A 57176-nucleotide genomic window follows, 5' to 3' on the forward strand; every position below is an offset into this window, starting at 1 on the left:
CGTCATGGCCTCGAACTCGGTGCCCTTTTGCAGGTTGTTGAGGTTCACCACGTACGCGTTGTGGTGCTTGCCGTAGTGGTACTCGAGGGTTTCCTGCGAGTACTCGGGTGCCAGCGCGTCGAGCGCGTAGGGCAGGGGTGGGAGCTTGTGTTCCATCGTGGTTTCCTTTTTAGGTTGAGAAAAACGGTTCAGAGTATTCAGCCGGCCGCCGCGGCATCGGCCTTGGGTTCGATCCGGTAGGCGCAACGCCGCGCGCCCGCCAGCACGTGCTCGACGCGGCTCACGCTCACGTCGGGCCCCAGCACTTCGTCGAAGAGCTGGAGTTCGCTGCGGCAGAAGCCCGAGCAGGCCTGCGCCGCGGTGCAGATCGGGCAGTGGTTCTCGATGAAGAGAAAACCGTCGCCCGCGCCCTGTTCGTCGGGCCGGAACTCGGCCATGTAGCCCTCGCGGCTGCGGATTGCCGCCAGCCGCTCCAGCCTTGTCCGGAGGCTGCGCGCGCCGCGCATGGCCTTGGTGTAGTTGGCGCGCATGACGGCCTCGCGCGCCGTGATGAGCTGGTCCATGCCCTTCTCGCCGAACACGCTGATGACGGCGCTGATCATCTGCACCGTCATCTCGGCGTGCGTGTCGGGAAAGCGCTTGTGGCCCTCCCCGGTGAGCCGCCAGATCTGCGTGGGCCGGCCGCGGCCGCTGGAGCGGCTCTCGGCGTCGACCAAGCCTTCGGTCTCCAGCTTGGCCATCTGCTGGCGCACGGCCTCCACCGTCACGCTCAGGATCTTGGCGATGTCGGGAATGCCGAGCGCGCCGCGCGTCTTGAGCGTGGACAGGATGCGGTCTGCCGGCTGGTGCGGCATCCAGGCGGGCTTGGCATCTGGTGCGGACATGGCGAGTTCGATCGTGGAGGAAAACGCTGCCATTGTCAGGTGGTTGGCGCTCCCTTTGCTTGCGGGGGTTGCCAGCCGCCTCCCAGCGCCTTGTACAGCGCGACCAGGCTGGTGAACGAGGCGGTCTCGGCCTCGGCCACGGCGTCCTGCGCGCGCAGCAGGGTGCGCTGCGCGTCGAGCACGCTCAGGTAGGGCGCGGCGCCTTCGCGGTAGCGCACTTCGGCCAGCTCCGCGGCGCGCCCGCTGCGTGCGGAGGCTTCCACCAGCCGCTGCAGGCGCAGCTGGTTCTGGCCGTAGCCGGTGAGCGCGCCTTCCACGTCCTCGACGGCGCGCAGCACCGTCTGCTCGTACAGCGCGCGGTCGCCCTCGGCGCGGGCTTCGGCGCCGCGCACGCGGGCCTTCACCGAGCCCAGCCGCAGGGCAGGCCAGCTCACGCCCGGCGTCACGCTGAAGGCCCGGCTCGACGAACTGCCCAGGTCGGCGCCGCGCAGCGCGACGAAGCCCAGGAAGCCGCCGATGTCGAAGCGCGGGTACAGCTCGGCCGTGGTCGCGCCCACGTCCGCCGTGCTGGCGGCCAGGCCGCGCTCGGCGCGCAGCACGTCGGGCCGGCGGCGCAGCAGCTCGCCCAGGTCGCCGATGGGCAGGCGCTTGTCGAGCACGCGCAGCTGGCGCGGCTGCAGCATCGGTTCCAGCTCGGCCGGGCGCAAGCCGGCCAGTACCGCGACGCGGTAGGCCGCCAGGCGGCGCGCGGTTTCCAGCGCGGGCAGCTGGCTCTCGGTGGTCGCGAGGTTGGCCTGGGCGCTGGCCAAGTCGCCCTCGAGCGCGCGGCCGGTGCGCACCTGGGCCTCGGTCACGCGCAGGCTGCCGCGCAGGCTGTCGAGCGTGCGGCGCGTGACGGCCATGCGCTGCTCGGCGCCGCGCATCTCGTAGTAGTTGCGCGCCAGCTCGGCCACGGCCACGATGCGCACCTGCGCCAGGTCGGCCGCGCTGGCCTCGGCGCGCGCGGTGGCGGCCTCGTCGAGCCGCTGCAGGCGGCCGAACAGGTCGATTTCCCACGAGGCGTCGAAGCCGGCGCGGCTGCTTTGCGAGAGCGAGCGCAGCGCGGGCTGCGCGCCGTTGTTGCCCTGCGCGATGCCGCGGGTCTTGCTCGCGCTGGCGGTGACGACGGGCAGCCGGTCGAGCTCGGCTTCCGTCTGCGTGGCGCGGGCCTCGAGCAGCCGCGCCCGCGCCATGCGGATGTCGTGGTTGCCGGCCAGCGCACGCTCGACCAGCGCGTCGAGCTGCGGGTCGTCGAGCTGGCGCCACCAGTCGCGCTGCACCGCGTCGTTGGCGAACAGCGCGCGTTCGGGCGCCGAGATGACGACGGGCGCGTCGGCCGGGGCGGTGTAGGTCGGCCCGACGGCGCAGCCGGCCAGCACGAGCACGCCGAGCGCGAAGGGCGCGAAGGGCGCGAAGGGCGCGGTGAAGGAAAGGAGTCTGTTCATGGTCATGCGCCTTCGGCCAGTGCATCGAGTTCGGTGGTGCGCTGCGAGCGGCCCGCAGGGCGGTGGTCGCGCGCCAGCAGCGTGTACATGGTGGGCAGCACGAACAGCGTGAACAGCGTGCCCACCAGCATGCCGACCACGATCACCAGGCCGATGCTGAAGCGGCTGTTGGCGCCCGCGCCGCTGGCGAACAGCAGCGGCACCAGGCCCATCACCATCGCGGCCGTGGTCATCAAAATCGGGCGCAGGCGGATGCGCGCGGCCTCCTCGATCGACGCGCGCCGGTCGAGGCCCTTGTGCATCTGGATCTCGTTGGCGAACTCCACCATCAAAATGCCGTGCTTGCTGATGAGCCCGATGAGCGTCACCAGCCCGATCTGCGTGTAGATGTTGATGGTGCCGAAGCCCAGCGCCAGCGGCACCAGCGCGCCGCAAATCGACATCGGCACGCTGATCAGAATGATCAGCGGGTCGCGCAGGCTCTCGTACTGCGCCGCCAGCACCAGGTAGATCACCACGATGGCGAACACGAAGGCCATCACCAGCGCCGAGCCTTCCTGCGTGAACTGCCGCGCGTCCGACTGCCAGTCGAAGCTGAAGCCCGCGGGCAGCTTCTTGGCCTCTTCGCTCAGGAACGCCACCGCGTCGCCCATGGTCACGCCCGGCATCGGAATGGCCTGGAAGGTGGCCGCGTTGAGCTGGTTGAACTGCGTGAGCTTGTTGGGGCCCACGCTGGTCGACAGCTGCACCAGGTTGGCCAGCGGCACCGGCTGGCCGCTGGCGCTCTTCACGAAGTAGCGCGACAGCGCCTCGGCCGTCAGGCGCTGCTCGCGCGGCGACTGCGGAATCACGTCGTACGAGCGGCCGTCCATGCCGAAGCGGTTGACGTAGTTCTCGCCCACCAGCACCGCCAGCGTGTCGCCGATGGCCTTCATGGTCACGCCCATGCTGTTGGCCTTGGCGCGGTCCACGCGTATCTCCACCGTGGGGTTGTTGAACTCCAGGTCGCTGTCGACCACGGCGAACTTGCCGCTGTCGCGCGCCGACTTCTTCAGCGTTTCCATCGCCTCGAACACGCTGCGGTGGTCGCCCGCGCTGCGGATCACCATCTGCACCGGCAGCCCGCCGGTGGAGCCCGGCAGCGAGGGCAGCTGGAACGCGAACACGCTGCTGCCTTCCACCTCGTTCATGCGGCCCTGCGTGTCGCCCTGGATCTGGTCGGCGTTGCGCTGGCGGTCCTTCCAGTCCGACAGCTGCACGCCGCCGATGCTGTTCGAAACGCCGTCGGAGCCGTTGATGAGCCAGCGGCCGGTGTTCTCGGGCAGCGCGGCGAACACCTCGTCCCACTTCTTGCCGAACTTCTCGACGTAGTCGATGTTGGCGTGCTGCGGCGACTTGATGGCCGTGAGCACCATGGCCTGGTCTTCACCGGGCGCCAGCTCGCGCTGCGCCGCGTTGTACAGAAAGGGCAGGCTCGCCAGCACCAGCGCGGCAAAGGCGCCCGTCACCCAGCGGTGGTGCAGCGACACGTCGAGCAGGCGGCCGTAGCCGGTCGACAGCCGGTGGAAGAACGACTCCGCGGCGCGCGACATGCGGCTGCCCGCGGTGTCCTGCGGCAGCAGGAACGAGCTCATCACCGGCGACAGCGTGAGCGCGATCACGCCCGACACCACCACCGCGCCGGCCAGCGTGAAGGCGAACTCCTTGAACAGCGACCCCGTGAGCCCGCCCATGAGCCCGATGGGCGCGTACACCGCGGCCAGCGTGAGCGTCATGGCGATCACCGGGCCGGCCACTTCGCGCGCGCCGATCAGCGCGGCCTGCACGCGCGACTTGCCTTCCTCGATGTGCCGGTGCACGTTCTCCACCACCACGATGGCGTCGTCCACCACCAGTCCGATGGCCAGCACCATCGCCAGCAGGGTCAGCAGGTTGATGCTGAAGCCGAACAGCAGCATCAGCGCGGCGGCGCCCAGCATCGACAGCGGAATGGTCACCACCGGAATCAGCACCGCGCGCACCGAGCCCAGGCAAAGAAAGATCACCAGCACCACGATGGCGATGGCTTCGAGCAGCGTCTGCTGCACCTCGTCGATGGAAGCCTCGATGAAGCGCGCCAGCTCGAAGGGCAGCTGCACCTCCACGCCCGGCGGCAGGTTCTGCTTGATGCCGGGCAGCAGGTCGCGGATGCGCTTCACGATCACCAGCGGGTTGCCGTTGGGCGCGGCCTGCAGGCCGAGGTAGATGGCGGGCACGCCGTCCATGGTGGCGCTGCTGTCGGCGCTGGCCGCGCCCAGCTCCACCGTGGCCACATCGCCCAGGCGCACGATGGCGTCACCGTCGCGTTTGACCACCATGTCGCGGAACTCGGCCACGTTCACCAGGTCGGTGTTCACGCGGATGTTCGACACCACGTACAGCCCCTTCACCTGTCCGGGCGCGGCCTGCACGTTGTTCTGGCGCAGCGCGTCGGCCAGCTCGCCGGCCGAGATGCCGCGCGCGGCCATGCGGTTGGGGTCGAGCCACACGCGCATCGCCAGCGTCTGCCCGCCCGACACCTCCACGCCCGACACGCCGGGAATGGAGGCGAACTGCGGCTGCGCCACGCGCGAGAGGTAGTCGGTGAGCGCGGGCATCGGCATCGTCTTGCTGGAGAAGCCGACGTACGCCACGGCCGTGGCCTCGCCCGACGACTTCAGGATGACGGGGTCGAAGGCCTCGGCCGGCAGCCGGTACTTCACCTGGCTGACCTGCGCCATCGCCTGCGTGAGCGCCTGGTTGGCGTCGGCGTTGAGCTTCATGCGCACGCTGATCACGCTGCGGCCCAAGGTGGACGAAGACGACAGGTAGTCGACGTTCTCGATGGTCGCCACAGCCTGAAAAAAAGGCTGCGTGACGAAGCCCTGCATCAGCTCCGGCGAGGCGCCGGGGTACTGGGTGGTGATGGTGAGCGTGGTGCTCTCGGTCAGCGGGTACTGGCGCACCGGCAGGTCGCCCAGCGCACGCGCGCCCAGCAGCAGGATGAGCGTGCTCACCACCAGCGCCAGCACGGGCCGGCGCACGAAGAGGTCGGTGAACTTCATGACTTCGGCTCCTGCAGGGCCAGCGTGTCCTTCTCTGCCGGCGCCACGGCCGCGCCGGTGTACAGGCGCAACTGGCCCGAGGTGACGACCTTGTCGCCGGCCGCCAGGCCCTTCTCGATGACGACCCAGCCGTCCTGCCGGTCGCCGGCCGTCACGAACACCTGCTGGGCCGTGAAGCCGTCGCCCTTCTCGGCGGTCCGCACGACGAAGACCGAGTCGCCGTGCGTGCTGTAGGTGATGGCCGTCTCGGGCACGGTGATGGCGCCGGCGCGCGCCGGCAGCGCCACCTTGCCGTTGACGAACATGCCCGGCGTGAGCGCGCCGTCGGCGTTGTCGATGGTGGCCTGCAGCCGCACGGTGCGCGTGTCGCTGCCGATCTGCGGCTCGATGGTGCTGAGCCTGGCCTGGAACACGCGGCCCGGATACGCATCGACCGAGAGCGCCACCGCCTGGTTGCGCTTGAGCGCGGGCAGGGCGGTCTCAGGCAGCGTGAGGTTGGCGAACAGCGTGCGGCTGTCGGTGAGCGACACCAGCGCGTCGCCGGCGCGCACGAACTGTCCGAGGTTGACGCGGCGGATGCCCAGCACGCCGTCGAACGGCGCCTTGATGCGCTTCTGCTCCAGCACCGCCTGGGCACGGCGCAGGTCGCCGCTGGCCTGGTCGAAGGCGGCCTGCGCCTGTTCGAGCTGTTCCTGCGTGGCGGCCTGCTGCGGCAGCAGGCGGCGCGTGCGCTCCAGCAATGCCCTGGCATTGGCGCGCTGGGCGGTCAGGCGCTCGAGGTCGCCCTGCTCGGGCGCGTCGTTGAGCTGCACCAGCAACTGGCCCGCGCGCACCTCGCCGCCGGGCGTGAAGAGGATCTTCGCGACGCGGCCTTCCACTTCGGCCGGCACCTCGACCTGCCGGTTGGCCTCCAGCGTGCCGATGCCGCTCAGGAAACGCGCCACCTCGGTCTTTCTGGCGGGCGCCACCGCCACCTTCGCGGGCGGCATGCCGCCGCCCTGCGCATGCGCCGGCCGGAGCTTCGCAACGAGCCCGTAGCCGGCTCCCCCCATCACCACCACCGCGAGGCCGGCGCCCAGCCAGGCCCTTGAACGTGTCTTCATGATCGGTCCGTTATTTATCAAAATAAGTACTTGGATTATTAAATGGCGCTGAAAGCGCTGTCGAGGACGACGCGGCAATGACCCCGATAGGGACGGGCTATCTGCCCGTTCACACGCGTCTTCTCCCTCAAGACGGGCGGCGCGGCGGCTTTGTGACAGCCGGCGCTTGGAAAAAGGCGCGCGTTTTTACGCTTTCTTTATGCGGCCCCGCCGACTCTGTTCCCTGTTTTTACGCACCGCTCCCGAGACTGAAGGCCTTGTGTTTCGCTCCAGGAGCAATTGAATGGACATCGTCTGGATGGGCGCCTTGCTGGCGCTGTGGGCCGTGGTGGGGGCCATGGTGGTCGGGCTGAACAGGCTCGACGCGCCGAACCCGCCGAGTTCTCTGAAATCAACCGGTGGAGCCTCATCGTGATCAGCCTCGAAGTTCTCTATGGCTTCGGCGCGCTGATCGCCGTGGTCCTGTTCGCCTACCTCGTGTTCGCGCTGATCTGCGCGGAGGAGTTCTGACATGACCGCCTCCGCCTGGGGCCTGCTGGCCCTTTTTCTCGCGGTGCTGGGCGTGCTCGCCTGGCCCGTGGGCAAGTTCCTTGCCGCGCTGTGCAACGAGCGCCTGCCGCGCTGGATGCAGCGCGTGGAAGCGCCGCTGTACAAGCTCGCGGGCGTGCAGCCCGCGCAGTCGATGCACTGGCTGCGCTACGCGTTCGCGCTGCTCGCCTTCAACGCCATCGGCGCGATCTTTCTTTATGCGCTGCAACGCCTGCAGGGCTGGCTGCCGCTGAACCCCGCGGGCATGACGGCCGTGTCGAGCGACTCGGCCTTCAACACCGCCGTGAGCTTCGTGTCGAACACCAACTGGCAGGGCTACGCCGGCGAGTCGACCATGAGCTATCTCACGCAGATGCTCGGGCTCACGGTGCAGAACTTCCTCTCGGCCGCGACCGGCATCGCGGTGGCGTTCGCGCTGGTGCGCGGCTTCGCGCGCCGCGGTGATGGTGGTGATGGTGGTGACGGCGGTCAGGGCAAAGGCCTCGTCGGCAACTTCTGGGCCGACATCACCCGCATCACGCTGTGGGTGCTGGTGCCGATCTCGTTCGTGATCGCGATGGTCTTCGCGGGCCAGGGCGTGATTCAGAACTTCGACGGCTACAAGACGGTGAACACGCTGGAGACCACGGCCTTCCAGCAGCCGAAGAACGGCCCCGACGGCCAGCCGCTGAAGGACGACAAGGGCCAGCCGGTGATGGAAGACGCCAGCACCGCCACGCAGACCCTGGCCATGGGCCCGGTGGCTTCGCAGGAGGCCATCAAGATGCTGGGCACCAACGGTGGCGGCTTCTTCAACGCCAACTCGGCGCACCCCTACGAGAACCCGACCGCGCTGGTGAACCTGCTGCAGATGATCGCGATCTTCCTGATCCCGGCCGCGCTGTGCTTCACCTTCGGCCGCGTGGTGGGCGACATGCGCCAGGGCTGGGCCGTGCTGGCCGCCATGACGGTGATGTTCGTCATTGCCGTGGTGGTCCTCACGCCCGCCGAGCAGGCCGGCAACCCGCTGCTCGCGCCGCTGGGCGTCGACCAGGTGGCCAGCGCGCTGCAGTCCGGCGGCAACATGGAAGGCAAGGAAGTGCGCTTCGGCATCGACGCCTCCGCGCTCTTCGCCGCCATCACCACGGCCGCCTCGTGCGGCGCCGTGAACACCATGCACGACTCGCTCACGCCGCTGGGCGGTATGGTGCCGATCGTGCTCATGCAGCTCGGCGAGGTGGTGTTCGGCGGCGTGGGCTCGGGCCTGTACGGCATGCTGATCTTCGCGATGCTGGCGGTGTTCATCGCCGGCCTCATGATCGGCCGCACGCCCGAGTACCTCGGCAAGAAGATCGAGGTGCGCGAGATGAAGCTGATTTCCATCGCCATCCTGGTCACGCCCATCCTGGTGCTGGCCGGCACCGCGGTGGCGGTGATCGCGGGCGCCGGCAAGGCCGGCATCGCCAACCCCGGCGCGCACGGCTTCTCCGAAATCCTCTACGCGCTGACCTCGGCCGCCAACAACAACGGCAGCGCCTTCGCGGGCCTGTCGGCCAACACGCCCTTCTACAACGGCCTGCTCGGGCTGGCCATGTGGCTCGGGCGCTTCGCGATGATCGTGCCGGTGCTGGCCATCGCCGGCTCGCTGGCCGCCAAGAAGCGCCTGCCCGTCACCGGCGGCACGCTGCCCACGCACGGCCCGCTGTTCGTCTCTTTGCTGATCGGCACCGTGCTGCTGGTCGGCTTGCTCAACTATGTGCCGGCGCTGGCCCTGGGCCCGATCGTCGAACACCTCGTGCTCTGGAAATGAGAAGGAGCGCACCATGACCTCTACAAAAACATCTCTCTCGCTGTTCGACGCAGCGCTGGTCAAGCCCGCCCTGTGGGGCGCCTTCGCCAAGCTGAACCCGCGCACCCAGTGGCGCAACCCGGTGATGTTCATCGTCTACATCGGGAGCATCCTCACCAGCCTGCTCTGGGTGCATGCGCTGAGCTTCCCGGGCGACACCGGCATGAAGCCCGGCTTCGTGCTGGCCATCACCGTGTGGCTGTGGTTCACCGTGCTGTTCGCCAACTTCGCCGAAGCGCTGGCCGAAGGCCGCAGCAAGGCGCAGGCGGCCTCGCTGCGCGGCCTGCGCAAGGACACCTGGGCCAAGAAGCTGGCCGGGCCGCACCACGGCGCGCGCTTCGCCGCCGGGCCGCCCCAAGGCGAAGCAGCCCCCTCGGGTGGCAGCGCAGCACACGCAGTGGCAAGCGTGGGGGCTCACAGCTGGTTGCCCGAGCAGGCACCCAACCTGCGCAAGGGCGACATCGTGCTGGTGGAAACCGGCGACGTCATTCCGCTCGACGGCGAAGTGATCGAAGGCGTGGCCTCGGTGGACGAAAGCGCCATCACCGGCGAATCGGCGCCCGTGGTGCGCGAATCGGGCGGCGACTTCTCGGCCGTGACCGGCGGCACCCGCGTGCTGTCCGACTGGCTGGTGGTGCGTGTGTCGGTGAACCCGGGCGAGTCCTTTCTCGACCGCATGATCGGCATGGTCGAGGCCGCCAAGCGCCAGAAGACGCCCAACGAGATCGCACTCACCATCCTGCTGGTGGCGCTCACGCTGGTGTTCCTCATGGTCACCGTCACGCTGCTGCCGTTCTCGGTGTTCAGCGTGGAGGCCGCCGGCGCGGGCACCGTGGTGTCGCTCACCGCGCTGGTCGCGCTGCTGGTGTGCCTGATCCCGACCACCATCGGCGGCCTGCTGTCGGCCGTGGGCGTGGCCGGCATGAGCCGCATGATGCAGGCCAACGTGATCGCCACCTCGGGCCGCGCGGTGGAAGCCGCCGGCGACGTCGACGTGCTGCTGCTCGACAAGACCGGCACCATCACCCACGGCAACCGCCAGGCCACCGCGTTCCTGCCCGCGCCGGGCGTGACCAAGGCCCGCCTGGCACGCGCCGCCATGTTCGCCTCGCTGGCCGACGAAACACCCGAAGGCCGCAGCATCGTCGAGCTGGCTCGCCGCGACGGGCTGGACACCACGCCTGTGGAAGGCGCGCGCTTCGTGCCCTTTACCGCGCAGACCCGCATGAGCGGCGTCGACCTGCCGGCCGCGCCGAACAGCCTGGACACCGACGACGTGCTGCTGCGCAAGGGCGCGGTGGACGCGTTGCGCCGCCACGTCGAGGCGCTCGGCGGCAGCATGGCACCCGAGGTGCTGCGCACGGCCGAGGAAACCGCGCGCCGTGGCAGCACGCCGCTGGCCGTGGCCGAAGGCAACCGCGTGCTGGGCGTGGTCGAGCTGAAGGACATCGTCAAGACCGACATCAAGGAGCGCTTTGCCGAGCTGCGCCGCATGGGCATCAAGACCGTGATGATCACCGGCGACAACAAGCTCACGGCCGCGGCCATTGCCGCCGAAGCCGGCGTGGACGACTTCCTGGCCGAGGCCACGCCGGAAGACAAGCTCGCGCTCATCCGCCAGTACCAGGCCGAGGGCCGGCTGGTGGCCATGACCGGCGACGGCACCAACGACGCCCCGGCGCTCGCGCAGGCCGACGTGGCCGTGGCCATGGGCAGCGGCACGCAGGCCGCGAAGGAGGCCGGCAACATGGTCGACCTCGACTCCAACCCGACCAAGCTGCTCGAGGTGGTGGAAACCGGCAAGGCGCTGCTGATGACGCGTGGCTCGCTCACCACCTTCTCGATCGCGAACGACGTGGCGAAGTACTTCGCGATCATTCCGGCGATCTTCGTGTCGACCTACCCGCAGCTGGGCGCGCTGAACGTGATGCGCCTGGCGAGCCCGTCGTCGGCCATCCTGAGCGCGGTGATCTTCAACGCGCTGGTCATCGTGTTCCTGATTCCGCTGGCCCTCAAGGGCGTGCGCTACCGGCCCGTGGGCGCCGCCGCGCTGCTGCGCCGCAACCTGGCCATCTACGGCCTGGGCGGCCTGCTGGTTCCCTTCATCGGCATCAAGCTGATCGACTGGCTGCTCGTTGCAGTCCACCTGGTCTGAGGAGTTCTTCACCATGAACAACAACGGCAACATCGTTCGCCCCGCGCTCGTGCTCTTCGTGCTGCTGAGCGCGCTCACCGGCCTCATTTATCCCATGGCCGTCACCGGCGCCGCCAAGGCGGTGTTCCCCGCGCAGGCGGACGGCAGCCTCGTCGTACGCGACGGCACCACCGTGGGCTCCAGGCTCATCGGCCAGAACTTCAGCGACCCCAAGCACTTCTGGGGCCGCCCGTCGGCCACCGCGCCGCAGCCCTACAACGCCAGCGCCTCGGGCGGCTCGAACCAGGGCCCGCTGAACCCCGCGCTGGCCGATGCGGTGAAGGCGCGCGTCGAGGCGCTGCGCGCGGCCGACCCGGGCAACACCGCGCCGGTGCCGGTCGACCTCGTCACCGCCTCGGCCAGCGGGCTCGACCCCGACATCAGCCCCGCCGCCGCGCAGTACCAGGCGGCGCGCGTGGCGCGCGTGCGCGGCATTCCGCTGGACCGCATCCACACGCTGATCACCGACAACACGCAGGGGCCCACCTGGGGCTTCCTGGGCGAGTCGCGCGTCAACGTGCTGGCGCTGAACATCGCGCTCGACGCCTTTGCGGGTTCCTTCAGTCCGAGTCCTTCGACCCCGCGTTGAGGAGAGAAAAACCATGGCCTATGCCGCCTACAGAGAACACCCCGGCGTGCCGCGAACGCACGCACCCATGACCACGCCGACCAGCGCGTTCCACGTGCTCGACGTCACCGTCTGCTGCGCCGACGCCTTGCGCGTGCGCCGCAGCATCGCCGGTTGCCCCGACGCGGGCGTGGTGCGCTGCGAGCCGCTGCTGCACGCCTGCTGCTCGCAGGAAAGCGACGCACCCTGCGTGCGCCTGATGATCCGCCTGCCGATCGCCAGCTACGCCGACGTGCTGCACCGCCTGATCGAGTGCGTGCCCTCCGGCGAGATCGGCCGGCTCGTGAGCTGGCGCGAGCACCTCGCGCGCTGCGGCCTGCGCCATGGCCACTGACCTGCTGCTGGCCTTGCTGGCCATGGCGGCGCTGTTCGTGCCGCTGGGCTTCGCCTGGTTCGTTCTCTCGCGCACCGCGCGGCGCCACGCCGGTCGCCGCGCCAGCCGAAAAAGCTGCCCGATGCGATAACCTGCGCCACCCATGCTCGACGACCGCCCCGACCCCGACGCCTTGATTGCGCAGCTGCGCAACGACGAGGCGCGCGCGCAGCGCGGCAAGCTGCGCATCTACTTCGGTGCCAGCGCCGGCGTGGGCAAGACCTGGGCCATGCTGAGCGCCGCGCAGCGCGAGCGCACGGCCGGGCGCGACGTGCTCATCGGCGTGGCCGAGACCCATGGCCGCAGCGAAACCGCCGCGCTGCTCGCGGGGCTCGACGCGCTGCCGCTGCGCGAGCTGCCCTACCGCGGTCGCACCCTGGCCGAGTTCGACCTCGACGCCGCGCTGGCCCGCAAGCCCGCCGTGCTGCTGGTCGACGAACTGGCCCACACCAACGCCCCCGGCTCGCGCCACGCCAAGCGCTGGCAGGACGTGCAGGAGCTGCTGGCCGCGGGCATCGAGGTGTGGTCGGCGCTCAACGTGCAGCACCTCGAAAGCCTCAACGGCACGGTCGGCGCCATCACCGGCGTGCGCGTGCACGAGACCGTGCCCGACACCGTGCTCGACGAGGCCGACGAGGTGGTGCTGGTCGACGTCACGCCCGACGAACTCACCGCGCGGCTGGCGGCCGGCAAGGTCTACCTGCCGCAACAGGCGGAGCGCGCGGCGCAGAACTTCTTTCGCAAGGGCAACCTGATCGCGCTGCGCGAGATCGCGTTGCGCCGCACGGCCGAGCATGTGGAGGACGACGTGCGCGGCTGGCGCGTGGAGCAATCGGGCGCGGGCGGCAGCAACGGGAAGGGCAAGGGCCAGGGCCTGCAGGCCTGGAACACCTCGGGCGCCATCCTCGCGTGCGTCGGCCCGCACGAAGGCGCGGCGCAGACGGTGCGCACCGCGGCGCGGCTCGCGGGCCAGCTCAGCGTGCGATGGCACGCGGCGTACGTCGAGACGCCCCGGCTGCAGCGCCTGGCCGCGGCGGAGCGCGACCGCATCCTGGCCGTGCTCAAGCTGGCCGAGGAACTGGGCGCGGCCACCGCCGTGCTCACCGGCGCCGACGTGGCCGAGCAGCTCGCCGAGCAGGCGCGCCGGCTCAACTGCGCGACGCTGGTGCTGGGGCGCTCCGAGCCGGCCGCCGGCTGGCGGCGCTGGTGGCGCTGGTGGCCCGGCGCGGCGCAGCCCCTGTCGGCCGCGCTCGCCAGGCACGCGCCCGCGCTCGACATCATGGAAGTCGCGCAGGCCGAGAGTTCGCGCCGCCTGTCCCGTGCGCCGCTGGAAGGCGCGCGCATCGACAGCGACGACCACGTGAAGGCCCCCACCCACTGGCCGGCCTACGCATGGGCGGGCGCCACCAGCATCGCGCTCACGCTGGTCTGCATGCCGCTGACCGGCGTGCTGGAGCTGTCGAACATCGTCATGCTGTTCCTGCTCGGCGTGGTGGGCGTGGCGATGCGCTTCGGGCGCGGGCCGTCGGCGCTGGCCGCGCTGCTCAACGTCGCGGCCTTCGACTACTTCTTCGTGCCGCCGCGCATGTCCTTCGCGGTGAGCGACGTGCAGTACGTGCTGACCTTCGCGATCATGCTCGGCGTCGGCCTGCTGGTGGGGCAGCTCACGGCGGGCCTGCGCTTCGCGGCCGGCGTGTCGACCAGCCGCGAGCGGCGCGCGCGTTCGCTGTTCGAGCTGACGCGCGAACTCTCCGCCGCGCTCGAAAGCTCGCAGGTGGTCGCGCTCGGCGGTGCCGCCGTGCGAGGCCATTTCGGTGGCGACGCGCTGGTGCTGGTGACCGACGCGGCCGACCAGCTCGTGCTGCCCGCCGACCCGCCCGAGGGCTTCGACCCCCAGGTGGCCGACTGGGCCTTCCGCCACGGCCAGAGCGCCGGCCTCGCCACCGCCACGCTGGCCGCGCAGACGTGGCACTACGTGCCGCTGCAGGCGCCGATGCGCGTGCGCGGCGTGCTGGCGCTGTCGCCCGCGCAGCCGCGCTGGCTGCTCATTCCGGAACAGGCGCAGCAGCTGGACACGCTGGCGCGGCAGATCGCCATTGCGCTGGAGCGGGTGCACTACGTGGAGGTGGCGCAGCAGGCCGTGGTCGAGATGGAGTCGGAGCGCCTGCGCAATGCCTTGCTCGGCGCCATTTCGCACGACGTGCGCACGCCGCTCACCGCGCTCATCGCGCTGGCCGAATCGCTGCAGACCCTGCCGCCCGAAGAACACGCCGAGGCTGCGCGCGCCATCGTCGCGCAGGCGCACGAGCTGCATGCGCTGGTGAACAACCTGCTGGACATGGCGCGGCTCGAAAGCGGCATCGCGGGCGGCGCGGTCAACCTGCGGCGCGACTGGCAGTCGGTGGAGGAGGTGGTCGGTTCGGCCATTCGCGCGGCGCGCACCTCGCTGGGCAGCATCGTCGTGCAGACCGCGCTCGCGCCCGAGCTGCCGCTGGTCGAGTTCGACGCCGTGCTGATCGAGCGCGTGCTGGTCAACCTGCTGGAGAACGCCACCAAGTACGGCGCGCCGCCCATCGTGGTCGGCGCGCGCGCCGAGCCCGGCACGCTGGTGCTCACCGTGCGCGACCACGGGCCCGGCCTGCCCGCCGCATTGCTGGGCCGCGAGCAGAAGCTGTTCGACAAGTTCACCCGCGGCGAGGCCGAGTCGGCCACGCCGGGCGTGGGCCTGGGCCTGGCGATCTGCAAGGCGGTGGTGAGCGCGCACGGCGGCGAGATCGCGGCGGGCAACGCGCGCGACGGCGGTGCAGAATTCACGGTCACCTTGCCCCGCCGCGAGCCGCCCGAACCGGCCGAAGCCCAACTCTGACCCCATGCCCGCACCCACCGCCATCGTGATCGAAGACGAGCCGCAGATCCGCCGCTTCGTGCGCGGCGCGCTCGAAGCCGAAGGCTGGCTGGTGCACGAGGCCGGCACGCTGCGCGACGGGCTGGCCGCGGCCGGCACGCGCCAGCCCGACCTGCTGGTGCTCGACCTGGGCCTGCCCGACGGCGACGGCGTCTCGCTGATCCGCGACGTGCGCGGCTGGTCGGCGGTGCCGATCATCGTGCTGTCCGCGCGCAGCGACGAGGCCGACAAGATCGCGGCGCTCGACGCGGGCGCCGACGACTACCTGACCAAGCCCTTCGGTACCGGCGAGCTGCTGGCGCGCGTGCGTGCCAACCTGCGCCGCCCGCGCGCGGCGGGCGGCAGCACCGACGAGGCGCCCGAGGCGCTGTTCCGCTTCGGCGAGATCGAGCTCGACCGCGCCGCGCGCCTGGTTCGCCGCGCGGGCGCAGAGGTGCACCTGACGCCGACCGAGTACCGGCTGCTGTCGGTGCTGGTCGCCAACGCGGGGCGCGTGCTCACGCAGCGCCAGCTGCTGCGCGAGGTGTGGGGCCCCTCGCACACCGACCAGAGCCACTACCTGCGCATCTACATGGGGCACCTGCGGCAGAAGCTCGAGGCCGATCCGGCGCAGCCCCGGCATCTGCTGACCGAGACGGCGGTGGGGTATCGGCTGGTGGTCTAGCGATCTGGCGGTCTAGCGGTCTGGCGGGTGCAAGGGCTTTAGAGGCAGCCCCAGAGGTACACGGATTTCTTCCGCGCGACCGCATCGTTCGCGAGCCTCCGCAGGTCTTCCATCACGGGGTGCAGTTCGGCCGCATCGCACGCGAGCTCTTCCGTGTCGGCCCACTTCGCCAGCACGGGGCCGAACGAGCCGTCGGCCACGCGGGTCAGCAGCATCGTCAGTTCCTCCGGGAACCGGTTGAGCCACGCCTCGCTGTCTTCGCCGATCTCGACGTACTCCAGCATGTGCGTGTCGGCGTCCCATTCCTTGTCTTCGAGGATGGCCCAGAGCGTGGTGATCTCGAGGTCCGTGAAGTGCTTGTGCTGGGCCGGGTCCAGCAGCTCCTCGATCTCGTCGCCCTCGTCGGGCTCGTCGAGTCGGTTGGCGTAGCGCATGGCCTCTTCAGGGTTGGCGACGAAGAAATCCGAAAGTATTCCCATCTTCTGGTCCTCGAGAAGCTGAACGGTGAGCCGCCGGACTTCTGTCCGGCAGTGCGATTGGGATTGCGATTACACCCTTCATGCCGGTCGCCGGTTTGACGAATTGATGACGGAGGCCGCGCAACCGTGCGGCTACGCGTTCGACCGCCAGCTGCCATGGAACCCGAAGGGCACGCGATGCGGCAGCCGCGCCACAGCCACCGCACCGGCTTCCAGGTCGCGGGCATCGAACACCAGCAGGTCGCTGCGCTCTTCCTGCGCGCGCCACGCCACGGCCAGCAACCAGCCGTCGCCCTCGGGCGCGTCCGCCGCGCGCGGCACGAACACCGGTTCGGACACCACGTCCCCCGGCGGCAGCGTGTGCATCTCGCGCTTGCCGGTGTCGAAGTCGAAGCGCGCGAGGCTGTCGTAGAGCACGCTTTCGGCATCGCCCCGCGCGCGCGGCGTGGCATGGCAGGTGTAGAAGCCGTAGCGGTTGCGCCGGCCTGTGTAGCGCTCGTCGATGCGCGGAAACTCCGCCACCAGGTCGTCGAGGTATTCGCGCTGGAATGCGGTGCCGTCGCCGCGCAGGTCGAAGGTCCAGCGGCACAGGCGCGCGGCCATCGCGGCCGGATCGCCGGGGCGGCCTTCGGCGTCGGGCAGGCCGGGCGCGGTCTCCGATTGCATGACATAGGCCACGATGGTGTCGCCGTCGTCCCAGGCGTTCATGACATGGAACACGTGGCAGGCGTCGGTGTCGAACCAGCGCAGCGTGCCGGTGCCGCCACCACCGCTGTCGCTGCCGCGCCGCATCACGCCGACATGCGTGCGCAGGCTCGCGTCCCATGCCAGCAGCGGCTTGCCGCGCATCGCGCGTTCCATGCTGAGCGTGAGCGGCGTGACGGGAAAGAGCACGTGCCCGCGCGTCACCATGAAGTCGTGCGCCATGCTCGCGTGCGGCGCGGTGAACGACTGCAGCTGCGTGACCTCGCAGTGCCTGTCCATCACGCCGTAGCGCATGGTCGGCGAGCAGGGGCCGTCGGGCGAGTAGGCGAAGAAATGCAGTTCGCCGGTCTCGGGGTCTGCCTTCGGGTGCGCGGTGCAGCGCGAGTCCACACGGCCGCTGAAGCTCTGGTGCCCCTTGGACGCCAGCGTGTGCGCGTCGAGCTCGAAGGGCTGGTGCGACTCCTCGAGCGCGAACAGCCGGTCGCCGTGCCACAGCATGCTGGTGTTGGCCGTGCCGCCGTTGAGCCCCTGCACCAGCGGGTCGCTGGTGGCGGGGTTGCCGAAGGTGCCGAAGAGCGCGCGCCCGGCTTCATGCTCGAGCTGCCACTTCGGCGTGCGCGCCCAGCGGTTGCGGTACGACACCACGCCGGCATCGATGTGGAACGCGTGCACCATGCCGTCGCCCGAGAACCAGTGGTAGTCGTTGTCGCGCGGCGCGTACTGCGGGCTCGGGCCCACGCGGTACAGGCTGCCCGAGAGTCCGGGCGGCAGCGTGCCTTCGATGTCGAGCGCCGCGATGTCGTGCTCCTCGCCGAGCGGCGCGTAGTTGCCGGTGAAGAAGTAGGGGTTCGTCTGCGTGGTGGGGTTCACAGGGGCCTTGTGGATGCGTTCAGGAAGAAACGGGGGCGTCGAGCTGCGCCATGGCGTGCGCGACATAGGCGGCCAGCGGCGCGTCGATGCCCGAGCCCACGCGCAAGGCCGGGTCGTTGCGGAACGCGTGCTGCAGCCGTGCGTGCAGCGCGGCGTTGCCGCCGGCCTTGGCCAGCGACAGCGCCTGCCAGCGCAGCGCGAGCGCCCGCATGGCCCCGCCATCGGCGGGCGCGCCGGCCAGCATCTGCCGGCGCACGTCGGCAATGAGCGGCGGCCATGCGTCGGTCTGCGCAACGTAGTGCGCGCGCAGCGTGGCCATGTCGCCGGCGCTGCAATGGGGCGCGTACAGCTGCAGCCGCGCATACGCCATCGCGTGCGAGATGTACCGGATGCCGGCGCGGTCCACGCCGGTGAGCGCATGCAGCGACGGCTCGTTCCAGTGCATGGTGTAGAGCTTGATCAGCAGGCCCTCGTCACCGCCGGCTTCGTCGAGCAGCATGTCGATCCAGCGCCGCGCCAGCGCCTGTGCCGGCGCGCTCTCGGGCGAGGTGCCGGCCGCGACCAGTTCGCGCAGCGACGCGGCCAGCGCCGAGCGTTCGAGCGCGATGGCATCGGACGCCTCGTTGCGCGGCGTCGTGAGCGTGCGCAGTTCGTCGTCGCTGAAATACTTCGCGCCCGCGACCATGCTCTCCAGCGCGAGCAGCCAGTCGTCGAGCCCGGGCTCCTCGCTGGCCTGCAGCTGGCCCTGCATCGCGAGCAGGTGCGTGCGCAGGGCCGAGGCCTGGCGGATCTCGCGGTCGAGCTGCGCCACCTGTTGCGCGACGATGTCCGCCAGGCCGCTGGCGGCACCGTCGAGCAGGCGCTGAATTCCGGCCAGCGGCAGGTCGAGCCGCCGCAGCGCCTGGATGCGGTAGAGCCGCGCCACGTCGCTGCGGTCGTACAGGCGGTAGCCGCCGCTGGACCTTTGCGACGGCACCAGCAGGCCGATGTCGTCGTAGTGCCGCAGCGCGCGCACGGTCAGCCCGGTGCGCCGCGCGAGTTCGCCAATCTTCAGGAACATGCCTTCTCTCTCTTCAAGTTGAAGGCATCCTAGAGGCTGCCGCAACGAGAGGGTCAAGCGGATTTCGGCGGTTCGATCGCATCCGCGCCGTGGCTTGCAGCCCACAGGATCGCGTCACGCCGCTTGCCTTCGCCCGCGTGCACAAAGAAAATCCGCCCCATCATGAAATTCACCCAAGCCATCGAAGCAGGCCTCAGCGCCACCTGACATCGCCTTCGATCGCGTTCGGAAGGCGTTGCGCCTTCCGGTACTGAAAACCCCGGCTGGCCGCGTCCCTCCGGGGTTTTGTTTTTTTCCGAGTCCCAACCATCCACCACGCCATGCGTACCTACGACAAGCTGATCGCCACGATTCGCCTCCGCCGGAGCGTGGACACCGTGCGCCCGGGCTCCGGCCGCCGCATCAGCACCCTGCACGACACCGTTCGTCGCTAGCCCCCAGGCGAATCTTCTGCCTGGGGCTGGCGCATGCCAACCAGGCCTTCGAAGCAGAGCGCTTCGAACACAGAAAAGAAAGATTCGCCATGAACCCGAAAACCAGAAACCTCCGCAACATCGGCATCATTGCCCACGTCGACGCGGGCAAGACCACCACCACCGAACGCATCCTGTTCCATGCCGGCGAGAGCCATCGCATCGGCGACGTGAGCAAGGGCACGGCGCGCATGGACTTCGATCCGCAGGAGCAGAAGCGCGGCATCACCATCAGCAGCGCGGCCATCACGGTGCGCTGGAAGACGACGCAGATCAACCTGATCGACACGCCCGGCCACATCGACTTCAACATCGAGGTGAACCGCTCGCTGCGCGTGCTCGACGGCGCGGTCGTGGTGTTCGACGGCGTGGCCGGCGTGGAGCCACAGACGGAAACGAACTGGCGCCTCGCGGACAAGTACCGCGTGCCGCGCATCGCCTTCGTCAACAAGCTCGACCGCCTGGGCGCGGACTTCCCGCGCGTGGTCGCGATGATGGAAGAACGCCTGGGCGTGAAGGCCGTGGCGGTGCAGCTGCCCATCGGCGCGGAAGGCGACTTCCGCGGCGTCGTCGACCTGCTCGGCATGCGCGCGCTCGTCTGGGACAAGGACGACGCGAGCCAGCCTTGCCGCGTGGCCGATGTGCCTGCCGATCTGCTGGCCCCGGCGCAGCGCCTTCGTGCGCGGCTGGTGGAGCTTGCGCTGGAGCAGGACGACGCGGCCATGGCGGCCTACCTGGACGGCGAAGAGCCGTCGGCCGACGTGCTGCGCGCCTGCATCCGCAAGGCTGTGCTGGCCGGTGCCTTCGTGCCCGTGCTCGCGGGCTCCGCGTTCCGCAACCGCGGCGTGGAGCCGCTGCTCGACGCCGTCGTCGATTGGCTGCCGGCACCGGGCGAGGTGGCGACTGCATGCGACGCCGAAGCACCGTTCGCGGCGCTCGCCTTCAAGGTGGCCAGCGACGACCACGGCGCGATGGTGTTCGTGCGTGTGTACGGCGGCAGGCTGCGGCGTGGCGACACGATGCTCAATGCCACGACCGGCCGCACCGAACGCGCCGCCCGCCTGTACGAAGTGCATGCGGACGATCGCATCGAGCGCGACGAACTGGTGGCGGGCGACATTGCCGCCATCGTCGGGCTGAAGGACACGCTGACCGGTCACACGCTGTGCGACCGGAATCATCCGGTTCACCTGGAGGAGATCAGCGTGCCCGAGCCCGTGATCCACGTCGCGATCGAGCCGAAGGCGCGGGCCGGACAGCAGGCGCTGTCGAAGGCGTTGCAGGCCATGCTGCGCGAAGACCCGAGCCTGCAGCTGCGGCAGGACGCCGAGTCGGGCCAGACGATCTTGTCGGGCATGGGCGAGCTGCAGCTCGATGTGGCTGTGGAGACGCTGCGCGCGAAGCACGGCGTCGAAGTGTCGGTGGGGCGGCCGCAGGTCGCCTTCCGGGAAACGGTATCCAGAGAAACGGAGGTGCACCATGTGCACAGGAAGCAGAACGGCGGCCCCGGCCAGTTCGCCGAGCTGAAGTTGCGCCTTGCGCCGCGTGCGCGGGGCGAAGGCATCGTGTTCGAGAGCCAGGTGGTGGGCGGCGTCATTCCGCGCGAGTTCATTCCCGCGGTCGAGGCCGGCATTCGCCGGGCGGCGCAATCAGGCGTGGTCGCCGGTTTCCCCTGTGTGGACTTCGTGGCCACGCTGGTGGACGGCAGCCACCACGAGCGCGACTCGTCGGCGATGGCTTTCGAGCTGGCGGCCGGCGCGGCCTTCCGCGAGGCGGCGGCCAAGGCCGGGCCGCAGGTGCTGGAGCCGGTGATGGCGGTGGAAGTCATCACGCCCGCCGACCATCTCGGCGATTGCATCGGCGACCTGCACCGGCGTCGCGGCATGGTCCGCGGCCAGACGGTGCGCGGCAACGCCGCCGTCATCGAGGCGCATGTGCCGCTGAAGGAGATGTTCGGCTACATCGGCAACCTGCGCGCGCTGTCTTCGGGCCGTGCGCAGTACACGATGCAGTTCGACCACTACGCAGTGGCACCCGCGAGTGAAATGGCCATGCTCGTGAAGAGCTGATGGCCTCGTGAAAGGGCGGTCCGGAAGGGCCGCCCTTTTTTTGCGTTGCGTCGGCGGTTCGCGGCCGGTCAGCCACCGCGCTCGATCACGAGCCCGCCGTCGGCGGGATCGCCCCCCGAACCAGGCGCAGGTTCAGGCCGCCACGCCCTTGCTGGGATTCAGCAAGAACTTCTCGCCCGTCGCCTGCTTGCCATACACCCCGATCGCGTCGAGCTGCAGCATCTCGACCAGCGACACCTCGCGCGTGTACTTGCTCGCGAACGTGGTCTTCAGCTCGGCGACCACGCGCGCCTTCAGGCGCTTCGTGCCTTCGTCGCCGAGCTTGCCGAGGAACGGGAACAGCAGCCATCCGCCCATGCCCCAGGCCATGCCGAAGTTGCGCACGAACTCGGTCGGGCTGCGGTCGAGGCCGCCGTAGATGTACACCTGCTTGTGCGTGGTGGAACCGTAGCGGCTGTATTCCTTGGCCGTGCGGTTGATGGCGGCTTCCATGCAGCCGAGGATCTGCCCCGCGAGCTTGCCGCCGCCGGTGGCGTCGAAGGCCAGCGTGGCGCCGGTCTCGACCAAGGCCTGCGTCAGGTCCTCGATGAAAGTGGGCGAGCTGGCGTTGCACACGTACTTCGCGCCCAGGCCGCGCAGCAGGTCTTCCTGCTCCTGCTTGCGCACGATGTTCACCAGCGCGATGCCGTCCTTCTGGCAGATCTTGTTGAGCATCTGGCCCAGGTTGGACGCGGCCGCGGTGTGCACCAGCGCCTTGTGGCCTTCCATGCGCATGGTCTCGACCATGCTGAGCGAGGTGAGCGGGTTCACGAAGCACGAAGCGCCTTCGGCCGGCGTGGTGCCTTCGGGCAGTTCCATGCACTGGGCGGCGGCGAGGCTGCGGTACTGCGAGTACATCGCGCCGCCGATGGCCGCCACGGTCTTGCCGAGCAGCGCCTGCGCGGCCGGCGACGAACCGGCCTTGACCACCACGCCCGCGCCTTCGTTGCCCACGGGCATCGACTCGTCGAGCCGCGCCGCCATGGCGGGGCGCGCACGCTCGGGCACGGTGGCGGTGACGACGGGGCGCTCGGCGGTGCCGGAGGCCTTGGCGGTGCTCATGTCGGCGGCACCGAACAGCAGGCCGAGGTCCGACGGGTTCAGCGGCGACGCCTCGACGCGGATCACCACTTCGTGGGCCTGCGGTTCGGGGATCGGGTCGTCGTGCAGCGAGAGTTCGAGTTCGCCGCTGGCGCGAACGAGGGAGCGGATTTGCAGTGCCATGGAAGAGCCCTTTTCAGCAGGTTCGCAGATGGCCTGGGGCCACGGGGCGGCCAGTATAGGAGCGGGGTGCGAAAGCTGCTGGCGCGTTCAGGACACCAGCGCAATCACGGGGGCATGGGCCAGCGCGTGGCGCATTTTCACGGGGTCGAGCCGCTCGATGAAGCGCGGAATGTTGCGCCACAGCGTGTGGTAGCCGTAGCCGCCGCGCAGCATCTCGTGGCGCGCGCTGTCCTTGTCCCAGTCCTGCACGGCCATGCGGTACACCGCCGCCACCACGCCGGTGCGGTCGGCGCCGTGCATGCAGTGGATCAGCACCGGCCCGTGCTTCTCGGCCTCGCGGATGGCCAGCAGCGCGCGCAGCACCTTGGCGTCGTCGATCGACCAGGTGTTGATGGGCACGCGCACCAGCCGGATGCCGCTGCCCGCGAACACCTTGCGGTCGTCGTTGAACGAACGCAGGCTCACCACCGTGCGGATGCCCAGCGACTGCAGCGCGGCCATGTTGGCGCGCCGCGGCTGCGCGCTGCGGTACAGCGTGGGCGTGATGCGGTGCAGGTTCTCGACCTGCAGCGTGTCCAGCGGGTCGGCCCAGTGGCCGGGGCGCGGATCGTCGAGTGCTTCTTCGGGCTTGGTGTGCTTCTTCGTCGTCATCGTCATTTCCTGCGCCGCCAGTGCCGCGTCGCCAGGATCAGCAGCGCCACCGCCAGGCCGCCCCAGTAGTCGACCGGCGCGCCCCACACCCAATGCTTGTGCCAGAACGCGTCGACCGGGTTGAAGCGCGCCCAGCCGAAGGCCGGATTGATGATGAACCACAGGAAGTCTTCGCACACCCAGAACACGATGAGGCCGGCCCCGGCGAGGCCGACGTCGCGCCAGGTGCAGCGCCCGTTGTAGGCCAGCGGCGAGAAGAACACCAGCGCCATGAAGGTGAACACCCACGCGTGGTAGCCCGTCATCGCGCGGCCGCCCCAGAACAGGTCGAGCCAGATGCTGTTCTCGATGCGCCACGTCGGCAGCGACGTGGCCCAGCCCGCGCCGCCTTCGATCTGGATCTCGGCGTTGGCGAAGAAGAAGGCCATCACGACCACCCATGCGAGGTAGCCGAGCGTGCGGCCCACGCCGGTCTTTTCGACGGCGCCGCTCACGCCGCGGTTCCCGTGGCCGGGGTGCCCAGCACGTGCTGCAGCACCGCGCGCGCGGCCTGCGGCTTGCCCAGTGCGCGGCTGCGCGCGGCCATGTTCGCGAGCTTGGCGGGGTCGGCCATCAGGCGCGCGACCTTGTAGTCCAGGCCGATGGCGTCGTAGGCGAGCCAGGCGGCGCCTTCTTCCATCAGGAAGCCGGCGTTGTGTTCTTCCTGCCCCGGAATGGGCGAGATCAGCAGCATCGGCTTGCCCAGCGCCAGGCACTCCGACACAGTGAGGCCGCCGGGCTTGGTCACGACCAGGTCGGCCGCGGCCATCATCCTGTGCATCTCGTTGGTGAAGCCGATGGCCACCACGCGGCCCGGGTAGCGTCGGGCCAGCGCCTCGAGCTTGCCGTGCGCCTCCACGTTGCGGCCGGCCACCGCAATCACCTGGAAGTTGCCTTCACCGCCCAGGCCGAGCACGCGCTCGACCATGCTCGCCAGGTCGCCCACGCCCGCGCCGCCGGAAGCCATCAGCAGCACGGGGCGCGACGGGTCAAGGCCGAGTTCGGCCGCGCAGGCGTTGCGCGCCAGCGCCGGCACGCCGGGCTCGGAGAACGCCGGCATCACCGGAATGCCCGTCACATGGATGCGGTCCTCCGGAATGCCGCGCGCGCGCAGGCGGAAAGCCACTTCCTCGGTGGCGGCCAGGTAGCCCGCCATGCCCGGCACGAGCCACATGTTGTGCAGGTCGTAGTCGGTGATCTGCAGCCACACCGGGTAGTCGATGCGCCCGCGGTTGCGTTCGCGCATCAGCAGCTCGGCCGGCAGGAAGTGCGTGCAGACCACCGCATCGGGCTTCTCGCGGTGGATCTCCTTCAGCAGCGCGCCGGTGCTCAGCCGCTCGATGCCGCGGCGCAGGCGCTGCGACGGCGCGTGGTGCGGCGTGCTGTCGGTGCGCTGGTGCAGGTACGACCACAGCTCGGGAGCGCGGTTCACGAGCTGGATGTACCAGTCGGTGTAGACCTTGCGAAAGCCGCCGGCCACATGGGCCATCGCGTCGATGTGGACCGCAGTGCAGGGCGGGACGAGGGTCTGGGCGGTGGCGGCAAGCGCCTGTGCAGCACGCACGTGGCCGTTGCCGGCACTCACGCTGAGGATCAGGAGTTTGGTCATGAATTCCGGGAGTTGCGCGGATTATGGCCATGCCGTGTGGCACTGCCGGCTGCACCGCTGCTGGCCCTCGCAGGGGCGTTGGAGATCCGGGGCGCGATCCCGCCGACGGCGGGCCCTGTTTCGCGAATGTCCCCCGGCCTGCGGCCTCCTCCTTTATTTCGCGAAACAGGACCCGCCATCGGCGTGCTCGTGGTCAGGTGCAGTCGTTGATCGGCGAGCACCGGCAGCGCGGCCTGTGCACGCGCCGCTGAACAATCTTCTTCAGAGCGGCGCCCGCGAAGTGACGAACTGGTTCACCCCCGCCGCAGCACGCTCCCGGATGGCCTCGAACGTGGTGTTCTCGACGATGCGTCCGTTCTCGAACACCGTCTGCAGCAGGTCGGTCTGCTCCGCCGCAAGCGCTTCCTCGCGCAAGGTCTGCACCTCGCCGCGGGCGTTCTGCACCAGCGCAAGGCGTCCCTTCTTCGACGCCTTGCTCACGTCGCCCACGGGCGACTTGTAGACGTCGCGCCACTCGCCGTTCACCTGCATGGCCGAGCACTTCATTGCCCACTGCATGGTGTCGCGGTTGACCTGCTGCAGCAGCCCGCCGCCCATGCCGAAGGAGATGTTCTCGGTCGACAGACCGTTGTGATAGAAGTTCGACAGGCACAAGCGCAGCGAGTCGAGGTTGACGCCGTCGCCCTGGATGATGCGCACGTTGTTCAGCACGCGAAAGCCCTTGGCATTGGTCGTGGTGCCGAAGCGCTCGGCCAGGATCTGCGCCACCTTCAGCGTGGTTTGCGCGGGGTCGCCCGAGTCGGGCCGCACCACCAGCGTGGCACCCGAGGCCACCACCTTGGCCTTGAGCTCGTCGCCCCAGATGCGCGCGCAGGCATTGAAGATGTCGTAGCTGTCGCTCACCACCGCGAAGGTGGCGCCGGCCTTGCCGAACTGGTCGACCATGTTGCTGTACGCGTCGGCCTCGTGGTCGCGGCCCCAGCCCGTGATGGTGCTGTGCTCGGCCGCGGGAATCGAGAAGCCCGCCACGTCGCAGTCGTAGTACCGGCGCGCCGCGACCAGTGCCGCCAGCGTGTCGGTGCCCATGAAGTTCACCAGGTGGGCCATGCCGCCGAGCGCGGCCGACTCGAGGCTCGATACACCGCGCGCGCCGAAGTCGTGCAGGCGGAACGCGATCTGGCCTTGCGGGTCGTCGCAGGTGGCCTCGAGGTAGCGCAGCAGCGTGGTGCGCGCAGCCGCCGACAGCGTGGCGACCGTGGTCGGGTACCAGATGGCGCGCAGCAATTCGGTTTCGAGGAAGCTCGTGACCCAGAAGAACTCGGGGTCGGTGTTCTCGATGGTGGCGAGCACGTTGTGCACCGGCAGCACGCTGCCCTCGGGCACCGCGCGGATGCGCACCGGCATCAGCCCGCCGTGCTTCTCGATCAGCCGCAGCCAGCCTTCGCGGTTGAAGGGCTCGCCATGCACGGCCATGAGCGCGGCGGCTTCGTCGACGTCGGCCAGCGTCACCGGCGTCTGCAGGTATTCGCGCAGGTAGGCCTGCAGGCCGAAGAACAGCGAGTGGCTGAAGATGCCGCCGCGCGACTCGATGTAGCTGTACACCGTCTGCGTGCCGGGCGGGTACTGCATCCAGTGCGACACCTTGTAGGAGTCGGTGCGAAGCAGCAGGTTGTTGCCCAGGGGCGTGGAGGTGAGATTGCGGTTCATGTGAAAGCTCCTTTCACTGTGGCGCCCGTCAACCGGGGCCGTTCTTGCTGACAAAGCCTGGTCTGTCGTTCAGTTCTTGCCCAGGCCACCCAAAAAATGATTCGCGATGAAGAAGTGGTCTTCGTAGACGCGGTCCTGCATGCCGAGGAACTCGGCAATGGGAACCCAGCGCACCTCGGCCGCGTCGTCGTCGGCGCGCACGTCCGACAGGCCCGTCCACTGGTTGTGCGCCAGCTCGAAGAAGAAGCCGTGCGTGATGGTGCGTCCGCGCTGCGAGCGGTCGGGCGCGTCGAACACGTGGCTGGCCTTCATGCTGCCGTTGAGCACGGGCACGGGCACCTTGAGCCGGGTTTCTTCCTTCAGCTCGCGGATGGCCGCGTCCTGCAGGCGCTCGTGCTGGCCGACGAAGCCGCCGGGCAGCGCCCAGGTGCCCTTGCCGGGATGGAACTTGCGCTGCACCAGCAGGATGTGCCCCGCCTCGACCACGATGGCGTCGACCGTGGTGTAGATCGGCGGAAAGCTGCTGCCCGCATAGCGGTACTTGTCGCGGTAGTCCGCCAGGAAGGCGCGCTCTTCGCAGAGCTCGGCGCAGTCGGCGGTGCGGGTGAACTGGTCGAGAAAGGCGGCCGTGCCGTCGGGCAGGTCGGCGCGCGCCAGCTGGCCGCGGTTCTCGGGGTCGAAGTAGAGGTTGCGCACGTCGGTGGCGTTCAGGCTCTCCACGCTGTTCTGGCCGACGAATTCCCAGTGCGGGAAGAGCTTGAGGTAGTAGCTCGACGCGTCCTTCAGGTGGCCCACCAGCGCGACCTTGGCGTTGGCGAGTGCGTGGCCGTCCTGCACGATGAGACGGTCGACCGCGGACTGGATCGACGCGATCCAGATCTGGTCGTTGTAGGGCGAGTCGCCCACGCCGACGACGCTCACGCGCATCTGCTCGGTGCCACGCAGGCAGGCGCGCACCATGCGTTCGCGTTCGTCGAAGGTGAAGGGGTTCTTGACGCTGCGTGGCTTGCGGTCGGAGCCGACCACCACGATGACCCTGTCGGCGGCGCGAAGGCCTTCTTCGATGAGTCGTTGGTGTCCGAAGTGAACGGGCTGGAAACGCCCGATGACGATGGCGTATTGAAACTTGCGTGTGTGCTGTGTGCTTGGCGTGGTCAATTGGGAATCCCCCAAAAAGAGCGCGATCAACTCGCGCCGTGGGGGCAGGATAGCATCGGCGCGGCCGTTTGATCAAGCCCCGCGGGGCCTGCGTTCCAACGCCTTCTTCCGTTGCCTGGGCTTGTGCCTGTAGCATCTGTCCCCCGCCCACCGACAGCCCTCCGACCGCGCCGCCGCCGTCCACATCGCCATGACCGAGCCTTCTTCCCCCCTCCACGCGCCCGTGCGCCTCAACAAGCGCATGGCCGAGCTCAAGATGTGCTCGCGCCGCGAGGCCGACGAGTGGATCGCCAACGGCTGGGTGAAAGTGAACGGCAAGCCGGCCGAAATGGGCGTGAAGGTCACGCCGTCGGACCGCATCGAGATCGACAAGGCGGCCAAGGGCCAGCAGGCGAACCAGGTCACCATCCTCATCAACAAGCCCATCGGCTTCGTGAGCGGCCAGGCCGAGGACGGGCACGAGCCGGCGGTGACGCTGTTCACGCCGCAGAACCGCTGGGCCGACGACAACGCGCGCTTCTTCTTCAGCCCGCAGCAGCTGCGCGGCCTGGCGCCGTGCGGGCGGCTGGACATCGACTCCATCGGCCTGCTGGTGATGACGCAGGACGGCCGCGTCGCGCGCCAGCTCATCGGCGAAGACTCGGTGATGGAGAAGGAATACCTGGTGCGCGTGGCCTACCACGGCCTGGGCCAGCCCGCGCCCACCGGCCAGCTGGTGCGCATGGACGACGACGACCCCGTCACCTCCAACGTGCAGGCGGTGTTTCCGCCGGCCATGCTCGCGCGGCTGCGCCACGGCCTGAGCCTGGACGGGCAGGCGCTCAAGCCGGCGCATGTCGAATGGCAGAACCCCGAGCAGCTGCGCTTCGTGCTCACCGAGGGCAAGAAGCGGCAGATCCGCCGCATGTGCGAGCTGGTGGGCCTGAAGGTGGTGGGCCTGAAGCGCGTGCGCATCGGCAAGGTGATGCTGGGCAACCTGCCGGTGGGGCAGTGGCGCTACCTCGGGCCGCACGAGAAGTTCTGAGGGGCAAGGCGGGGCTTTAAGCCCCGTTTAACTCTGGCTCATTACGCTGCGCCACGGCGCAGGCACTTCCGGTCATCCCGATCGCGTGCTACCTTGCGGCCGAAGGAGTCGCCGCGATGCGCGTGCTGTTGGTGGAAGACGATGAAATGATCGGGCGCAGCCTGAAGCAGGCGCTCGAGGGTGCGGGCTGGTCCGCGGACTGGGTGCGCGACGGCGAACTGGCGCAGAGCGCGCTGGGCGACGGCGGCTACACCTGCGTGCTGCTCGACCTCGGCCTGCCCAAGCAGGACGGCACCGAGGTGCTGCGGCGCGCCCGCGAACGCGGCGACGCCACCCCGGTGCTGGTGCTCACCGCGCGCGACGGGCTGGACGACCGCATCCACAGCCTCGACCTCGGCGCCGACGACTACCTGCTCAAGCCCTTCGAATTCCGCGAGCTGCTCGCGCGCATGCGCGCCATCGTGCGGCGCCGCGATGGCGCCGCGCATTCGCTGGTCGGCAGCGGCGCGCTGCAGCTGGACCTCACCACGCGCGAGGTGGTGGTCAACGGCGCGCGCGAGGCGCTCACCGCGCGCGAGTTCGCGCTGCTGCACGCGCTGCTGGAGCGCCCGGGCGCCATTCTTTCGCGCGAGCAGCTCGAGAACCGCATCTACGGCTGGGGCGAGGAAGTCACCAGCAACGCGATCGACGTGCTCATCCACGGCATGCGCCGCAAGCTGGGCGCGGACGCCATCCGCAACGTGCGCGGCCTGGGCTGGCGAGTGGCTGCGTGATCATGCTCGCCCCCGGGCTTCGCGCACTTCGTGTCGCTTCGCCAACCCCCTGCCGGGGGCAACACCTGCGGCCCGGCGAAGCCGGTTGCGCGGTGTTTCTCGAACAGGCCCCGGGTCTGTCGCCCCGATGAACGGCGGTGCTCGTACCGTCGGCCGCTGGTGGCGGCCGCGCTCGCTGCGCACGCAACTGCTGCTGTGGCTCATCACGCTGCACCTGGGCGCGGCGGTGCTCACGGCCTGGTTCTCGTTCGTGGCCTACGGCAACCTCGTGCACAACGCGCTGGACGACCAGATGCGGCTGGTGGCCGAGTCGTACGCGGGCAGCGCGCCGCAGAAGCTGCCGCAGCCGATGGACGGCGAAGCGGCCTTCTCGCGCGGCGCCTTCATCGTGCAGATCTGGAGCGCCGACGGCCGCACGCTGCGCGCCACGTCGTGGCCGGTGCTGTCGGTGCCGCTGCAGGACACGCCGGGCTTCAGCGACGTCAACACCGGCGCCCACGCGGGCTCGGCCTGGCGCGTGTTCACGGCCGAGGCCGGCACGCGCGCCGACCAGCCGCGCGTGCAAGTGCTGCAGAACGAGGACTACCGCCGCCGCCGCGCCCTGCGCCGCGCGCTGCTCGAAGGCCTGCCGATCACGCTGCTGCTGCCGCTGGCGCTGCTGATCCTGTGGGTCATCGTGTCGGCCGCCTCGCGCTCGCTGCGCGCGGTGGCGCGCGACGTGGCCTCGCAGGACGAGCGCAGCCCCACCCAGCTGTCGCTGGCGCGCGTGCCCGACGAGATCGCGCCGCTGGTGAGCGCCTTCAACAACCTGCTGTCGCGCGTGCGCAGCGCCTTCGCCACGCAGCGCCGTTTCGTGCAGGACGCGGCGCACGAGCTGCGCACGCCGATGGCCGCCATCGGCCTGCAGATCGAGAACCTGCGCGCGCACGTGCCGGCCGGCGAGGCCACCGAGCGCTTCAACCAGCTCGAGGCCGGCGTGACGCGCGCGCAGCACCTCATCGAGCAGTTGCTGCACCTGTCGCGGCAGGACGCGCCGCAAGGCGGCGACGCGCGCGAGCGGGTCGACATCGAGGTGCTGCTGCGCGAGAGCGTGAGCCAGCTGATGGTGCTGGCCGACGCGCGGCGCGTGGACATCGGCTTCGAAGGCCCCGACCGCACCACTGCCGTGGTGTTCGCGCCCGCGGCCGAGCTGCGCAGCGTGTTCGACAACCTGATCGACAACGCGCTGCGCTATGCGCCCGAAGGCGGCGTGGTCGATGTGAAGCTGCACACCTTCGAGGGGCACGCGGTGGTCGACGTGCTCGACAACGGCCCCGGCATTCCGCAGGCCGCCATCGGCCGCGTGTTCGACCGCTTCTTCCGCGTGCCGGGCTCGGCGGCGGGCGGCAGCGGGCTGGGCCTGGCCATTGCGAGAACCGCCGCGCAGCGCCACGGCATGCGCATCGAGCTGTGCAACCGCGGCGACGGGCCGGGCCTCATGGCGCGCGTGCACCTGCCATCCGTGCCAACGTAGAGTGGGAAGAAACGGCCGCGGCACTCACCCGTGGCTAACTCTTCGCTCACCGCCATGTCAGTCTGCGTGCCTAGAGTGCGTTCAGGTCCTGCCGCGCGCAGTTCGCGCGACGGCACGTGACCGGAGACAACCTGAACCCAGGAGAACACACATCATGCGCACTTCCTTCAAGCTTCTTGCCGTCGCTTCCTTCGCTGCGCTGGCAGCCTTGGGCACGGTCAATGCATCGGCCGAAACCATGGATGGTTCGGACTTTCATCCGCTGCAGATGAACTCGCCCGAAAAGCCCGAAGTCCAGGCCGGCGCCATGGCCGCGGCCCGCCCGACGGGCACGGAGCCCATGGGCCAGTCGACCAGCGCACCGGCGATGAACTCGACGCTGCCGGTGGCCGACATCCAGGCCGGCGCCTATGCGGCGTCGCACCCGAGCGGCACCGAGCCGATCGGGCAATCGACGTCGCTGCCGATGGTGAAGTCGGGCTCCGGCAGCTGAGCGAAGCGCCGCGTCAGTCGTCGTTGCTGTTGCTGAGCAGGGCGCGGTAGACGACCGCGCCGATCAGCGCGCCCGCGATGGGCGCCACCCAGAAGAGCCACAGTTCCGACATGGCATGCGACGGCCCGAACAGGGCCGGGCCCGTGCTGCGTGCCGGGTTGACCGAGGTGTTGGTCACCGGGATCGAGATCAGGTGGATCAGCGTGAGGCACAGGCCGATCGCCAGGCCGGCAAAGCCGCCGGCCGCGCGCTTGGCGGTGGACCCCAGGATCACGATCAGGAACACGGCCGTCATCACCACTTCGCACAGCAGGGCGGCCGTGAGGCCGTACTTGCCGGGCGAGTGCTCGCCGTAGCCGTTGGTGGCGAAGCCGCCGATGTCCGCGCCCGGCTTGCCGGTGGCGATGAGGTAGAGCACGCCCGCCGCCGCGATGGCGCCGAGCACCTGCGCCACGATGTAGCCCGCGAGCTGCGAGGCCTTGAAGCGGCCCGCGGCCGCGAGGCCGATCGACACGGCCGGGTTGAAGTGCCCGCCCGAGATCGGGCCCAGCGCATAGGCCCCCGTCACCACCGTGAGGCCGAAGGCCAGCGCGACGCCGAGAAAGCCGATGCCGGTACCCGGGAAGGCCGCCGCCAGCACCGCGCTGCCGCAGCCTCCGAGCGTGAGCCAGAAAGTACCAATGAATTCGGCAGACCACTTCTTGTAGGTACTGTGTTCCATGACGCTCCATCCTGAAGTTGAGAAGGTGCGCGGAGGGCCCCGGGGCCTTGCGCGGGGCGGATTCTAGGAACGGTGGAAGGGGGTGCGCTACATGTCTTTCGCTCTACCGGAACCTGTTCACGGTTGTTGCGACTTTGTGTTTTTACGCAAACGGGTTGCGTTTATCGATTGAGTATTCCGTCACGGTTTCAGAGTGGCGACGCGGAGGTCGGCACGCTGAAGCACCGGCATGGCACCCGCCCGTGCCTTCGGTATCCTGCGTCTTCGAACAACGAGGAGAACCGCGCCATGCACCGCCTTGCCATCCGACCCCTTCGACCTTTTGCCATCGCCGCATGCACGGCAGCGGCGACCCTCCTGGGCGCATCCAACGCCGCCGCGCAAGGCACGGTGAACGCGCTGTGCAGCACCGACGCGGGCTGGTGCGAAGCGGCGGCAACGGCCTTCACGCGCGAGACCGGCATCAAGGTGCTGCAGGCCCACAAGGGCACCGGCGAGATCGGCGCGCAGCTGCGCGCGGAAGCCGCCAACCCCAAGACCGACATCTGGTGGGGCGGCACCGGCGATCCGTTCCTGCAGGCGGCCGAACAGGGGCTGCTGGAGCCCTACCGGCCGGCCTACATCAACGACCTGCACGACTGGGCGGTGCGGCAGTACGCGCTGTCGCAGAACATGGTGGGCGGCTTCTACACGAGCGCGATGGGCTTCGGCTTCAACACCGACGTGCTGAGGAAAAAGAAGCTGGCCGAGCCCAGGTGCTGGGCCGACCTGGTCAAGCCCGAGTACAAGGGCGAGATCGAGATCTCGCACCCCGCCACCAGCGGCACGGCCTACACCATCATCGCGGGCCTGGTGCAGCAGATGGGGGAGGAGCAGGCCTTCGACTACCTGAAGAAGCTGCACAGGAACGTCACCAGCTACACCCGCAGCGGCCAGGCGCAGGCGCCCGACGTGGCCAAGGGCGAGGTGGCGATCGGCGTGAGCTTCATCTTCGGCTTCGAGAAGTGGCGCTTCGACAAATTCCCGGTCAAGACCGCCGCGCCCTGCGAAGGCACGGGCTACGAGATCGGCGGCATCGCGCTCGTGAAGGGCGCGCGCAACAAGGACAACGCCAGGCGCTACTACGACTGGCTCATGAGCCCCGCGGGCCAGTCGATCGGCGCGAAGGCCGGCAGCCTGCAGTCGCCGGCCAACAAGACCTTCAAGCCCGACCCGCGCATTCCGTCGATGGCCGAGGTCAAGCTCATCAGGTACGACTTCGAGAAGTACGGCAAGGCGGCCGAGCGCAAGCGCCTGATCGACCGCTGGACGCGCGAAGTCGAGTCGCAGCCGCGCTGATCGCTAGTCGCGGATCAGGAGCAAACCTTGTTGTGCGAGGCGTGCATGCCCTTGGCCTTGGCATCGGCCTCGCTCAGGTACTCGCCCTTCTTGGTCTTGCCGTAGTAGCGGTCGCCCATGCAGTGGTAGACCTTGGTCTCGTCGTTGGCCCACACCTTGCCCGCGCCGCCGCCCGGTGCGGCGGCCATCTTCGTGAGGTCGGGCGAGCCGGGCGTCCTGGTGGCCGTGCCGGTGCTGGGGGCCACGCCGGTCTTGTTGACGCTGGCCGACTGGGTTTCCACGGCCGGAGCGGCAGCGGCAGCCGCAGCAGCCGGCGCGGCAGCAGCGTCCTTGCCGTACCAGGTCTTGATGCCCTTGTGGCCGCGGCAGGCGCCGGCCTTGGCGTCGGGCGCGGCATAGCTGCCGTCCTTGCACTGCACGGTGGTGCCGGCGGGTGCGTCGGCGGGCACCTGTGCCTGTGCCTGCACCTGTACGGCGAGGGCGGCGAAGCCGAGGCAGGCGGCGGCGATCCAGCGCGCGCGAGGGGTCTTGTTCATGCAAAGCTCCTGAAAGGTGAAGGAAAAGTTCCGACCCGGAGCTTTGGGGCGCGATCCCAGCGCCAGCTGACTTGGCGCGCCGCAAGGCCGTTCCTTGCGACTTCCGGCCGCTTTAAAGGCGAACTGTCAGGGCGAACTGGCCGTGAAAGTGACCTGCCCGGTGTAGACCCCGGCCGGCCGGCTCGTGAGGTTGGCGTACGAAAACGTCCAGTTCGCGGCCCGTTGCGTCACGAGCGTGCCGAAGCTGGTGGGCGTGACGTTCACCGCCCCGCCCGTGCCGGTGTCGGGAATCGCGGGCGCGGGCAGCGCGGCGTCGTCGGTGGCGATCGTGATCTCCGACATCGGGATGGTGTTGGTGCCGCTCATCAGCGGCGTGCTGGCCGTGGCGCGCAGCGTGACCTGCCCGCCGTTGCTGCGCACCTCCACCGCCAGCTTGACGCCCGCCGAGGGCGAGACCGCGAACACCGGCGCGCCGCCGTTCCAGTTGGCGGCCGTGTTGTTGGCCACCACCGGCGTGGTCGGCCCGCCGGGAATGGTGGGCGTGAGCGTGAAGGCGGCGGTGTTGACGGTGCCGTTCACCGTGGGCCAGGCGCCGTCGCCGAGCCGGAAGAACACGAACTTGTCGATGTTCACGGTGAACTTCAGGTCGGTCGACGCCGGCGCGCCCAGGCCCGTGGTGGTGGCGGTGCCGGCGCGCGCGGCGTCGGTGGCGCAGGAGGCCGCAACGAGCGCGGCGGCACACCCGGCGGCGGCCGCAAGGGTGCCGCGCCGGCACCGCATCAGCGGAACTCCGCGTTCACCTTGAAGCCGCCTTTCTCCCAGTCGAGCGTGCCGCTGGCCTTCAGCGGATACACCGGCGCGGGCGCCTTGCCGTCGTTGTTGGCCGAGGCCTTGGGCTGCAGCGCGATCTGGCGCGTCTGGCCCGGCATCACGGGCGTGCCCTCGGGCACCATCTCGAAGCGCTTGCCGGCGGCGTCGGTCGCGTCCAGGCTGCCGTCGAGCCGGCCGTGCGCGTCGCCGGTGTTGCTCACGGTCACATAGGGCGTGCGGCGGCCCTGCAGTTCGCGCATGCCGACCTGGCTCAGCGCGAGCTTGGGCTCGGCGCCGTTCACCAGCACGTACACCGCCACCGCGATGCGCCCCGTGACCGGCAGGCTCAGGCTGGAGCCGCCCTGGCCGATGGCGGCGCGGTAGGCCGGCTCCACGCCCTCGATGGCCAGCATGAAGCGGCACTCGCCGCGCGGCGCATCGGCCGGTGGCTCGATCTGGAAGCGGAAGCTCGCCTTGCCGCGCGCCGGCACCTTCAGCGTCTTGCGCTCCAGCAGCACCCAGGGGCGGCAACTGCCGGGCTGCAGCGCGTCGAGGTACGCGATCTCGCCCTCGGGCGAATAGCTCCAGTCGAGCGTGCGCACCGACACCTCGGTCGGGGTGGTGCCCACGTTGTGGATGTCCAGCGTCTGGCCCAGCCGCGCGCCGCTCTTGGCGGCGAGCTCGAAGCGCGACGGCATGATCGCGATCTCGAAGGGCGCGGCCCAGGCGGGCGGTGCAGCGGTGAGCGCGGCCAGTGCAGCCAATGCGGCTGCCAGGGCAACCGCCGGTGCAGCGAAGCGGGTGTGGAGTCTCATGGCAGTGTCTCGATCTCGAAGTAAGCCTCGAAGCCCAGCGGCATGCCGCGCGTGAGCCTCACCTCGCGTACGTCGACCTGCCACGTGAGGTCGAGCGCTTCGGTCATCCAGGCGTCGCGCACCTGGCCGCTCCACACCGGCACGCGCTCGCCGGGGCGGCCGCTGCCGCTGGCGAACAGGCCGTTGGTGCGCCAGCTCACCTGCAGGCCGGCCGGCGAGCGCAGGCCCGGAATGCCCATCGGCAGCACGTAGTAGATGCGCGCCTGCCGCCCCACGTAGCGCGCCGTGGCGAGGCGGTAGTGCACGCGGCCGAAGGCGATCTGCACGATGGGCGAGGGAGCACTGTTCGGTGCGGTGACGGGCGAGTTGTCTTCCTGCGCGCGCACCTGCGCGCTCGGCGAGGCCGAGTCGTCGAGCCGCTCGACCAGCGCCAGGGCAGCACTGGGCGCGGCAATGAGCGCCGCCAGCAGCGCCGCGCTCGCAGTGGCCCGGGTGGCGTGCGTGGTCACAGCATCGTCGCCGTGAAGCGCACCGTGCCGCTGTAGCTGCCGGCCGGGTACACCGTGGTGTTGGCGTAGCGGAAGGTCAGCGTGTTGGACATGAAGCGCGTGTCGCCGTTGACCAGCAGGATGGTCGCCGTGGCGCCGTCGAAGCTGGCCAGCGTCTGCGTGCTGCCGGCCACGAAGGCGCCGCTCTGGATGTCGCCTTCGGCGGGGCTGGTCGCGTTGGTCGACACCCAGCTGATCTCGCTGAACGGGATCACCGTGGCGCTGCAGCTGGTGGTGGTGCAGCTCAGCCCGGCCGGCACCGTGGCGGTGAGCGTGACGGGCCGGTTCTCCACCAGCAGCCGCGCCGGCCGCGCGGGGCTGACGCGGATGATGATCGACTGCGAACCGGGAATGGACGTGCCCGTCGCGAGGCCCGCGTTGGCGCCCGTGGCGTTGAACACCACCTCGTCGATGCCTGTCGCCGCGCCCACCTGCAGCGTGATGCCGTAGGCGGCCGAACTGGTCGGCGCATAGGTGAAGACCGCATCGGCGCGCGGCGCCACGCCGGCGAGGAGCGCGAGTGCCACCGCCGCGCGCAGCGTGGGCGCTACCGACCCCGCGCGCAGCGTGGGCGCTACCGACCCCGCGCGCAGCGCGAACGCTACCGACCCCGCGCGCAGCGCGAGCGGCACCGGCCCCGCGCGCAGCGTGGGCGATACCGATCCCGCGCGCAGCGCATCAGACACTGGTCGCGGTGTAGGTGATGGTGGTCGTGTAGGTGCCGGGCGCCCAGGTCAGCGTCGAGCCCGTCAGCGAGAAGGTCCAGGTGCCCGTGGCCACCGCCGACGGCACGAAGGTGCTCGGCGCCGTGCTCGTGGCCGCCAGCGTCGCGCCGCCCGGGTGCGCCAGGCCCGCGCCCGACGCCACGCCGATGTTGGTCAGCGCCGGCCCGCCGGTGGGCGCGAAGGTGGTGGCCGTGTAGCTCAGCGAGCCGCCGCCCGCGCTGTTGGTCCATGCCGACACCGGCACCGCCGCCGGGTTGGTCACCGTGCCGAGCGTGGGCGCCGTGCCGTCCCAGTTGGCCGCCTGGTTGTTGCCGGCCGTGATCGCGGGCGCGGTGGCCCAGGTGATCGGCGCGGTCCAGTTCAGCGTGTCGCCCGAGCCGGTCTGGGTGCCCACGCGCAGCAGGATCAGCTTGGGCACCGTCACGCTCAGGTTGAGGTGGGACTGGGCCGTCACGGCGGGCGCGCCGGTGCCGTAGCCGTACTGGCTCTCGGCCAGGGCCACGCCGGCCGCCAGTGCCAGGGCCGTGCCGGCCGCCACGGTGAGCAGTTTCAGGTGAGGTCTCATCTCGGTTTCCTTTGCGTTGCGGTGAAAGAAAGCGGAACAGAAAACACGGCGGTGGCGTGGCGCGGCATGGTCACTGCCCCACCTTGGTCACCGGGATCGCGGCGCTGGCCTGGCCGCGCAGCGGAACATCGACGCTCGTGCCCGCGTCGCGTGCCGGGCCCCAGGGCAGCGGCACGGTCTCGGACGTCAGGGTGAGCTGGTGGCGACCCGTGGTCACCAGCGGAAATTCGAAGCGGCCGTCGCGGTCGGTCACGGCGCGGTAGCGGCCGTCGAGCAGCACCTCGACGTTGGCGACGCCGCCTTCGCCGATCTGCGCCTCGCCGTCGTTGTTGGCGTCGTAGAACACGCGCCCCGCCACGCTGCCGCCGCCCGCGGTGCCGGTGCGCGCGCCCGCGGCCTGGTAGGCCGAGCCGCCGGAGCCCTCCCAGCGCAGGTACACGTACACCGTCTTGTCGCTGGTGCGAAAGAGCGAGGGCGTGTTCAGCGCCACCGGCACGGTGGTGGCGCGCGCCTGGTTCAGGTTGGCGGCAATGCCGGCGCGCCAGCCGGGCGCGAGGTCTTTCTCGGCGCTCAGCGACCCCGACAGGCCGCGGCTCGTGTACAGGCCGCCGTGCTGCGAGGTGTAGCGCAGGTTGCCCGTCACGCTGAAGCCCTGCGCCATCCAGAAGCGGAACTGCACGCCGGCGGTGGGGTAGTTGCGCGTGCTGCCGTTGCTCTGGTCGCGCGCGTAGCCCACCGTGGTGGTGAGCTCGGGGCGCAGGGTCTCGAAGCGCCCGCCGATCCAGTCCTGCTCCCATTGCAGTTCCTGGCCGGTGGCCGTGCCGTCGCCCAGCACGATGGCTTCGTTGCGCCGCACCGAGAGGTTGAAGCGGCTGCGCGGCCAGTCGAAGAAACGCGTCTGGTAGAAGGCGTCGGCGTAGAGACTGCGAAAGCGGCTGCCCTGTGCCGAGCTTTGTGCCGAGTTCTGTGCCGAGGCCGGCGTCGTCGCGGTGTCCGAGCTGCCCGCGTAGCGCGTCTGCGTGAGGTTCAGGCTGCCGCCGAACGAGCTGTTGCGGTCCAGCAGGTACTGGAAGTTGCCGCTCGCGCCGGTGCGCCGGTAGCCGAACAGGTTGAAGTTGTCGTTCGGCGCCGCGCGCTCGAAGTCGAGCGCGGCGCCCCAGTTCAGGCGGCTGTCGCTGCGGTCGATGCGCCAGTAGGCGCCGCGCGTGCCGGTGGCCAGCGGGTAGTCGCCGAAGTACAGGTTGGGCCGCGCCGCGTACACGCCGGCCTCGTGCCGCCAGGCGCCGGTGCGCGCGCTGGCCTCCACGAAGAGCCCCTGCGAACCGCTGGTGGCCACGCCCGGGGTCGGCGAATTCGTGCGGCTGCCCACCAGCGTGGCGCGCCCCTTCACGTCGCCGTCGCGCAGCGGTTCGCGGCCGTAGCCGATCGAGGTGGCCCAGCTCGTGACGTCCTTGCGCCCGAAGCCCTGCCCGCTCACCGGGTCGAAGTAGTAGGCCGGGACGTCGCGCGCCTGGTCGAGCTGGAACGACGCGAACCACGGCTCGCCCAGGCGCCGCGTCGCGCCGAGCCAGCCCAGCGTGCCCTGGCTCTTCTCGAAGCCCGGGTACGGCCCGCCCGCGAGGTTGCCGCGCTCGCCGAAGCCCGCGCGCACGTCGAGGTCGGAGCTGAACACGCGCGCCGACGCGCCGCGCACCGTGGTCGAGCCCAGCGAGAGCCGGTAGTTGCGCGAGAGGCCGTCGGTGAGCTCGCTGTAGATGTCGCCCACCGCGGTGTCGGCAAAGGTCTGCGTGGTCAGCGGAAAGCCCAGGTTGCGCAGCGTGAAGCGCCCGCTGGTGGCCTGGCGCGCATAGCCCAGCGAGCCGATGCCGCCGCCGCTCAGGAAGCTGTCGCCGCTCAGGTGGCGCGCGTCGGCCTGCAGCACGAACTCGCCGTAGTTCAGCGTCTCGCGGCGGTACTCGAAGCGCTGGCCGGCCTCGCTCGCGCGCTGGCGGCCGAAGCCGGTGCTGGTGGCGTCGCCGAAGCCGATGCGGCTTTCCACCAGCCACGCGCGAAAGCCCTGCGGCTGCTCGGCCTCGGCGTCGGAGGGGTTGCCACCCGCGAGCGTGTCGCTGTCGGGGTTCATGAAGCGGTCTTCGTAGGCCTTGGGCGCGGAGTCGATGAGCGCCCTCAGGCGCGCCTGCTCCGCCTGTGCGCGGTCGATGGGTTCGATGCGCGCGTCAGCCACGACGGGGGCGGCCGGTGCCGCTGCGTTGTTCTTCGGCGGCGCTGCGGTCTGTGCCTGCGCGCAGGGAAACCCTGCCAGGGCCGTCGCGCACCCGAGCCACATGTGCGCGAGCGCCGGGCGCCAGCGTGTGCCGGCGGGACCGGCCGCTGTCCACAGCGTCACTCGAATCATCCAAAGACATCCCTGTTGTCCCGGGCGTTGACCGCCCTGTTTCGAATCAAGGATCAGGATATTTCAGAACTGTCATCTATGGTAACTTTTGATGTCTCGAAGGGTTTCCTCAGAGGAGAACGTTGGTTTTTTTCCGTGGCTTCTCTTCAGAATGGAGCCTTTCGATTTCACCGGCTTCTTGATGAAGTCGAAGGACCTCCCATCTGAAGAAGTTGGTGCGGCGTCATTGCATGGACGCCTTGCCGACTTAGAATTTTTTGGCTCCGATATTTCTCATTCCATGGCTGATTCCTCCAATACCAAACTCCCGTTCCAGGCCGAAGTCGCGCAACTGCTGCATCTGGTCACGCATGCGCTGTACTCGAACAAGGAAATCTTCCTGCGCGAGCTGATCTCGAATGCATCGGACGCGTGCGACAAGCTGCGCTTCGAGGCGCTCGACCATCCCGAGCTGTACGAAGACCAGCCCGAACTCGACGTGCGCCTGAGCTTCGACAAAGCCGCGCGCACCCTCACCATCACGGACAAGGGCATCGGCCTGTCGCGCCAGGAAGCCATCGACAACCTCGGCACCATCGCGAAAAGTGGTACCAAGGACTTCATGAGCAAGCTGAGCGGGGACCAGAAGGCCGACGCCCAGCTCATCGGCCAGTTCGGCGTGGGCTTCTATTCGGGCTTCATCGTGGCCGACCGCATCACGGTCGAATCGCGCCGCGCGGGCCTGCCCGCGGAGCAGGGCGTGCGCTGGGCCAGCGGCGGCGCCGGCGACTTCGATGTGGCCGACATCACCCGTGCCGAGCGCGGCACCAGCATCACGCTGCACCTGCGCGACGATGCCGAGGACTACCTCAACGCCTGGAAGATCAAGCAGATCGTGGGCAAGTACTCCGACCACATTTCGCTTCCCATCCTCATGGAAAAGGAAGAGTGGAAGGAAGGCGAGAACGACCAGCCCGGCGACATGGTGAAGACCGGCGAGTGGGAAACCGTCAACAAGGCCAACGCCCTGTGGAGCCGTCCCAAGAAGGACATCGGCACCGAGCAGTACGAAGAGTTCTACAAGAGCATCAGCCACGACTACGAGGCGCCGCTGGCCTGGAGCCACAACCGCGTGGAAGGCAGCACCGAGTACACGCAGCTGCTGTACATCCCGGCCAAGGCCCCGTTCGATCTGTGGAACCGCGAGAAGAGCGCGGGCGTGAAGCTGTACGTGAAGCGCGTCTTCATCATGGACGACGCCGAGGCGCTGATGCCCAGCTACTTGCGCTTCGTGAAGGGCGTGATCGACTCGGCCGACCTGCCGCTGAACGTGAGCCGCGAGCTGCTGCAGGAAAGCCGCGACGTGAAGGCCATCCGCGAAGGCAGCACCAAGCGCGTGCTGGGCATGCTGGAAGACCTGGCGAAGAAGCAGAAGACCGGCCCCGAGAGCCAAGAAGGCAAGATCGACGTGGGCTCCGGCGAATCGGTGCCCACGCCCGAGCCGACCGCGGGTGTGACCGACGTGGTCGACAAGAACACGCCGACCGCCGCGGAAGCGGCCGTTGCGGCGGCCGACGACTCGGGCAAGTACGCCAAGTTCTACGCCGAGTTCGGCGCCGTGCTCAAGGAAGGCCTGGGCGAGGACATGGGCAACCGCGAGCGCATCGCCAAGCTGCTGCGCTACGCCTCCACCACCACCGACACGGTGAGCGTGAGCTTCGCGGACTACAAGGCGCGCATGAAGGAAGACCAGGACGCGATCTACTTCATCACGGCCGACACGCTCGCCGCCGCCAGGAACAGCCCGCAGCTCGAGGTCTTCAAGAAGAAGGGCATCGAGGTGCTGCTCATGACCGACCGTGTCGACGAGTGGGCGCTGAACTACCTCAACGAGTTCGACGGCACGCCGCTGCAAAGCGTGGCCAAGGGCGCGGTCGACCTCGGCAAGCTGCAGGACGACGACGAGAAGAAGGCCGCCGAGCAAGCCGCCGAGTCGTTCAAGCCGATGCTCGAGAAGCTCAAGGAAGCGCTGAAGGACAAGGCCGAGGACGTGCGCGTCACCACGCGCCTGGTCGACTCGCCCGCCTGCCTGGTGGTGCAGGACGGCGGCATGAGCACGCAGCTCGCGCGCATGCTCAAGCAGGCCGGCCAGCCCGCGCCCGAACTCAAGCCCGTGCTCGAGGTGAACGCCGAGCATCCGCTGGTGAAGAAGCTCGAAGGCTCGGCGCATTTCGACGACCTGGCCAACATCCTGTTCGACCAGGCGCTGCTGGCCGAAGGCGGCCTGCCGGCCGACCCGGCCGCTTACGTGAGGCGCGTGAACGCGCTGCTGGTGTGAACCCGCGGCCGCGCGTCATCCGTGGTGCGGCCCTTGCTTCGGCGGGGCTGCTGTTGCTGATGACGGGCGGCTGCTCGCATTACCACGTCGGTATTCCGCTGGTGCCCGGGCTCTCGCTGGGGCTGGGCGCCACGAAGGACGGCAATTTTTCCGTCGGCCTGAACACCGGCTTCGGCCCGCTCGGCGCGGGCGTGGCCGTGAACAACGGCGGGCAGGTCTCCGGCTCGGCCGGCGTGGGTGTCGGCGTGGGGCCGGTGGCCACCGGCATCAGCAAGGGCGCGGTGCTCTACGACCCGAAGGCCGCGCCGGCGGGCATCGTGGCTGCAGCGCCCGTGGCGCCGGGCACCGTCGTTGCGCCGACGGCCACGGCCGCAGCCGCTCCGGCGGCCCCCTCGCAGGGGCCCGCCCCCGTGCGCTATTCGACGCCCGCGGCGCCGTTCACACCGATCGAGCCCGCGGCTTCTGCGCAGGCACCCGCGGCCCCCGCAGTGGCCAATACGGCGAATTCGCCGAATGCGGCGCGCGGCACCCGTGCGGCAACCGCGACAAGAGCACCGCTCGTCAAGATCACGCGCCCGCCGCCCGAGCCCGCGGCCCCCGCCGTGAACGTCACCTACCGTACGCCGGCCGTGGCTGCTGCCGCGGCTTCGGCCCGCGAAGCCGGCACGCCTGGCAACCCCGTCGCGCCCTGATGGACGCGCCCCTTCCATCATCCGCGCCGCGGACCGGCGCGAGGCTGTCCCGATGAGTCTCAGCACAGAAGCCGTCCTGGCGCTCGCCCCCGACGATTCGTCGGCCAAGGCCGCCAAGGGCCTGGTCGCGCCCGCCAAGTGGCCCACGCTCGCGTTCTCCGACGAGGCCGTGTGGGGCGAATGCCAGGGCAGCGGCAGCAAGCCGTACCAGACGCAGGTCGACCTCTCGGGGCCGGTGTTCCGCTGCTCCTGCCCGAGCCGCAAGTTCCCTTGCAAGCACGGCCTCGCGCTGATGCTGATCCGCGCGCAGAGCGAGGCCAGCTTCACCAGGGGCGAGCCGCCGCCGTGGGTGGCCGAATGGCTCGCCTCGCGCCGCGAGAAGGCCGAGAAGAAAGAAGCGCGCGCCGCCGAACCGCCGGCCGCGCCCGATCCCGCCGCGGCGGCCAAGCGCGACGCGCAGCGCTGGGCGCGCATCGAGGCCGGCGTGCAGGAGCTCGCGCGCTGGCTCGACGACCAGACGCAGCGCGGCCTGGCGTCGCTGGGCAGCGAGCAGCAGCAGGCCTGGGGCGCGATGGCCGCGCGCATGGTCGACGCGCAGGCGCCGGGGCTCGGCCAGCGCATCACGCAGGCGGCCGAACTCATCGGCGTGGGCGAAGGCTGGCCCGCGCGGCTGCTCGACCGGCTCGGCCGGCTCCAGCTGATGGCCGACGCGGTGCCGCGCCGCGCGTCGCTCTCGCCCGCCACGCTGGCCGACCTGCGCACCGCGCTCGGCTGGCCGCAGGACCGCGAGGCCCTGCTCGCCGAAGGCGAACGCGTCGGCGACCACTGGCTGGTGCTGGGCCAGTGCACCGACGAACGCGACGGCAAGCTGGTCGAGCGCCACGTGTGGCTGCAGGGCCGCGCCAGCGGGCGCCGCGCGCTGCTGCTCGACTACGCGCACGGCGGCCGAGGTTTCGAGACCGGCTGGGTCAGCGGCAGCGAGCGCGCGGCGGTGCTGTGCTTCTACCCGGGCCATGCCTCGCAGCGCGCGCTGGTGGCCGAACTGCCGGCCGATGCGCCCGCACCTGCCGCGCCTTCCGCGCCTTCCGCGCCTTCCGCGCCATCCGCGCCATCGGCGCAGGCCACCGGCGAATGGCAGCGCATGGCGCAGCAGATCGCCGCCAACCCCTGGCAGCCGCTGCTGCCGATGGTCTGGGCCGACGCCGTGCCCAGCCGCGACGGCGAGCGCTGGTGGCTGCGCCTGGGCGCCGCGCCGCAGGCGCTGCCGATGCAGCTCGCCGCGCGGGACGCCTGGCAACTGATGGCGCACTCGGGCGGTGCGCCCTTGCGCGTGTTCGGCGAGTGGGACGGCGAGCAGTTCGCGCCGCTCACCGCATGGGCGGCGGACTCGGCAGCGGGCAGCGCGCCGGTCTGGACATTGACGGGAGTGCGCGCATGAGCCACTGGAACCACCTGCTGCAGGCCGCGCTGGTCGGCACCTCGCGCCAGCCCGTGCCCGCGGGCGAAGGCATGTCGGGCGAATTCGCCGGCCTGCTGCAGGCGTTGCAAGGCGGCTTGCCGGAACACGCGCAAGGCCACTTGCTGCGCGCCGCGGGCGCCGTCGCCGTCGGCCGCCGCGCCGGTTTCATCGCGCCGAGCCTCTCGCCCTCCGACGCCGCGGCCGCCACCGCCGACGACCGCGCCGAACTCGAGGAACCCGCGCTGCAGGCGGCCATTGCCGATGCACTCGACAACGGCCCGCTGCGCCTGCAGCACGAAGCCCTGGCGGCCGTGGCCGCCGCGGGCCTGCGCCTGCCGCACAGCCTGCTGCCCACCGCGCTCGACGCCGGGCGCCGCAGCACCGAGCTGCGCTGCGCCGTGGTTCCCGCGCTCGGCGAACGCGGCCTGTGGCTGGCCGCGCGCAACGACGACTGGCGCTACGCCGCCGGCGCCAGCGAGCAGGCCGATGCGCAGACGCGCTGGGACGAAGGCAGCCTCGAACAGCGCCGCGCGGTGCTGGCCGAGCAGCGCCGCGACGATCCCGCGGGCGCCCGCGCGCGGCTCGCGGCCGAGCTGCAGCAGCTCCCCGCGAAAGACCGCGCCACCTTGCTCGCCGTGCTCGCCGAGCACCTCGGCCCCGACGACGAGGCGTTGATCGACGCGCAGCTCAAAGACCGCGCACGTGACGTGCGCCAGGCCGCCGTCGAGCTGCTGCAGCGCCTGCCCGCCAGCGCGCACGTGCAGCGCGTCACCGCCTTCCTGTCGCCGCTGCTGAAGCAGGCCGGCGGCGCGTGGCGCATCGACGCGCCCGAGGCCGCCGACGCACGCTGGAAGGACGACGCCATCGACCCCGCGCGCCCCACGCACGACAGCCTGGGCGAGCGCGCGTGGTGGCTCTACCAGCTCGTGCGCCAGATGCCGCTCGCATGGTGGAGCGCGCACACCGGCATGGCGCCCGCCGCGCTGCTCGACTGGGCCGCCAAGGGCGACTGGAACGACGCGCTGGTGCGCGGCTGGAACGACGCCGTCATCGCCGCGCCCGACTTCGACTGGTGCGACGCCATGCTCGAGCGCCCGCGCGCGCAGCGCGGCTGGGTCGGCCAGCTGCTCGCGCTGCTGCCGCGCAGCCGGCGCGAGCGCCACTGGATCGCCGAACTCGGCACCTCGGACAACGGCCTGCACGACGTGGTGGGCTTCGCCGACCAGGCCTGCGCGCCCGGCGACACGCCGTCGGCCGAACTCTGCGCCAGGCTCGCCGCCGCATTGCGCGCGCGCGTCGAGGCTGGCGCGCTGGTCAACGACTACATGCTGCGCCAGGTGCTCACCAGCGCGGCCGCGCTGCTGCACCCGTCGGCGCTGCACACGCTGGCCGACCTGCCGCGCGCGGCCGACGAAACACCGGGCACAAGCAACGCGCTGGCCGACACCGCGCGCATCGTGCGCGCGCGCCAGCTGTTCCACACGCTTTCATCTTCTCTTTCATCCCAAGGCCGTCCATGAGCAATGTCCTGCGCCAGCATGCCGAACAGCAATTCGCCGAAGAACTCGATGCGCTCCAGAAGGTCGACGACCGCCAGCGCCCGGCCAACTGGAAGCTCTCGCCCTGGGCCGTGCTCACCTACCTGATGGGCGGCAAGCTGGCCAGCGGCTTCGAGGTCAGCCCCAAGTACATCGGCAACCCGCGCCTGATGGAAATCGCCGTGTCCACGCTCGCCACCGACCGCGCGCTGCTGCTGTACGGCGTGCCGGGCACGGCCAAGTCGTGGGTGTCGGAGCACCTGTCGGCCGCCGTCAGCGGCGACTCGACCATGCTGATCCAGGGCACCGCCGGCACCAGCGAAGAGCAGCTGCGCTACGGCTGGAACTACGCCGAGCTGCTGGCCCACGGCCCGTCCGACAAGGCGCTGGTGCCCAGCCCGCTGGTGCACGCCATGCGCCTGGGCAAGATCGCGCGCGTGGAAGAGCTCACGCGCATCCCGGCCGACGTGCAGGACACGCTGATCACCGTGCTGTCCGAAAAGACGCTGCCCATTCCCGAGCTCGGCAGCGAGGTGCAGGCCGTGCGCGGCTTCTCGGTGATCGCCACCGCCAACAACCGCGACAAGGGCGTGAACGAACTGTCGAGCGCGCTCAAGCGCCGCTTCAACACCGTGGTGCTGCCCGTGCCGGCCAGCGAGGCCGAGGAGGTGCAGATCGTGGTCAAGCGCGTGGGCGAACTCGGCCGCGCGCTCGCGCTGCCGGCCGAGCCGCCCGCGCTGCAGGAGGTGCGCCGCGTGGTGCAGATCTTCCGCGAACTGCGCAACGGCCAGACCGAGGACGGCAAGACGCGCATCAAGTCGCCGAGCTCGACGCTGTCGACCGCCGAGGCCATCTCGGTCATCAACAGCGGCATGGCGCTGGCCGGCCATTTCGGCGACGGCGTGCTGCGCTCGGCCGACGTGGCCTCGGGCCTGATCGGCGCGATCATCAAGGACCCGGTGCAGGACCAGGTGGTGTGGAAGGAATACCTCGAGACGGTGGTGAAGGAACGCACCGACTGGAAGGACCTGTACCGCGCCTGCAGGGAACAACTGTGAAGCCGCCGCACCGCATGTCCGATATTTCTCCCATCCCCACGCCTTCCACACCTTCCGCGCCCTCCGCCCCCGCGCTGCAGACCACCCAGGTCCACCTCGACGGCCTGTTCGACGTTCTCGCCAAGCACCTGTACTCCACGCCCGTGGTGGCCGTGCGCGAGCTGATCCAGAACGCGCACGACTCCATCTCGCGCCGCCGCCTCGAAGACCCCACCTTCACCGAGCCCGGCCGCATCGACGTGCTGGCCGACGAGGCCGCGCAGACGCTCGTCATTCGCGACAACGGCTCGGGCCTCACCGAGCCCGAACTGCACCGCTACCTGGCCACGCTGGGCAACGGCTACACGCGGCAGCTGCGCGCGTCGCAGAAGGAAGGCAGCGACGAGCTCATCGGCCTCTTCGGGCTGGGCTTTCTGTCGGCCTTCGTGGTGGCCGAGCAAGTGCTGGTGAACAGCACCTCGTACCAGTCGCCCGGTGAAGGCTGGCGCTACCGCTCGTCGGACGGCCGGCGCTACGTGGTGCAGGCCATCGACGCGCGGCCCGTGGGCACCGAGATTCATCTCGCGATGCGCAGCGACTTCAACCACCTGTGCTCGGCCGGCGTGCTGAAGAAGGTGCTGGGCCGCTACTGCGCGCTGCTGCGCGAGCCGCTGTGGTTCGACGACGAATGCGTCAACGCCGAGCCGCCGCCCTGGCGCGCCACCGCCGACGGCGTGGTGGTGCACCCCACGGTGCTGCAGCGCCAGCGCATGGCCTTCGCCGCGCGCATGGAGCGTCACTTCGAGCCCATCTGCGTGATTCCGGTGGAGCCCGAGGGCGACAGCGACGCGCGCGGCCTGCTGTGGGTGCAGGACGGCGCCACCTACGGCACCAGCGACAACCGCCACCTGAGCGTGTACGTGCGCGGCATGCTGCTGGACGACGAGGCGCGCGACCTGCTGCCGGTGTGGGCCGGCTTCATCGGCGGGGTGATCGAGTCGAACGCGCTCACGCCCACCGCGAGCCGCGAGGACCTGCAGCGCGACGGTGCCTACCAGGCCACGCGCGCGCACATCCAGGACGCGCTCATCCGCGGGCTGGCCGAGCTCTCGCGCTCGCAGGCGCCCGCGTGGAGCCGCCTGCTCACGCGCCACAACGAGGCCCTGCTGGGCGCCGCCCTGTGCGAGGAAGAGCTCTTCAGCATGCTGGCCGACGCCGTGCGCCTGCCCACCAGCCAGGGCGACCTGCCGGTGCGCAGCCTGGTGCGCGAAGGCCGCATCCACCTGAGCCTGGGCCAGAGCGGCGGCTTCGAGGACGTGCTGTTCCGCGCGCTGCAGGTGCCCGTGGCGCGCGGCGACCGCTATGCCGTGGCCGGCTTCCTGCGCCAGTTCGTGCGCGAGCGCGGCGTGCAGCTCATCGAGATCGGCACCGCCGCCGGCAACGCCCGCATGTTCCGCCCCGACGACCTGCCCGAGAGCGAGCTCGCCTGGCTGCGCGAGCACCTCGCGTGGGGCGAGCTGGTGGTGCCCGCGCGCTTCCTGTCGCCCGAGCTGCCGCTGATCGCCGTGCCAGACCGCGAGGCGCAGCTGAAGGCGCGGCTCGATGCCGACGACGCGAAGAAGCGCATGGCCGGCGCCGCGCTGAGCCTGGCGCGCGCGTTCACGCAGCGCATCGACGCGAGCGTGTCGGCGCGGCTGTACGTGAACCTGGACAACCCCGCCATCCAGGCGCTGCTGCAAAGCCACCGCGAAGGCCGTGCCGTGCCCGCGCACGCGGTCGCGCTGCTGCGCAGCTTCAAGGCCATCATGGCGCCGGGCGGCGAGGAACTGAAGGGCCAGCCGCCGCTGGTCGACCTGTTGAGCGATTTCAGCCAGGCCGTGGCCGTGCTCTGCGCGCCGCCCGCGGCTTCCTAAAAAACCAAAGAGAGAGGATCACCCCACATGGACAGCTTTGCCTGGGTCAACGACCTGTCGGACCGCCTGGAAGAAGAAGGCCAGCAGCGCCTGGCCTACCTGATTCACGACGTGCCGCACCAGCAGTTCCAGGGCAACCATGCGCTGGTCGAGGCGCTGGTGCCCGAGGCGCTCGCCACCGCGCGCGGCCTCGACATTCCGTGGCTCGACGTGTACTTCAAGCACTGGCTGTGCGCCTCGCGCGTGGCGCGCCACCACGGCGAAGTGCAGCTCGGCGAAGTGGTCAGCGCCTACGAGGGCGCGCACCAGGAGAAGACCCAGGGCTGCCCGCAGAGCGTGTGCGTCACGCAGGACCTGGTGGCCACCTATGCCAACGTCGACGGCCCCGGCTGGGCCAACGAACGCCTGGCCGCCTGCGACGAGACGCTGGCGCGCATCGACCCGAGCTGGGGCTGCTTCGGCTGCCTGAGCATCGAGCGCGCCAACGCCATGGGCGACCAGGGCCAGCCGCGCGAGGCCGTGCTGTACCTGAAGGACCAGCGCGAGCAGCAGCGCCGCGCCGGCGAGGAAGTGACCACGCTGTTCGTCACCACCGAGGTCGAGCAATGGCTGGCCGCGGGCGACGCGCAAACGGCACTGAAGCTGCTCGACGACTCGGAAGACGACGCCGACGAGGACGACCGCCGCGAGCAGTCGGCCCGCCTGCTGCAGCGCTGCCGCGCGCTGGCCATGGCCGGCGAGCCGCAGGCCGCTTGGGATCTGCTGCCGGCCTTCGAGGACATCGAGGTGGCCGACTACGTGTCGTGGTGCCGCGCCGCCGTCATGGCCGCGCGCGCGCTGCCCGAGCTCAACACGCCGGCGCTGGGCCACGCGATCTGGACCACCGTCGAGCACCTGCACACCGTCGGCAGCCACCGCCTGCTGATCGACCTTGCCAACGCGCAGGCCGAGCTGGCGCTGGCGCGCCAGGTGCCGTGGCTGGCGGCCCAGGCCGTGGCCCGCGCGCGCCACCACGTGCCGCTGCTGCGCGAAGACTTCGGCGCGGGCGACAGCGTGCAGAAGGCCGCGCAGGCGCTCGCGGGCGCCGCGGTGCCGAGCGCGCCGCGCGGCCCCGAGGAACTGCCGGGCTGGCTGCGCACGCCCGAGGCCGAAGGGCTGTCGAACGAAACCGTGATCCAGTGGCTCGAGCAGGCGCACCAGGCGCTGCCCGAGGACGAAGGCCTGGCGATGATGCTGGCCTCGGCCCTGTCGAACTACGGCTGCCACGAACTGGCGCGCACCCGGCTGCAGGCCATGGTGCTGGCCGCGCCGCAATCGGTGGCGCTGCAGAACCACTGGTTCGGCCTGTGCTTCAACGCCGACGACCTGGGCGCCATCGACGAGCAGGCCAGGCGCATCGAGGCCGCGCAGCCGGCCATGGCCGCCTGGTACCGCGCGCGCGTGGCCTTCAAGGAGGCGCGCTATGCGCAGGTCGGCCCGCTGGTCGAGCAGGTGCTGCAGCACGACCCCGAGGCCGTGCCCACGCGCCGCCTGTGGGCCGATGCCGCCATGCAGCTGAAGGACTTCGACACCGCCATGGCGCAGCGCCGCAAGGTGCTCGAGGCCGAGGAGGCGCCCGCGCCCAACCAGCGCTGGGACCTGCTGATTGCCGCCACCGCGGCGCAGCAGTGGGCCGAGGTGCGCGCCCAGTCCCGCGCGCTCGAGATGGAGCTCGAGGCCGGCCCGCCGGAGGACGAGGCCGTCGAGGAAGACTGGGGCCTGGTCTACCTGCGCCATGACGAGAGCGGCCGCGAGCGCGACGTGCTCGCGCGCCGCACCGGCCCGGCCACCGCGCGCATCGTGCAGCCTTCGCCGCGCGGGCTGGCGCAGCGCCTGGGCGACTGGGTGGTGTTCGAGCCCAAGCTGGCCGAGCAGCCGCCCGATGACGAGGAAGAACTGCGCAGCTACACGCGCGTGTTCACCGAGCCCGTGCACGTGCTGCAAAAGGGCGGCCACGGCCCGAGCTACATGATCGACGGCGTGCACCCCGGCGAGGAGCGCGTGAGCGCGCTGCGCGACGCGCTCGGCGAAGAGGGCTGGAGCACCTGGCAGTACAGCAACGACAACTACCGCGTGACCGACCCCGACGCGAGCGACGAGGACGGCGGCGATGAAGACGGGGATGAAGACGGGGACGGCGAGGAAGGCGGCCTGCCCGGCCTCTACCTCGCCGTGACCGCGCCGGCCGACGTGCCGCCGCGCGTCATCGCCGCGCGCGTGGCCGTGCTGTGCAAGGGCCTGCAGCTGTGCTGGAGCGAACTGGCCCGCGCCGCCGGCGAACCGACCGAGTGGCACGAGGCGATGGAAGCGCGCTACGACCTGTGAGGCGAAGCCTTCTTCCCATCTTCTGACGCACTGGCAAACACATGGGCTCTCCGCTGCACTACTTCGGCATTCGCCACCACGGCCCCGGCTGCGCGCGCAGCCTGCTGCGCGCCTTCGAGTCGCTGCAGCCCGACTGCATCCTGGTCGAGGGGCCGCCCGAGGGCGAGGGCCTGCTGTCGTTCATGGCGCATGCCGACCTGCAGCCGCCGGTCGCGATGCTGATCCATGCGAGCGAGGACACGGGGCTCGCGGCCTTCTACCCGTTCGCCGAGTTCTCGCCCGAGTGGCAGGCGCTGCGGTGGGGCGTGACGCACGGGCTGCCCACGCGCTTCATCGACTTGCCGCAGGCGCACCGCATGGCGATCGAGCAGGCGGCGCGCGCGGCTGAGGAGGCCGAGGCAGCGAAAGCGGCCGAAGCAACGGAAGCAGCCGGCGTGGCGGAGACCGAGCCGGACAACGGTGCACCGCTCGGCGACGACGCGGCCAGCGAAGTGCCCGTGGCGAAGGCGACCGACGAGACCGAAGCAGCCGAAGCGGCCGAAGTGGCCGGTTCCTTCCCCGACGACCCCTTCGACTGGCTCGCCCACGCCGCCGGCCATGCCGACGGCGAGAGCTGGTGGAACCACATGGTCGAGGAGCGCGGCGACGGCGAGGACCTGTTCGGCGCCATTGCCGAAGCCATGGCGGCCGTGCGCGCAGAAACCCCCGAAGACCGGCGCGGTGCGCGCGCCGCGCAGCGCGAGCAGCTGCGCGAGGCCTTCATGCGCCAGGCCATCCGCGAGGCCGTCAAGGCCGGCCATCAGCGCATCGCCGTGGTCTGCGGCGCATGGCATGTGCCCGCGCTGCAAGGCGCCACCACCGCGAAGGCCGACGCCGCCTTGCTCAAGGGCCTGCCCAAGCTCAAGGTGCTCGCGACCTGGGTGCCGTGGACCTACCGCCACCTCACCAGCGCCAGCGGCTACGGCGCGGGCATCGATTCGCCCGGCTGGTACGAACACCTGTGGCAGCAAGGCCAACAGGGCCAACACGCTGGCGGCCGCAGCGCCGGCTGGCTCGCGCGCGTCGCGCGGCTGCTGCGCGCGCACGACCTCGACTGCTCCTCCGCCCACCTCATCGAGGCCACGCGCCTGGCCGACACGCTCGCGGCCCTGCGCGAGCGCCCCGCGCCCGGCCTGCCCGAGCTCGACGAGGCGGTGCGCAGCGTGATCTGCATGGGTGAGCAGGCGCCGCTCACCTTGATCCGCGAGCGCCTCACCGTCGGCGACCGCATGGGCCGGGTGCCGGCCGAGGTGCCGACCGTGCCGCTGCAGCGCGACATCGAGCAGATGCAGAAGAGCCTGCGCCTGAAGCCCGAGGCCACCGCGCGCACGCTCGACCTCGACCTGCGCCAGCCCAACGACCTCGCGCGCAGCCACCTGCTGCACCGCCTGCGCCTGCTCGACCTGCCGTGGGGCGCGCCCACCGCGGCCCAGCGGTCGAGCCGCGGCACCTTCCACGAGCTGTGGCAGCTGCAGTGGCAGCCCGAGTTCGCGCTGCGCATCATCGAGGCCAGCCGCTTCGGCGCGACCGTGGCGCATGCCGCCACATCTCGCGTGATGGAGAAGCTGGCCGGGGAGACCTCGCTCACCGTGCTGGCCGAGCAGGTCGACACCGTGCTGCTGGCCGACCTGCCCGTGGCCGTGCAGGCCGTGACCCGCGCGCTCGAAGACCGCGCCGCGCTCACCGGCGACGCGGTGCAGCTGATCGGCGCGGTGCCGCCGCTGGCCAACGTGTTCCGCTACGGCAGCGTGCGCCAGACCGACAGCGCGCTGCTCTCGCACGTGCTCGACAGCCTCATCGTGCGCGGCGCCATCGGCCTGCCCATTGCCTGCGGCGCGCTCGACGCCGAGGCCGCCGAGTCGCTGCGCACCCGGCTCATTGCCGCGCACGACGCGGTGCGCCTGCGCGACGGCGACGAAACCACCGCCGCATGGCGCAGCGCGCTGCGCGGCATCGCCTTCGGTGAAAGCGCCGCGCCGCTGCTGCGCGGCGTGGCCTGCCGGCTGCTGCTGGACGATGCGCAGATCGACAGCGAAGGCGCGTCGCAGCAGCTCGCGCGCAACCTCTCGAGCGGCGCGCCGCCGACCGAGGCCGCCGCGTGGCTCGAGGGCTTTCTCAACCGCAACGCGATGGTGCTGCTGCACGACGAGGCCGTGTGGCCGCTGGTCGACAGCTGGCTGTCGGCGCTGGGCGAAGAACACTTCCTGCAGGTGCTGCCGCTGGTGCGCCGCAGCTTCGCGGACTTCTCTGGCGCCGACCGGCGCGCGCTGGGCGAGCGCGCCAGGCGCGGGGCCGGGGGCGGCACGGCGGCGGTCGCCACGGCCGCGGCCGACTGGGACGAATCACGCGCGGTGCTCGCGCTGCCGCTGTTGCGGGAACTGCTGGGGGTGAAGGCATGAACACCAACGTCGTCGCGTCCGAAGAAGATGCACAAGAGATACCACCGCCGCCCACCGGGCGCCTGCAGCGCTGGCGCCTGGTGCTCGGCAGCGAGGCCACGCCCAGCTGCGGCGCCATCGAGGGCCGCGTGCGCGAGATCGACATGGCGCTGGCCGCGCTCTACGAGGCCGACAGCCAGCGGGGCCTGGGCAAGGGCGGCCAGCGCGGCGGCCGCGGCGATTCGGCGCCCAGCGTGGCGCGCTGGCTCGGCGACATCCGCAAGTACTTTCCGAGCCAGGTCGTGCAGGTCATGCAGCGCGACGCGATGGAGCGGCTCAACCTGCGCCAGATGCTGCTGCAGCCCGAGATGCTCGAAAGCGCGCAGCCCGACGTGCACCTGGTGGCCAACCTGGTGGCGCTGTCGAGCGTGATCCCGGCCGGCACCAGGGACACCGCGCGCGCCGTGGTGCGCAAGGTGGTCGACGAGCTCATGAAGAAGCTCGAGGAGCCGATGCGCAGCGCCGTGAGCGGCGCGCTCAACCGCAGCCAGCGCAACCGCCGCCCGCGCCATTCGGAGATCGACTGGAACCGCACCATCCGCGCCAACCTGCGCCACTGGCAGCCCGAGTACCGCACCGTGGTGCCGCAGACGCTGGTGGGCTACGGCCGCAAGGCGCGCCAGCCGCAGCGCGAGGTGATCCTGTGCATCGACCAGAGCGGCTCGATGGCGGCCTCGGTCGTGTACTCGAGCATCTTCGGCGCGGTCATGGCCAGCCTGCCGGCCGTGGCCACCAAGCTGGTGGTGTTCGACACCGCCGTGGTCGACATGACCGAACAGCTGCAGGACCCGGTCGACCTGCTGTTCGGCGTGCAGCTGGGCGGCGGCACCGACATCAACGGCGCCGTGGGCTACTGCCAGGGCCTGGTGCGCGAGCCGCGCAACACCATCCTGATCCTGATTTCCGACCTCTACGAAGGCGGCGTGGAAGCCGGCCTGCTGCGCCGCGCCCACGAACTGGTGGAGGCCGGCGTGCAGTTCATCGCGCTGCTGGCGCTCAGCGACGAGGGCGCGCCCGCCTACGACCGCGACCTGGCCGCCAAGCTGGCCGCGCTCGGCGTGCCGTCGTTCGCCTGCACGCCCGACGCCTTTCCGGGCCTCATGGCCGCGGCCATCAAGCGCGAGGACGTGGCCGGCTGGGCGGCGGCCCAAGGCCTCAAGACCAGCAGGGCGGCCTGAGGCGAGCGGGCCAACGGCCCGAACCCGGCCTAACATGTCGGCTGGAAGCTCCCTCGGAGACCGTCGCCCATGACCCGCCGACCGCTGCTGCTGCAACTCCTGGCCATGGCCGCCCTGGCGGCCCTGGGGCTGCCCCGCGCGGCAAGGCCTCAACCGGCGCAGTCGGCGCAGTCTGGCTATCCGGCCAGGCCCATCCGCTGGATCGTGCCGTACCCCGCGGGCGCCGGCGCCGACATCGTCGCGCGCACCATCGGCGCGCAGCTCGCGCTCGACGCGGGCCAGCCGGTGGCCATCGAGAACCGCGCGGGCGGCAACACCGCGCTGGGCGCCATCGAGGCCGCGCGTGCCCCGGCCGACGGCTACACGCTGCTGTCGGCCGACAACGGCACGCTGGTGTTCAACCCCGCGCTGTACCGCAACCTCAGCTACAACCCCTCGCGCGACTTCGCGCCCGTCACCCTGCTGGGCCGGCTGCCGATGGTGCTGCTGGTGGGCCCGTCCAGCGGCGTGAAGGACGCGCGCGCCTTCATCGAGGACGCACGCGCCTTTCCGGGCAAGGTCAGCTTCGCCTCGGCCGGCACCGGCAGCCCGCAGCACCTGGCCATGGCGCTGCTCGAGCGCGAGGCCGGCCTGGAGATGGTGCACGTGCCCTACCGCGGCGCCGCGCCCGCGCTGGCCGACGTGGCCGGCGGCCAGCTGCCCGTGCTGATGTGCGACCTGGCGGCGTCGCGCCGCTTCATCCAGGGCGGCAAGCTGCGCCCGCTGGCGGTGGCGCACCCCACGCGGCTGGCGGAACTGCCGGGCGTGCCGGCCTTCGCCGAGCTCGGCATGCCGCGCGTGGAGGCCGCCGCGCTCATGGGGCTGGTGGTGCCCGCGAGCACGCCCGGCGAGGTGGTGATGCGGCTGCAGCAGTCGGTGGCCAGCGCCATCCATGCGCCGGCCGTGCAGCGCAAGCTGGCCGAGTTCGGCGTCGAGCCCGTGGGCGATGCGCCCGCGCAGTTCGCGGCGCTGCTGCAGGGCGAGTCGGCGCGCTGGCATCCGCTGATCCGCGACCTGAACCTGATCCTGGATTGACCGGGCCGGCCTTTACGGCAACTTTGCGCGCACGCCGCGCCGCTCTCATTCGGCGCTAAGAGTGGCTGCCTAGATTGGCGCATCGCTCAGGAAAGGTCGGCGGGACGGTCTGCAACGGGCAGCCCGATCCTCCCGAAACCGATGACCACTCGCCGGTTCCACCACGTCATTTTTGCGGACGACTTCTTCCGCTCCCCCGCCAACGGGCTCCAGTACCACGTCGCCAACCGCCGGTTCCTGCGCGCCTTCTTCGACGCCGCGCTGGGCCGGCTCGAGTTGCCGATGCGCGAGATCGCGCCGCTGTCCGAAGGCGGGCGCATCGACGTGGCGCGCCTCATGGCCCGGCTGGAGCTGCCCTGCACGCCGGCGGGCTGGGCGCGCGCCTGCATCGCCGACCTGGCGCCGCTGGCCGGGCTGTCCGGGCGGGATGGGCGGGACGGCCTGCCGCTGTTCGAGCCGGGCTGCCTGGTCATCGGCTGGGGGCTCACGCCGGCGCTGCAGCGCTGCATCGACCGCGCGGGCGCGAGCTACCTCGACATCGAGATCGATCCGCGCCGCTTCACCGAGCACCTGCATTTCTGCGCGCGCACCAACGACCCCGTGATCGAGGCCGCGCTGCTGGCGCGCCGGGTGGACGAAGAGCTGTTCTGGAACCATGCGAGCGCGCTCAAGGGCCGCTTCGCGCGGCACGGCGCGGCGGCGCTGTTCGACCCGCGCCTGCGCGTGGGCCTGTTCTTCGGCCAGAGCCTGGTCGACCTGTCGCTGGTGAGCGGCGGGCGCACCATGCACCCGGCGAGCGTGATCGCGCCGCTGCGCGAGCTGGCCCGCGGCGTCGACCTGCTGGTGGTCAAGCCGCACCCCTACGAACCCGCGCTGCACGACCTCGCCCCGATCGCGCGCGCCATTCCCAACGTGGCGTGGACGCACGAGAACAGCTACGCGCTGCTGTCGGCCGCCAACGTGCACTTCGCGGCCAGCCTGTCCTCGAGCGTGCTGACCGAGGCGCGCTACTTCCGCAAGCCGGCGCACGCGCTGATCCATGCCGACCGCAATGCGCCGGCGCAGCTGCCGCCGTCCTGCTCGGGCTGGATCC

General features: G+C 70.5%; 48 protein-coding genes and 1 pseudogene (1 of these 49 running past the window's edge). 26 read left to right on the forward strand and 23 right to left on the reverse strand.

Annotated elements, in window-relative coordinates:
* From BM013_RS34195 to BM013_RS34215, 5 genes and pseudogenes are all read right to left on the reverse strand, one after another.
* Nucleotides 1–156: pseudogene (locus BM013_RS34195) on the reverse strand (superoxide dismutase [Fe]); the annotation flags it as partial.
* A 41-nt stretch (nucleotides 157–197) separates the two neighbouring features.
* Complete coding sequence (locus BM013_RS34200) at nucleotides 198–884, reverse strand: helix-turn-helix transcriptional regulator (protein ID WP_093133822.1); 687 nt, start codon at nucleotides 882–884, stop codon at nucleotides 198–200.
* Between the two features lie 35 nt (nucleotides 885–919).
* The gene (locus BM013_RS34205) at nucleotides 920–2374 is read right to left on the reverse strand and encodes an efflux transporter outer membrane subunit (protein WP_093133519.1); all 1455 of its coding nucleotides are present in this window, start codon (nucleotides 2372–2374) and stop codon (nucleotides 920–922) included.
* Nucleotides 2371–5451: a MexW/MexI family multidrug efflux RND transporter permease subunit gene (locus tag BM013_RS34210; protein WP_093133522.1), complete on the reverse strand. Its 3081-nt coding sequence runs from the start codon at nucleotides 5449–5451 to the stop codon at nucleotides 2371–2373. The genes BM013_RS34205 and BM013_RS34210 overlap by 4 nt, the downstream gene beginning before the upstream one ends.
* The gene (locus BM013_RS34215; protein WP_093133525.1) at nucleotides 5448–6554 is read right to left on the reverse strand and encodes an efflux RND transporter periplasmic adaptor subunit; all 1107 of its coding nucleotides are present in this window, start codon (nucleotides 6552–6554) and stop codon (nucleotides 5448–5450) included. Before BM013_RS34215 ends, BM013_RS34210 begins: the two co-directional genes overlap by 4 nt.
* Before the next feature lie 283 nt (nucleotides 6555–6837).
* On the opposite strand from BM013_RS34215, the gene BM013_RS42020 reads away from it, so the two are divergent.
* Genes BM013_RS42020 through kdpE form a run of 9 tightly spaced genes read left to right on the forward strand, consistent with a single transcriptional unit; the run spans nucleotide 6838 to nucleotide 15695 of the window.
* On the forward strand, nucleotides 6838–6969 hold the full coding sequence (locus tag BM013_RS42020) for a hypothetical protein (RefSeq protein WP_256220139.1): 132 nt from the start codon (nucleotides 6838–6840) through the stop codon (nucleotides 6967–6969).
* Nucleotides 6966–7064, forward strand: a complete 99-nt coding sequence (gene kdpF, locus BM013_RS34220; RefSeq protein WP_019657711.1) for a K(+)-transporting ATPase subunit F — start codon at nucleotides 6966–6968, stop codon at nucleotides 7062–7064. The genes BM013_RS42020 and kdpF overlap by 4 nt, the downstream gene beginning before the upstream one ends.
* A 1-nt stretch (nucleotide 7065) precedes the next feature.
* The gene (gene kdpA, locus BM013_RS34225) at nucleotides 7066–8892 is read left to right on the forward strand and encodes a potassium-transporting ATPase subunit KdpA (protein WP_093133528.1); all 1827 of its coding nucleotides are present in this window, start codon (nucleotides 7066–7068) and stop codon (nucleotides 8890–8892) included.
* 13 nt (nucleotides 8893–8905) lie between these two features.
* On the forward strand, nucleotides 8906–11086 hold the full coding sequence (gene kdpB / locus BM013_RS34230) for a potassium-transporting ATPase subunit KdpB (protein ID WP_093133530.1): 2181 nt from the start codon (nucleotides 8906–8908) through the stop codon (nucleotides 11084–11086).
* Between the two features lie 13 nt (nucleotides 11087–11099).
* Nucleotides 11100–11714: a potassium-transporting ATPase subunit KdpC gene (gene kdpC / locus BM013_RS34235; RefSeq protein ID WP_093133533.1), complete on the forward strand. Its 615-nt coding sequence runs from the start codon at nucleotides 11100–11102 to the stop codon at nucleotides 11712–11714.
* Nucleotides 11715–11727: 13 nt separating this feature from the next.
* Nucleotides 11728–12087 carry a hypothetical protein gene (locus BM013_RS34240; RefSeq protein ID WP_093133536.1) on the forward strand — a complete coding sequence of 120 codons (360 nt, stop codon included), beginning with the start codon at nucleotides 11728–11730 and terminating at the stop codon, nucleotides 12085–12087.
* Nucleotides 12077–12217, forward strand: coding sequence for a hypothetical protein (locus BM013_RS41475; RefSeq protein WP_177225649.1), 141 nt, complete (start codon nucleotides 12077–12079; stop codon nucleotides 12215–12217). Before BM013_RS34240 ends, BM013_RS41475 begins: the two co-directional genes overlap by 11 nt.
* A 12-nt stretch (nucleotides 12218–12229) precedes the next feature.
* Entirely contained in the window at nucleotides 12230–14992 is a 2763-nt protein-coding gene (locus BM013_RS34245; RefSeq protein WP_093133538.1) for a DUF4118 domain-containing protein, read from the forward strand.
* Nucleotides 14993–14996: 4 nt separating this feature from the next.
* On the forward strand, nucleotides 14997–15695 hold the full coding sequence (gene kdpE / locus BM013_RS34250; protein WP_093133541.1) for a two-component system response regulator KdpE: 699 nt from the start codon (nucleotides 14997–14999) through the stop codon (nucleotides 15693–15695).
* A 38-nt stretch (nucleotides 15696–15733) separates the two neighbouring features.
* On the opposite strand, the gene BM013_RS34255 is transcribed toward kdpE, so the two are convergent.
* From BM013_RS34255 to BM013_RS42025, 4 genes are all read right to left on the reverse strand, one after another.
* On the reverse strand, nucleotides 15734–16174 hold the full coding sequence (locus tag BM013_RS34255) for a hypothetical protein (protein WP_143098440.1): 441 nt from the start codon (nucleotides 16172–16174) through the stop codon (nucleotides 15734–15736).
* A gap of 132 nt (nucleotides 16175–16306) precedes the next feature.
* Nucleotides 16307–17749, reverse strand: a complete 1443-nt coding sequence (locus BM013_RS34260) for a carotenoid oxygenase family protein (RefSeq protein WP_093133547.1) — start codon at nucleotides 17747–17749, stop codon at nucleotides 16307–16309.
* Nucleotides 17750–17768: 19 nt separating this feature from the next.
* Nucleotides 17769–18809, reverse strand: coding sequence for a MerR family transcriptional regulator (locus tag BM013_RS34265; protein ID WP_093133549.1), 1041 nt, complete (start codon nucleotides 18807–18809; stop codon nucleotides 17769–17771).
* 53 nt (nucleotides 18810–18862) lie between these two features.
* On the reverse strand, nucleotides 18863–18991 hold the full coding sequence (locus BM013_RS42025; RefSeq protein WP_256221823.1) for a hypothetical protein: 129 nt from the start codon (nucleotides 18989–18991) through the stop codon (nucleotides 18863–18865).
* Nucleotides 18992–19332: 341 nt separating this feature from the next.
* On the opposite strand from BM013_RS42025, the gene fusA reads away from it, so the two are divergent.
* Entirely contained in the window at nucleotides 19333–21351 is a 2019-nt protein-coding gene (fusA, locus tag BM013_RS34270) for an elongation factor G (RefSeq protein ID WP_093133552.1), read from the forward strand.
* 132 nt (nucleotides 21352–21483) lie between these two features.
* Here the strand turns inward: fusA and BM013_RS34275 are convergent, their stop codons facing one another.
* The 6 genes from BM013_RS34275 to BM013_RS34300 all read right to left on the reverse strand — a co-directional run bounded on the left by BM013_RS34275 (nucleotide 21484) and on the right by BM013_RS34300 (nucleotide 27778).
* Nucleotides 21484–22614: a zinc-binding dehydrogenase gene (locus tag BM013_RS34275; protein WP_093133555.1), complete on the reverse strand. Its 1131-nt coding sequence runs from the start codon at nucleotides 22612–22614 to the stop codon at nucleotides 21484–21486.
* An 87-nt stretch (nucleotides 22615–22701) separates the two neighbouring features.
* Nucleotides 22702–23265: a dual specificity protein phosphatase family protein gene (locus BM013_RS34280; RefSeq protein WP_256221824.1), complete on the reverse strand. Its 564-nt coding sequence runs from the start codon at nucleotides 23263–23265 to the stop codon at nucleotides 22702–22704.
* Nucleotides 23266–23267: 2 nt separating this feature from the next.
* Entirely contained in the window at nucleotides 23268–23759 is a 492-nt protein-coding gene (locus tag BM013_RS34285; RefSeq protein ID WP_093133560.1) for a hypothetical protein, read from the reverse strand.
* Nucleotides 23756–24913: an MGDG synthase family glycosyltransferase gene (locus tag BM013_RS34290; RefSeq protein ID WP_093133562.1), complete on the reverse strand. Its 1158-nt coding sequence runs from the start codon at nucleotides 24911–24913 to the stop codon at nucleotides 23756–23758. Before BM013_RS34290 ends, BM013_RS34285 begins: the two co-directional genes overlap by 4 nt.
* A 261-nt stretch (nucleotides 24914–25174) precedes the next feature.
* Nucleotides 25175–26620, reverse strand: a complete 1446-nt coding sequence (locus BM013_RS34295) for a nicotinate phosphoribosyltransferase (protein WP_093133565.1) — start codon at nucleotides 26618–26620, stop codon at nucleotides 25175–25177.
* A 69-nt stretch (nucleotides 26621–26689) separates the two neighbouring features.
* On the reverse strand, nucleotides 26690–27778 hold the full coding sequence (locus BM013_RS34300) for a bifunctional nicotinamide-nucleotide adenylyltransferase/Nudix hydroxylase (protein ID WP_093133567.1): 1089 nt from the start codon (nucleotides 27776–27778) through the stop codon (nucleotides 26690–26692).
* 190 nt (nucleotides 27779–27968) lie between these two features.
* Between BM013_RS34300 and BM013_RS34305 the strand changes: the two genes are divergently transcribed.
* The 4 genes from BM013_RS34305 to BM013_RS34320 all read left to right on the forward strand — a co-directional run bounded on the left by BM013_RS34305 (nucleotide 27969) and on the right by BM013_RS34320 (nucleotide 31581).
* Nucleotides 27969–28802 carry a pseudouridine synthase gene (locus tag BM013_RS34305; protein WP_093133569.1) on the forward strand — a complete coding sequence of 278 codons (834 nt, stop codon included), beginning with the start codon at nucleotides 27969–27971 and terminating at the stop codon, nucleotides 28800–28802.
* Nucleotides 28803–28918: 116 nt separating this feature from the next.
* Nucleotides 28919–29575 carry a response regulator gene (locus BM013_RS34310; RefSeq protein ID WP_093133571.1) on the forward strand — a complete coding sequence of 219 codons (657 nt, stop codon included), beginning with the start codon at nucleotides 28919–28921 and terminating at the stop codon, nucleotides 29573–29575.
* Nucleotides 29576–29702: 127 nt separating this feature from the next.
* Complete coding sequence (locus BM013_RS34315; protein WP_093133574.1) at nucleotides 29703–31088, forward strand: sensor histidine kinase; 1386 nt, start codon at nucleotides 29703–29705, stop codon at nucleotides 31086–31088.
* A 154-nt stretch (nucleotides 31089–31242) separates the two neighbouring features.
* Nucleotides 31243–31581 (forward strand): hypothetical protein, encoded by a 339-nt coding sequence (locus BM013_RS34320; RefSeq protein WP_093133575.1) that lies wholly within the window; start codon nucleotides 31243–31245, stop codon nucleotides 31579–31581.
* 13 nt (nucleotides 31582–31594) lie between these two features.
* On the opposite strand, the gene aqpZ is transcribed toward BM013_RS34320, so the two are convergent.
* A complete protein-coding gene (gene aqpZ / locus BM013_RS34325; RefSeq protein ID WP_093133578.1) occupies nucleotides 31595–32302 on the reverse strand; it encodes an aquaporin Z in 708 nt (235 codons plus the stop codon).
* 288 nt (nucleotides 32303–32590) lie between these two features.
* On the opposite strand from aqpZ, the gene BM013_RS34330 reads away from it, so the two are divergent.
* The gene (locus BM013_RS34330; RefSeq protein ID WP_093133580.1) at nucleotides 32591–33640 is read left to right on the forward strand and encodes an ABC transporter substrate-binding protein; all 1050 of its coding nucleotides are present in this window, start codon (nucleotides 32591–32593) and stop codon (nucleotides 33638–33640) included.
* A 14-nt stretch (nucleotides 33641–33654) separates the two neighbouring features.
* Here the strand turns inward: BM013_RS34330 and BM013_RS34335 are convergent, their stop codons facing one another.
* The 7 genes from BM013_RS34335 to BM013_RS34365 all read right to left on the reverse strand — a co-directional run bounded on the left by BM013_RS34335 (nucleotide 33655) and on the right by BM013_RS34365 (nucleotide 40034).
* Nucleotides 33655–34176 carry a DUF3761 domain-containing protein gene (locus BM013_RS34335; RefSeq protein ID WP_093133583.1) on the reverse strand — a complete coding sequence of 174 codons (522 nt, stop codon included), beginning with the start codon at nucleotides 34174–34176 and terminating at the stop codon, nucleotides 33655–33657.
* A gap of 126 nt (nucleotides 34177–34302) precedes the next feature.
* Nucleotides 34303–34956, reverse strand: a complete 654-nt coding sequence (locus BM013_RS34340) for a hypothetical protein (protein ID WP_093133586.1) — start codon at nucleotides 34954–34956, stop codon at nucleotides 34303–34305.
* Nucleotides 34956–35801 (reverse strand): COG1470 family protein, encoded by an 846-nt coding sequence (locus BM013_RS34345; protein ID WP_093133588.1) that lies wholly within the window; start codon nucleotides 35799–35801, stop codon nucleotides 34956–34958. The genes BM013_RS34340 and BM013_RS34345 overlap by 1 nt, the downstream gene beginning before the upstream one ends.
* The gene (locus BM013_RS34350) at nucleotides 35798–36310 is read right to left on the reverse strand and encodes a hypothetical protein (protein WP_256221825.1); all 513 of its coding nucleotides are present in this window, start codon (nucleotides 36308–36310) and stop codon (nucleotides 35798–35800) included. The genes BM013_RS34345 and BM013_RS34350 overlap by 4 nt, the downstream gene beginning before the upstream one ends.
* Nucleotides 36307–37035 (reverse strand): hypothetical protein, encoded by a 729-nt coding sequence (locus tag BM013_RS34355; RefSeq protein WP_093133591.1) that lies wholly within the window; start codon nucleotides 37033–37035, stop codon nucleotides 36307–36309. Before BM013_RS34355 ends, BM013_RS34350 begins: the two co-directional genes overlap by 4 nt.
* A complete protein-coding gene (locus BM013_RS34360) occupies nucleotides 37028–37639 on the reverse strand; it encodes a hypothetical protein (RefSeq protein ID WP_093133593.1) in 612 nt (203 codons plus the stop codon). The genes BM013_RS34355 and BM013_RS34360 overlap by 8 nt, the downstream gene beginning before the upstream one ends.
* Nucleotides 37640–37709: 70 nt before the next feature.
* On the reverse strand, nucleotides 37710–40034 hold the full coding sequence (locus BM013_RS34365) for a hypothetical protein (protein ID WP_093133596.1): 2325 nt from the start codon (nucleotides 40032–40034) through the stop codon (nucleotides 37710–37712).
* 280 nt (nucleotides 40035–40314) lie between these two features.
* Here BM013_RS34365 and htpG point away from each other — a divergent pair, with 280 nt between their 5' ends.
* The 11 genes from htpG to BM013_RS34420 form a co-directional block, all read left to right on the forward strand.
* Nucleotides 40315–42351 carry a molecular chaperone HtpG gene (htpG, locus tag BM013_RS34370; RefSeq protein WP_093133599.1) on the forward strand — a complete coding sequence of 679 codons (2037 nt, stop codon included), beginning with the start codon at nucleotides 40315–40317 and terminating at the stop codon, nucleotides 42349–42351.
* Entirely contained in the window at nucleotides 42348–43043 is a 696-nt protein-coding gene (locus BM013_RS34375) for a hypothetical protein (RefSeq protein ID WP_093133601.1), read from the forward strand. The genes htpG and BM013_RS34375 overlap by 4 nt, the downstream gene beginning before the upstream one ends.
* Nucleotides 43044–43095: 52 nt before the next feature.
* Nucleotides 43096–44481 carry an SWIM zinc finger family protein gene (locus BM013_RS34380; protein ID WP_093133603.1) on the forward strand — a complete coding sequence of 462 codons (1386 nt, stop codon included), beginning with the start codon at nucleotides 43096–43098 and terminating at the stop codon, nucleotides 44479–44481.
* The gene (locus BM013_RS34385) at nucleotides 44478–46022 is read left to right on the forward strand and encodes a DUF5691 domain-containing protein (protein ID WP_093133605.1); all 1545 of its coding nucleotides are present in this window, start codon (nucleotides 44478–44480) and stop codon (nucleotides 46020–46022) included. Before BM013_RS34380 ends, BM013_RS34385 begins: the two co-directional genes overlap by 4 nt.
* A complete protein-coding gene (locus tag BM013_RS34390) occupies nucleotides 46019–47098 on the forward strand; it encodes an ATP-binding protein (protein WP_093133608.1) in 1080 nt (359 codons plus the stop codon). Before BM013_RS34385 ends, BM013_RS34390 begins: the two co-directional genes overlap by 4 nt.
* 14 nt (nucleotides 47099–47112) lie before the next feature.
* A complete protein-coding gene (locus tag BM013_RS34395; RefSeq protein ID WP_143098442.1) occupies nucleotides 47113–48990 on the forward strand; it encodes an ATP-binding protein in 1878 nt (625 codons plus the stop codon).
* A gap of 27 nt (nucleotides 48991–49017) precedes the next feature.
* Complete coding sequence (locus tag BM013_RS34400; RefSeq protein WP_093133614.1) at nucleotides 49018–51354, forward strand: tetratricopeptide repeat protein; 2337 nt, start codon at nucleotides 49018–49020, stop codon at nucleotides 51352–51354.
* A 41-nt stretch (nucleotides 51355–51395) separates the two neighbouring features.
* Complete coding sequence (locus BM013_RS34405) at nucleotides 51396–53792, forward strand: DUF5682 family protein (protein WP_093133616.1); 2397 nt, start codon at nucleotides 51396–51398, stop codon at nucleotides 53790–53792.
* Complete coding sequence (locus tag BM013_RS34410) at nucleotides 53789–55009, forward strand: VWA domain-containing protein (protein ID WP_093133619.1); 1221 nt, start codon at nucleotides 53789–53791, stop codon at nucleotides 55007–55009. The genes BM013_RS34405 and BM013_RS34410 overlap by 4 nt, the downstream gene beginning before the upstream one ends.
* Before the next feature lie 69 nt (nucleotides 55010–55078).
* Nucleotides 55079–56083 carry a Bug family tripartite tricarboxylate transporter substrate binding protein gene (locus BM013_RS34415; RefSeq protein WP_093133621.1) on the forward strand — a complete coding sequence of 335 codons (1005 nt, stop codon included), beginning with the start codon at nucleotides 55079–55081 and terminating at the stop codon, nucleotides 56081–56083.
* A 141-nt stretch (nucleotides 56084–56224) separates the two neighbouring features.
* Nucleotides 56225–57176: the 5' portion of a hypothetical protein gene (locus BM013_RS34420; RefSeq protein ID WP_093133624.1), read on the forward strand. Its footprint extends 767 nt past the window's final position; the window shows 952 of its 1719 coding nt (coding positions 1–952); the start codon lies at nucleotides 56225–56227; its stop codon lies beyond the right edge, outside the window.

Origin of the sequence: Variovorax sp. OK605 (genome assembly GCF_900115445.1) — a bacterium.
Classification (GTDB): domain Bacteria; phylum Pseudomonadota; class Gammaproteobacteria; order Burkholderiales; family Burkholderiaceae_C; genus Variovorax.

Coding starts and splice junctions, on each gene's coding strand:
- BM013_RS34255 (WP_143098440.1), bottom strand. CDS start 16,174: ATGGGAATACTTTCGGATTTCTTCGTCGCCAACCCTGAAGAGGCCATG.
- BM013_RS34240 (WP_093133536.1), top strand. CDS start 11,728: ATGGCCTATGCCGCCTACAGAGAACACCCCGGCGTGCCGCGAACGCAC.
- BM013_RS34360 (WP_093133593.1), bottom strand. CDS start 37,639: ATGAGACCTCACCTGAAACTGCTCACCGTGGCGGCCGGCACGGCCCTG.
- BM013_RS34390 (WP_093133608.1), top strand. CDS start 46,019: ATGAGCAATGTCCTGCGCCAGCATGCCGAACAGCAATTCGCCGAAGAA.
- BM013_RS34210 (WP_093133522.1), bottom strand. CDS start 5,451: ATGAAGTTCACCGACCTCTTCGTGCGCCGGCCCGTGCTGGCGCTGGTG.
- aqpZ (WP_093133578.1), bottom strand. CDS start 32,302: ATGGAACACAGTACCTACAAGAAGTGGTCTGCCGAATTCATTGGTACT.
- BM013_RS34295 (WP_093133565.1), bottom strand. CDS start 26,620: ATGAACCGCAATCTCACCTCCACGCCCCTGGGCAACAACCTGCTGCTT.
- BM013_RS42025 (WP_256221823.1), bottom strand. CDS start 18,991: ATGGCTTGGGTGAATTTCATGATGGGGCGGATTTTCTTTGTGCACGCG.
- BM013_RS34265 (WP_093133549.1), bottom strand. CDS start 18,809: ATGTTCCTGAAGATTGGCGAACTCGCGCGGCGCACCGGGCTGACCGTG.
- BM013_RS34410 (WP_093133619.1), top strand. CDS start 53,789: ATGAACACCAACGTCGTCGCGTCCGAAGAAGATGCACAAGAGATACCA.
- BM013_RS34405 (WP_093133616.1), top strand. CDS start 51,396: ATGGGCTCTCCGCTGCACTACTTCGGCATTCGCCACCACGGCCCCGGC.
- kdpC (WP_093133533.1), top strand. CDS start 11,100: ATGAACAACAACGGCAACATCGTTCGCCCCGCGCTCGTGCTCTTCGTG.
- kdpA (WP_093133528.1), top strand. CDS start 7,066: ATGACCGCCTCCGCCTGGGGCCTGCTGGCCCTTTTTCTCGCGGTGCTG.
- BM013_RS34245 (WP_093133538.1), top strand. CDS start 12,230: ATGCTCGACGACCGCCCCGACCCCGACGCCTTGATTGCGCAGCTGCGC.
- BM013_RS34315 (WP_093133574.1), top strand. CDS start 29,703: ATGAACGGCGGTGCTCGTACCGTCGGCCGCTGGTGGCGGCCGCGCTCG.
- BM013_RS41475 (WP_177225649.1), top strand. CDS start 12,077: ATGGCCACTGACCTGCTGCTGGCCTTGCTGGCCATGGCGGCGCTGTTC.
- BM013_RS34400 (WP_093133614.1), top strand. CDS start 49,018: ATGGACAGCTTTGCCTGGGTCAACGACCTGTCGGACCGCCTGGAAGAA.
- BM013_RS34280 (WP_256221824.1), bottom strand. CDS start 23,265: ATGACGACGAAGAAGCACACCAAGCCCGAAGAAGCACTCGACGATCCG.
- BM013_RS34290 (WP_093133562.1), bottom strand. CDS start 24,913: ATGACCAAACTCCTGATCCTCAGCGTGAGTGCCGGCAACGGCCACGTG.
- BM013_RS34215 (WP_093133525.1), bottom strand. CDS start 6,554: ATGAAGACACGTTCAAGGGCCTGGCTGGGCGCCGGCCTCGCGGTGGTG.
- BM013_RS42020 (WP_256220139.1), top strand. CDS start 6,838: ATGGACATCGTCTGGATGGGCGCCTTGCTGGCGCTGTGGGCCGTGGTG.
- kdpE (WP_093133541.1), top strand. CDS start 14,997: ATGCCCGCACCCACCGCCATCGTGATCGAAGACGAGCCGCAGATCCGC.
- BM013_RS34345 (WP_093133588.1), bottom strand. CDS start 35,801: ATGAGACTCCACACCCGCTTCGCTGCACCGGCGGTTGCCCTGGCAGCC.
- BM013_RS34335 (WP_093133583.1), bottom strand. CDS start 34,176: ATGAACAAGACCCCTCGCGCGCGCTGGATCGCCGCCGCCTGCCTCGGC.
- kdpB (WP_093133530.1), top strand. CDS start 8,906: ATGACCTCTACAAAAACATCTCTCTCGCTGTTCGACGCAGCGCTGGTC.
- BM013_RS34380 (WP_093133603.1), top strand. CDS start 43,096: ATGAGTCTCAGCACAGAAGCCGTCCTGGCGCTCGCCCCCGACGATTCG.
- BM013_RS34340 (WP_093133586.1), bottom strand. CDS start 34,956: ATGCGGTGCCGGCGCGGCACCCTTGCGGCCGCCGCCGGGTGTGCCGCC.
- BM013_RS34415 (WP_093133621.1), top strand. CDS start 55,079: ATGACCCGCCGACCGCTGCTGCTGCAACTCCTGGCCATGGCCGCCCTG.
- BM013_RS34275 (WP_093133555.1), bottom strand. CDS start 22,614: ATGGCACTGCAAATCCGCTCCCTCGTTCGCGCCAGCGGCGAACTCGAA.
- fusA (WP_093133552.1), top strand. CDS start 19,333: ATGAACCCGAAAACCAGAAACCTCCGCAACATCGGCATCATTGCCCAC.
- htpG (WP_093133599.1), top strand. CDS start 40,315: ATGGCTGATTCCTCCAATACCAAACTCCCGTTCCAGGCCGAAGTCGCG.
- BM013_RS34385 (WP_093133605.1), top strand. CDS start 44,478: ATGAGCCACTGGAACCACCTGCTGCAGGCCGCGCTGGTCGGCACCTCG.
- BM013_RS34200 (WP_093133822.1), bottom strand. CDS start 884: ATGTCCGCACCAGATGCCAAGCCCGCCTGGATGCCGCACCAGCCGGCA.
- BM013_RS34205 (WP_093133519.1), bottom strand. CDS start 2,374: ATGACCATGAACAGACTCCTTTCCTTCACCGCGCCCTTCGCGCCCTTC.
- BM013_RS34305 (WP_093133569.1), top strand. CDS start 27,969: ATGACCGAGCCTTCTTCCCCCCTCCACGCGCCCGTGCGCCTCAACAAG.
- BM013_RS34310 (WP_093133571.1), top strand. CDS start 28,919: ATGCGCGTGCTGTTGGTGGAAGACGATGAAATGATCGGGCGCAGCCTG.
- BM013_RS34395 (WP_143098442.1), top strand. CDS start 47,113: ATGTCCGATATTTCTCCCATCCCCACGCCTTCCACACCTTCCGCGCCC.
- BM013_RS34320 (WP_093133575.1), top strand. CDS start 31,243: ATGCGCACTTCCTTCAAGCTTCTTGCCGTCGCTTCCTTCGCTGCGCTG.
- BM013_RS34365 (WP_093133596.1), bottom strand. CDS start 40,034: ATGATTCGAGTGACGCTGTGGACAGCGGCCGGTCCCGCCGGCACACGC.
- BM013_RS34330 (WP_093133580.1), top strand. CDS start 32,591: ATGCACCGCCTTGCCATCCGACCCCTTCGACCTTTTGCCATCGCCGCA.